We start from the raw sequence: 56,570 nt of genomic DNA on the forward strand, positions 1-56,570 counted from the left end.
GCTATCGAGGCGGGCGTCGACGGCGTGGACACGGCGATTTCCTCCATGAGCGCCACCTACGGCCACCCGGCCACCGAAGCGCTGGTGGCGACGCTTGCCGGCACGGAACACGACACCGGGCTGGATATCCTGAAGCTGGAGAGCATCGCGGCGTACTTCCGCGAGGTGCGCAAGAAATATCACGCCTTTGAAGGCCAGCTGAAGGGCTACGACAGCCGTATTCTGGTAGCCCAGGTGCCGGGCGGAATGCTCACCAACCTGGAAAGCCAGCTGAAGCAGCAGAACGCGGCGGACAAACTCGACCAGGTGCTGGCGGAAATCCCCCGCGTGCGCGAGGACCTCGGCTTTATCCCGCTGGTGACCCCCACCTCGCAGATTGTCGGCACCCAGGCGGTGCTCAACGTCCTGACCGGCGAACGCTACAAAACCATCGCCAAAGAAACCGCCGGCATTCTGAAAGGCGAATACGGCCACACCCCGGTGCCGGTGAACGCCGCGTTACAGGCCCGCGTGCTGGAAGGGGGCGCCCCGGTGACCTGCCGTCCGGCGGATTTACTCAAACCGGAACTGGCTGAACTGGAAGCCGACGTCAGGTGCCAGGCGCAGGAGAAGGGCATCCAGCTTGCGGGAAACGCCATTGACGACGTGCTCACCGTGGCGCTGTTCCCGCAAATCGGCCTCAAATTCCTTGAGAACCGCCACAACCCGGCGGCGTTTGAGCCACTGCCGCAGGCGGAAGCCGCGCAGCCGGTGGCAAAAGCAGAGAAGTCTGCCGCCTCCGGCGTCTATACCGTGGAAGTGGAAGGTAAGGCCTTTGTGGTGAAGGTCAGCGACGGCGGCGATATCAGCCAGCTCACTGCGGCTGCACCTGCTGCCTCTTCTGCTCCTGCCATCGCCCCGGCAGGCGCCGGCACCCCGGTCACCGCCCCGCTGGCGGGGAACATCTGGAAGGTGATTGCCACCGAGGGCCAGAGCGTGGCCGAAGGCGACGTGCTGCTGATTCTGGAAGCCATGAAGATGGAAACCGAAATCCGCGCCGCGCAGGCCGGGACGGTACGCGGTATCGCGGTGAAGTCCGGGGACGCGGTCTCCGTGGGCGACACCCTGATGACGCTGGCGTAACGGAGAACTGAAATGGAAAGTCTGAACGCCCTGCTTCAGGGCATGGGGCTGATGCACCTTGGCGCAGGCCAGGCCATCATGCTGCTGGTCAGCCTGCTGCTGCTGTGGCTGGCGATTGCGAAGAAGTTCGAGCCGCTGCTGCTGCTGCCGATTGGCTTCGGCGGGCTGCTCTCCAACATCCCGGAAGCGGGCATGGCGCTGACCGCGCTGGAAAGCCTGCTGGCGCATCACGACGCCGGGCAGCTGGCGGTGATTGCCGCGAAGCTTAACTGCGCGCCGGACGTGCACGCCATTAAAGAGGCATTAGCGCTGGCGCTGCCGTCGGTGCAGAGCCAGATGGAGAACCTGGCGGTGGACATGGGCTACACGCCGGGGGTGCTGGCGCTGTTCTATAAAGTGGCGATTGGCTCCGGCGTCGCGCCGCTGGTCATCTTCATGGGCGTGGGCGCGATGACCGACTTTGGCCCGCTGCTGGCGAATCCGCGCACCCTGCTGCTGGGGGCGGCGGCGCAGTTCGGCATCTTCGCCACGGTGCTGGGGGCGCTGACGCTGAACTACTTCGGCCTGATTGCCTTCACCCTGCCGCAGGCGGCGGCCATCGGCATTATCGGCGGCGCGGACGGCCCGACGGCGATTTATCTGTCGGGCAAACTGGCGCCGGAGCTGCTGGGGGCCATCGCGGTGGCGGCGTACTCGTATATGGCGCTGGTGCCGTTAATCCAGCCGCCGATTATGAAAGCGCTGACCACGGAGACGGAGCGGAAAATCCGCATGGTGCAGCTGCGCACCGTCAGCAAGCGGGAAAAAATCCTCTTCCCGGTGGTGCTGCTCATGCTGGTGGCGCTGCTGCTGCCGGACGCCGCGCCGCTGCTGGGGATGTTCTGCTTCGGCAATCTGATGCGTGAAAGCGGCGTGGTGGAGCGTCTGAGCGACACGGTACAGAACGGGCTGATTAATATCGTCACCATTTTCCTCGGGCTGTCGGTGGGCGCGAAGCTGGTGGCGGACAAGTTCCTGCAGCCGCAGACGCTGGGCATTCTGCTGCTGGGTGTGATTGCGTTCGGGATTGGGACGGCGGCCGGGGTGCTGATGGCGAAGCTGATGAACCTGTGCAGTAAGAACAAAATCAACCCGCTTATCGGTTCGGCAGGGGTGTCGGCGGTGCCGATGGCAGCCCGCGTATCGAACAAAGTGGGGCTGGAATCAGACCCGCAGAACTTCCTGCTGATGCACGCGATGGGCCCGAACGTGGCCGGGGTGATTGGCTCGGCCATTGCGGCGGGCGTGATGCTGAAATACGTGCTGGCGATGTAATCCAATCTAACCGGGGGCAGTGATTCTGCTCCCGCAAAATGAGGACACAGTAATGAGTGAAATGGTTGCGTTTCGGCAAGGTACATCCATGCCATACAGAGAAACCATCTTGCGCTATGTTGTTGAGACGGTGAATCAGATAACTGAGCTTGAGCCAGCGCTGCATTTGCTGCCGTGGTCCGGCGTCAACTCAGCAATACATGAGCAACGTTTTGCACAGTGTTACGACGAGGGGCTTTGTGCCGCACAGACGTCGGCACCGAATGTTCCGCAGGGGATTCTGCCATCAACCGATTGGGCTCAGGGTATCGGGTTACTCTGTTTTGCCGCAGGGTATATGAGCGCAGGCGAGCGGCCATTAACACACAATCAGTTATGCGATTTCGTCAAACAGGCGGCTGTTGGTTTATCGCCGATTGAGGGGGAGGCGGCGAGCGGTTTCTCGACGGTACGTAGTATTGCATTACCCGTATTCAGGCGATTGCAACGCGATGGTCACGCGTCTCGGGTCCTGCTGTTACAAACGTTGCTGCATCTGGTCGCCTGGAAAAGCGCATCGCAGTATGCGCGTCAACAGGCGCAACGACTGCTCTGGATGGGCGGCATTCTGGGGGAAGGGGGCGAGTCTGGCTTATTGGCACTCGATAAGGCGCTGCGTGAAGAGGCCGTCGGGGAGAAAAGTCTCCCCGCGCTGCTGATCTTCACGAGTTTCCTGGCGCATTTTCCGGCAGGGCCAGTCTTCATTGACTAGCCGTCGAACGACGCGGGCAAAAGCCGCGTCGTTTTAGTTCGACGCCGGGTATTCCTGCACCGTCACCTGGAACGTGAGCTGCTTATCATCCCGCATTACCACGACCGGAATTACGGAGCCCGGGCGGATTTCCGCCACCTGATCCATCGTCTCCAGCGCGGACACAGCGGGTTTATTATTGACCGAAATAATCAAATCATTAACCTGAATACCGGCAAGCGCGGCGGGGCCGTTTGGCGTCACTTCATTAACGACAATGCCCTGAATCGGGTCCATGCCGCTACCCTGCTGCGCGTGCAGCGGCGCGATTTCTCGTCCGCCAATACCGATATAGCCGCGAATCACGCGACCGTCGCGGATAAGCTTATCCATAATTTTCGTGGCTAGCTGGAAGGGAATCGCAAAACCAAGGCCTTCCGGCGTTTCGCCATCGTTACTCTTATCAAAAGAGAGGGTGTTGATCCCCATCAGTTCGCCTAACGAGTTGACCAGCGCGCCGCCGGAATTACCGTGGTTAATCGAGGCGTCGGTCTGGAGAAAATTCTGTCGCCCCGTCGGGTTCAGGCCGATACGACCCGTTGCGCTGATGATCCCCTGGGTAATGGTCTGTCCCAGATTATATGGGTTGCCGATAGCCAGTACGACGTCGCCAATATGCGGTGTACGCTTTGTATTAATCGGGATGGTAGGCAGCCCGCCAGTGGCGTTGATCTTCAGCACCGCCAGGTCGGTAAGCGAATCGGAGCCCACCAGTAGCGCTTCAAAGACGCGGCCATCCTGTAGCGCGACGATAATCTGATCGGCATCGTTAATCACGTGCTTGTTGGTAATAATATAACCGCGTTGATCCATGATCACGCCGGAACCCAGCGTGCGGATCTCCAGTTGATTATGCGCGGTACTGTTCATACTGCGGTTATAGACATTGACGACGGCAGGCGCGGCGCGGCGAACCGCAAAATTATAACTGGCTGGCGTCTCATCGGTACTGTCGAATTGCGGGACGGCGATAGGATTAATTTTGCGCAAAGAAGGCATGACGGCCAACAGAATAGCGCCGACAATTAAACCTATTGCGACCGAACGTAAGAGCTTCACAAACATGATGGAGGCGTCGTTAAAAAAGGGAACGGCAGCAGCATACCATGAGTTAACCGGACATCACATCGCAGGCTGATGCCCGGTTTAAGACAGGATTAGCGCAGCAATAGATAAATGTTCTCGTTGCCGCGTACTACCTGAAGAGCAATTATGGACGGTTTTGCCGCCATCACTTTGCGCATTTCGGCGATAGAACTGATGCGATCGCGGTTAACGCCGATGATAACATCATCTTTTTGCAAACCGGCCTGCGCGGCAGGACTGCTTTTTTCGACGCTATCAACCTTAACGCCTTTCGTCCCGTCTTTCAGCTGGCCGTCGCTCAACGTCGCGCCTTGCAACGCCGGGGCGATCATTTCGGCGCTGGCGGAAGAAGAGGTATTGGAATCCAGCGTGACTTCCACCTCCAGCGGCTTACCATCGCGCAACAGGCCCAGCTTCACTTTCGTGCCCGGTTCGGTGGTGGCGATACGCGAACGCAGTTCGGCAAAGCTATTCAGCGGCTTACCGTTAAGACTGATAATCACGTCTCCGGATTTCACCCCGGCCTTAGCCGAACCTGAATTGGGTAAAACCTCGCTGACAAAAGCGCCACGCTGAACGTTCAGTTTGAATGCCTTAGCGATATCAGCGGTCATTTCAGTGCCTTTAATTCCCAGCAATCCGCGTTTGATTTCGCCGAACTGAATCAACTGCTGCGCCAGCGTCTGCGCCATATTGGAAGGAATAGCAAAGCCAATGCCGATGCTCCCGCCCCCTGGCGCGAGGATCGCGGTATTAATCCCGATCAGCTCGCCGTTCAGGTTAAGCAGCGCGCCGCCGGAGTTGCCGCGGTTAATAGAGGCATCGGTTTGAATAAAGTTCTCAAGCCCTTCCAGATTAAGCCCGCTGCGTCCCAGCGCTGAAATAATCCCGGAGGTGGCGGTTTGCCCAAGGCCAAACGGATTACCGACCGCCACGGCGAAATCGCCGACGCGGAGTTTGTCGGAATCGGCGATGGCAATTTGCGTTAACTTGCTGGGATTCTGAATTTGTAACAGAGCGATATCGCTCTGGTCGTCGCCGCCGATCAGCTTCGCGTCGAATTCGCGTCCGTCATTCAGTTGAATACTGATCTTCTGTGCCTGATTAATCACATGATTATTGGTTAATACATAGCCTTTAGCGGCATCGATAATCACCCCCGAACCGAGTCCTTCAAACGGCTGGGACGGCTGGTCTGGCAGATCCTCGCCAAAGAATTTTTTAAACTCCTCCGGCACTTTTTGGCTCTGGGCGGCGGTTCCCTCGACTTTTACGCTGACGACAGCAGGCAGCACTTTCTCCAGCATAGGGGCAAGGCTTGGCAGCGTCGCCTGGCCTGGCACCTGGCCTGGTATCGATGCAAGGGCTGGAAACGGTGCCGAAAGAGTTAATCCGACACTTAACGCTAATGCACTTAACAGCTGGGTGTGTTTTTTCATGGATGCTGCTCTCGTACCTTGAATGAACGGATAGACAATTCAAAACAGATTGATGTTATTGAATTTTCAGCCTGGTAACAATGATAATAGCTGGGACAGGAAAGATAGAGAGAGGGCGCAAGCGATGCGCCCGATAAATTTCTTAACGGCGTGCGATTAATCGCGCTTTGCGCCGCTACGTAACAGGCCAGACGCGCCTTCAGAATAATCACGTGGCATTTGCACCGGCGCCTGATCGTTGCTCGCCTCAGACTCCGCCAGACGGTTACGGAACGGATTCGACTCCGCAGACATTTCCGGCAGCAGGCTGCTGGAGCTTTTCGCCATATGCTGATATAGCTGGCGATAATCATGCGCCATGGTATCCAGCAGTTCCGCGCTGCGGGCAAAGTGGCTAACCAGCTCTTCACGGTACTCTTCCAGCTCAGCTTTGTTTTTTTCCAGTTCGTACTGCAATGCCTGCTGTTGACGTAACTTACGATTACCAAAACGCATGGCCACGGCACCAATGATGATACCGACGACTAATCCAATTAGCGCATATTCCCAGGTCATGAACATCTCCCGTTGTCTTATGTTTCCGTAGGGTGTTGGCTCCAGGCTCCATGCCCGCGCCTGATTATGCCACTATAACCGCTAATTCCGTAGAAGTGGAATCCCGACAGCATATCGCGTAGTGTAGAACGGCCTTTTTTTCGTCAGCCGTGAACGACGGCACATCGATTTTCAAGGAATAACAATAACATTATGCAAAGCCTTTCCCCTACATCGCGTTATCTCCAGGCACTCAACGAAGGCACCCATCAGCCTGACGACGTTCAGAAAGAGGCGGTCGACCGTCTGGAAACCCTTTATCAGGCGCTCACCGCGAAAAAATCGTCGGCTACGCCACCCGGCGGACTGATAGCGCGACTGGGGAAATTATTAGGCAAAAACGAACCGGACGCGCAAATACCGGTTCGCGGGCTGTATATGTGGGGGGGCGTGGGGCGCGGCAAAACATGGCTCATGGATCTCTTCTACCACAGCCTGCCGGGCGAGCGAAAACTACGCCTGCATTTTCATCGGTTTATGCTGCGCGTGCATGAAGAGCTTACCGCGTTACAGGGACAGATCGATCCGTTAGACATTATTGCCGATCGGTTTAAAGCCGAGACGGACGTACTGTGTTTCGATGAGTTTTTCGTCACCGATATTACCGACGCCATGCTGCTGGGCGGTTTAATGAAAGCGCTGTTTGCACGCGGCATTACGCTGGTCGCGACCTCCAATATTCCGCCGGATGAACTCTACCGCAACGGTTTGCAACGCGCCCGCTTCCTGCCGGCTATCGATGCCATTAAACAGCACTGCGACATTATGAATGTGGACGCCGGCGTCGATTACCGACTGCGGACGCTGACGCAGGCCCATTTATGGCTAACGCCGCTTAATGATGAAACCCGGCGGCAAATGGATAAACTGTGGCTGGCGTTAGCGGGGGCCGCGCGCGAGCACGCTCCGACGCTGGAAATCAATCATCGCCCTTTATCCACCCTGGGCGTTGAAAACCAAACGCTAGCGGTCTCTTTCGCTACGCTGTGCGTCGAGGCCCGCAGCCAGCATGATTACATTGCGCTCTCAAGGTTATTTCATACGGTTCTGCTGTTTGACGTGCCGGTCATGACGCCGCTGATGGAGAACGAAGCGCGCCGCTTTATTGCGCTGGTGGATGAGTTTTACGAGCGCCACGTTAAGCTGGTGGTCAGCGCCGCCGCGCCGTTATATGAGATTTATCAGGGGGAGCGGCTCAAGTTTGAATTTCAGCGCTGTCTGTCGCGCCTGCAAGAGATGCAGAGTGCGGAGTATCTCAAGCGGGAGCATATGCCGTAAGCCGGACAAGCGCAGCGCCCCGGCATTGTGCGGTATCATATCTGTGCAACCTCCCCGACCGAGGGTGAACCTGGCCTGAACAAAACCCGCGGCAAATCGCAAAAAGGGGTCGATCTTTGACCTGGACTTCTCTATAATCCTGCGACCCCACGTTACAAGAGAGTTTTTTCCCAAACTTTCTCTGTGCCGGCCAAACATATCCGAGGGGGTAGGTTTACCGGACTTTGTCGTGTGAACCTCAACTATTTAAAACGTTTGGGTGTTCACCAACGTGTAACTTATTTATTTGGGTAAGCTTTTAATGAAAACTTTTACAGCTAAACCAGAAACCGTAAAACGCGACTGGTATGTTGTTGACGCGACCGGTAAAACTCTGGGCCGTCTGGCTACTGAACTGGCTCGTCGCCTGCGCGGTAAGCACAAAGCGGAATACACTCCGCACGTAGATACCGGTGATTACATCATCGTTCTGAACGCTGACAAAGTTGCTGTAACCGGCAACAAGCGTACTGACAAAGTGTACTATCACCACACCGGCCACATCGGTGGTATCAAACAAGCGACCTTTGAAGAGATGATTGCCCGCCGTCCTGAGCGTGTGATTGAAATCGCGGTTAAAGGCATGCTGCCAAAAGGCCCGCTGGGTCGTGCTATGTTCCGTAAACTGAAAGTTTACGCGGGCAACGAGCACAACCACGCGGCACAGCAACCGCAAGTTCTTGACATCTAATCGGGATTATAGGCAATGGCTGAAAATCAATACTACGGCACTGGTCGCCGCAAAAGTTCCGCAGCTCGCGTTTTCATCAAACCGGGCAACGGTAAAATCGTTATCAACCAACGTTCTCTGGAACAGTACTTCGGTCGTGAAACTGCCCGCATGGTAGTTCGTCAGCCGCTGGAACTGGTCGACATGGTTGAGAAACTGGATCTGTACATCACTGTTAAAGGTGGTGGTATCTCTGGTCAGGCTGGTGCGATCCGTCATGGTATCACCCGCGCTCTGATGGAGTACGACGAGTCCCTGCGTGGCGAACTGCGTAAAGCTGGCTTCGTTACTCGTGACGCTCGTCAGGTTGAACGTAAGAAAGTCGGCCTGCGTAAAGCACGTCGTCGTCCGCAGTTCTCCAAACGTTAATGGGGTTCTGCTTCGGCAGACAACTGTTAGCGAAAAAACCCGCTTCGGCGGGTTTTTTTATGGGCAATGCATTTATCTGTCACAATGAAATGCGGATTGTTGTCTCTTTTTCCCCAATTCCAGAATCGACTCACCACAAAGGTCACAAAATCTGGTAAACTATCATCCAATTTTCTGCCCAAATAGCGGGGAATGTTCATTTTTTGTCTCGTTTCTGAGCAATGATGGCTTTTTTCGCCCTGGGTGACATAACATCTGGCTGGTCACATTGTGGCTGGTAGCAGTAAAAATTCTGAATATACCTGGAGGTTTTCATGGCTGTCGCTGCCAACAAACGTTCGGTAATGACGCTGTTTTCTGGTCCTACTGACATCTATAGCCATCAGGTCCGCATTGTGTTGGCTGAAAAGGGTGTTAGTTTTGAGATCGAACATGTGGAAAAGGACAATCCACCTCAGGATCTGATTGACCTCAACCCGAATCAAAGCGTTCCGACACTGGTGGATCGTGAGCTGACCCTGTGGGAATCTCGCATCATTATGGAATATCTGGATGAGCGTTTCCCTCATCCGCCGCTGATGCCGGTTTATCCGGTCGCGCGCGGTGAAAGCCGTCTGTACATGCACCGTATTGAAAAAGACTGGTATACGCTGATGAACGTCATCGTAAACGGGTCTGCTTCCGAGGCCGACTCTGCGCGTAAACAACTGCGTGAAGAGCTGCTGGCGATTGCGCCGGTATTTGGTCAGAAACCGTATTTCCTGAGCGACGAATTCAGCCTGGTTGATTGCTACCTGGCGCCTCTCTTGTGGCGTTTACCGCAGTTGGGTATTGAATTCAGCGGCGCAGGGGCGAAAGAGCTGAAAGGCTATATGACCCGCGTCTTTGAACGTGATTCTTTCCTGGCTTCTTTAACCGAAGCTGAACGTGAAATGCGCCTCGGTCGGGGTTAACCTGTATGGATTTGTCACAGTTGACGCCGCGTCGTCCTTATCTGTTGCGTGCTTTCTACGAGTGGTTGCTGGATAACCAGTTGACCCCGCATCTGGTGGTGGATGTGATGCTGCCTGGCGTGCATGTCCCTATGGAATATGCGCGCGATGGGCAAATCGTCCTCAATATTGCGCCGCGGGCGGTAGGTAATCTGGAGCTGTCTAATGATGAAGTGCGTTTTAATGCGCGCTTCGGCGGCGTTCCCCGTCAGGTTTCTGTGCCTTTGGCTGCGGTGCTGGCGATTTACGCCCGTGAAAACGGCGCAGGCACCATGTTTGAGCCTGAAGCCGCCTATGATGAAGACGTTGTCAGCTTAAATGATGATGACAATACCGCAGGCGCGGAAAGCGAGACCGTGATGTCCGTCATTGATGGCGATAAGCCCGACCACGATGACGACAGTAGTCCTGATGACGAGCCGCCTCCGCCGCGTGGCGGACGTCCGGCGCTGCGTGTAGTAAAATAATCAACAGGCCCTGAAGGGCCTGTTTTGTTTGGTCTCCTCGCGGGTTCACCCTGCTTTTGAAGCTGTGTTACGATAAGCTTGCTATTATTTGCCACCGACCACTCATGAATGGACGTTATGAACGCATTTGATTCGCAAGCAGAAGATTCACCGACATCCCTCGGGCGTAGTTTGCGCCGCCGCCCGTTGGCGCGTAAAAAACTGTCTGAAATGGTTGAGGAAGAGCTGGAGCAGATGATCCGCCGTCATGAGTTTGGCGAGGGAGAACAGCTACCGTCTGAACGTGAATTAATGGCCTTCTTCAATGTAGGACGTCCCTCCGTGCGTGAAGCGTTAGCTGCGCTGAAGCGTAAAGGTCTGGTGCAAATCAATAACGGCGAACGCGCCCGCGTCTCGCGCCCCTCTGCTGATACCATCATCAGCGAACTGTCGGGTATGGCGAAAGATTTTCTTACTCATCCTGGCGGCATCGCTCACTTTGAACAGCTACGGCTTTTCTTTGAATCCAGCCTGGTACGCTATGCGGCGGAACATGCCACCGACGAGCAGATCGCGTTGTTAACGAAAGCGCTGGAAATTAATAGCCAGTCGCTGGATGACAACGCGCTGTTTATTCGTTCGGATGTCGAGTTTCACCGGGTGCTGGCTGAAATTCCCGGCAATCCGATCTTTATGGCTATTCATGTTGCTCTGCTGGACTGGCTAATCGCCGCTCGCCCAAGCGTTCCCGATCGTGAGCTGCATGAACATAATAACGTGAGTTATCAACAGCATATTGTGATTGTTGATGCCATTCGCCAGCGAGATCCCGATAAAGCGGATCGCGCTCTGCAAACCCACCTCAATAGCGTTTCCGCTACCTGGCACGCGCTCGGTAAAAAAAGTCAAAAAATGCGGTAGCGATCGCGCCTCCGATCCCAGTTTAGTGAAGCAGATCGCACTATAAGCGTTCTGTATTATTTGCTGCTTATTTGATCTGGTATAACAGGTATAAAGGTAGGTAGTTAATATATTCATCATCCGTAGAGGTAGGTATGGCAAAAGCATTGCAAGGCGTAATGGCGGCGTTGTTGACCCCATTTGATCATCAGCAGCAACTGGATAGCGAAAGCCTGCGCCGTCTGGTGCGTTTTAACATCGGGCAGGGTATCGACGGGCTGTACGTTGGCGGTTCCACCGGGGAAGCATTCGTACAGAGCCTTGCTGAAAGAGAGCAGGTACTGGAGATTGTCGCCGAAGAGGCGAAGGGAAAAATCACGTTGATCGCCCATGTCGGGACAGTAAGCACCGCAGAAAGCCAGCAGCTTGCCAGCGCCGCAAAGCGTTACGGTTTTGATGCGGTCTCTGCGGTGACGCCTTTTTATTACCCTTTCAGTTTTGAAGAGCACTGTGACCATTATCGGGCAATCATTGATTCCGCAGATGGATTGCCGATGGTGGTATACAACATTCCGGCGTTAAGCGGCGTAAAACTTACCCTCGATCAGATCAATACGCTGGTGACATTACCGGGCGTGAGCGCGCTGAAGCAAACCTCCGGCGATCTCTTCCAGATGGAGCAGATCCGCCGCGCGCATCCGGATCTGGTGCTGTACAACGGTTATGACGAAATCTTCGCTTCCGGCCTGCTGGCGGGCGCGGACGGCGGTATCGGCAGCACATACAACATTATGGGCTGGCGTTACCAGGGGATTGTGCAGGCATTACGTGAGGGCGATGTGGCGAAAGCGCAGCGTCTGCAAACCGAGTGCAATAAGGTTATTGATTTACTGATTAAAACCGGCGTATTCCGCGGCCTGAAAACGGTCCTGCATTATATGGACGTGGTATCGGTGCCGCTGTGTCGTAAACCGTTCGCGCCTGTTGATGAAAAATACCTGCCGGCGCTCAAGGCGCTGGCTCAACAACTGATGGAAGAAAAGGCGTAACAGCATAATGCCGGGGGCGCTACGCTTGCCCGGCCTACAACAGTGTGAGCGGTAGGCCGGATAAGGCGGAGCCGCCATTCGGCATAACGACAACAAAAATCGTCGGGAGAGTAAAATGAGTACTTCTACCCAGAACATCCCGTGGTATCGCCATCTCAACCGGGCGCAATGGCGGGCATTTTCCGCTGCCTGGCTGGGATATCTGCTTGATGGTTTTGATTTTGTGTTGATTGCTCTTGTACTGACTGAGGTACAAAGCGAATTTGGGCTGACGACGGTACAGGCGGCAAGCCTGATTTCTGCGGCTTTTATCTCTCGCTGGTTCGGCGGGTTATTACTGGGCGCGATGGGCGATCGCTATGGGCGTCGTCTGGCGATGGTCAGCAGCATCATCCTGTTTTCGGTGGGAACCCTGGCCTGCGGGTTTGCGCCCGGTTACACCACCATGTTCATCGCCCGACTGGTGATTGGTATGGGCATGGCGGGCGAATATGGTTCCAGCGCGACCTATGTAATCGAAAGCTGGCCAAAACATTTACGCAATAAAGCCAGCGGTTTTCTGATTTCCGGCTTCTCCGTCGGCGCGGTCGTTGCCGCGCAGGTGTACAGCCTGGTGGTGCCTGTCTGGGGCTGGCGCGCGCTGTTTTTCATTGGCATTTTGCCAATTATCTTCGCCCTCTGGCTGCGGAAAAACATTCCGGAAGCGGAAGACTGGAAAGAGAAACACGCGGGTAAAGCGCCGGTACGTACGATGGTCGACATTCTTTATCGGGGCGAACATCGCATCATCAACATTTTAATGACTTTCGCCGCCGCCGCTGCGCTGTGGTTCTGTTTTGCCGGTAACCTACAAAATGCTGCGATTGTGGCGGGGCTGGGACTACTGTGCGCGGTTATCTTTATCAGCTTTATGGTGCAGAGCAGCGGTAAACGCTGGCCCACTGGCGTCATGCTGATGCTGGTGGTACTGTTTGCTTTCCTCTATTCCTGGCCGATTCAGGCGCTATTACCCACTTATCTGAAAACCGAGCTGGCCTACGATCCGCATACGGTGGCGAATGTCCTGTTCTTTAGCGGATTTGGCGCGGCGGTTGGTTGCTGCGTAGGCGGTTTTCTTGGCGACTGGCTGGGAACGCGTAAAGCATATGTCTGTAGCCTGCTGGCCTCGCAAATCCTCATTATTCCGGTCTTTGCGATTGGCGGCACAAACGTCTGGGTTCTGGGTCTGCTACTGTTTTTCCAACAGATGTTGGGGCAGGGGATTGCCGGGATTCTGCCGAAGCTGATCGGCGGTTACTTCGATACCGATCAGCGCGCGGCGGGGCTGGGCTTTACTTATAACGTCGGCGCGCTCGGCGGCGCGCTGGCACCGATCCTGGGAGCGCTGATCGCTCAACGTCTGGATTTGGGCACTGCGCTGGCATCGCTCTCTTTCAGCCTGACGTTTGTCGTGATCCTGCTTATTGGGCTTGATATGCCGTCTCGCGTACAGCGTTGGCTACGTCCGGAAGCGTTACGCACCCACGATGCTATTGACGACAAACCGTTCAGCGGAGCCGTACCGCTTGGCAGTGGTAAAGGTGCCTTTGTAAAAACGAAAAGTTAATCCGCTTGCCCGGTTTTCAACCGGGCAATATTTGTAAGGGAGTAGTATGTCGTTACTTGAACAACTGGATAAAAATATTGCCGCTTCTGGCGGCCTGATTGTCTCCTGCCAGCCCGTTCCGGGCAGTCCGCTGGATAAGCCGGAGATTGTAGCGGCAATGGCGTTGGCAGCGGAACAGGCGGGCGCGGTTGCGGTGCGTATTGAAGGCATAGACAACCTGCGTATGACCCGCTCGCTCGTTTCGGTACCCATTATCGGCATTATCAAACGCGATCTGGACGACTCTCCAGTGCGCATTACCCCTTTTCTCGACGATGTAGATGCGCTGGCGCAGGCCGGCGCAGCTATTATCGCCGTTGATGGAACCGCTCGGCAACGGCCGGTAGCCGTTGAGGCGTTGTTGGCGCGCATTCATGACCACCATCTACTGGCGATGGCCGACTGCTCATCCGTGGACGATGGTCTCGCCTGTCAACGGTTGGGCGCGGACATTATCGGCACGACAATGTCCGGCTACACCACCCCCGATACGCCGGAGGAACCCGAGCTGCCCTTAGTCAAAGCGTTGCATGACGCCGGATGCCGGGTGATAGCCGAAGGGCGCTATAACTCGCCAGCACTGGCGGCGGAGGCGATCCGCTATGGCGCATGGGCGGTGACGGTGGGGTCCGCCATTACCCGTCTGGAACATATCTGTGGATGGTATAACGACGCATTAAAAAAGGCGGCGTCATGACTACGTTAGCAATCGATATTGGCGGGACTAAACTTGCCGCCGCGCTCATCGACAACAACTTGCGCATTAGCCAGCGTCGCGAGCTACCGACCCCCGCGAGCAAAACGCCGGATGCGTTACGTGAAGCATTAAAGGCGCTGGTTGAACCACTACGGGCAGAGGCGCGTCAGGTAGCGATAGCTTCTACCGGGATCATTCAGGAAGGGATGCTGCTGGCGCTAAACCCCCATAATCTGGGCGGCTTGCTACACTTTCCGTTAGTACAAACACTGGAAACGATAGCAGGCCTGCCGACGCTGGCGGTGAACGACGCGCAGGCGGCGGCCTGGGCGGAGTATCACGCGCTCCCTGATGATATCCGCGATATGGTATTTATCACCGTTTCAACCGGCGTTGGCGGCGGCGTTGTCTGCGACGGCAAGCTCCTTACCGGAAAAGGCGGTCTGGCCGGGCACCTGGGACACACCCTGGCGGACCCACACGGGCCCGTATGCGGCTGTGGACGCGTTGGCTGTGTAGAGGCCATCGCCTCCGGACGAGGGATGGCCGCGGCGGCGCGGGACGATCTGGCGGGATGCGACGCCAAAACCCTATTTATTCGCGCTGGCGAAGGTCATCAGCAGGCGCGACATCTGGTAAGCCAATCCGCGCAGGTAATAGCGCGAATGATCGCCGATGTGAAAGCGATTACCGACTGCCAGTGTGTGGTCATTGGCGGCAGCGTAGGGTTAGCTGAGGGATACCTGGAGCAGGTTCGCGCGTTTTTGATGCAAGAGCCTGCGCCTTATCACGTGGCGCTGAGCGCCGCTCGCTATCGGCATGACGCAGGATTATTAGGCGCTGCTTTGTTAGCTCAAGGAGACACATTATGATGATGGGGGAAGTACAGTCGTTGCCTTCTTGCGGGTTGCATCCGCGACTGCTGGATGCCTTGACTCTCGCGCTGGCGGCAAGGCCGCAGGAGAAAGCGCCGGGGCGCTATGAATTGCAGGGCGACAATATCTTTATGAATGTAATGCAGTTAACGACGCAAATGCCGGCCGAGAAGAAAGCGGAATTGCATGAACAATACATTGATATTCAGCTACTACTAACCGGCGTCGAGCGTATTGCGTTTGGGATGTCCGGTGCCGCTCGCCAGTGCGAGGAGATGCACGTTGAAGAGGATTACCAGCTTTGTAGTCAAATTGTCGACGAGCAGACTATTACGCTGCAAGCGGGGATGTTTGCTGTGTTTATGCCGGGAGAACCGCATAAACCGGGATGTGCAGTGGGTGAGCCGGATGACATCAAGAAAGTGGTAGTGAAAGTACGCGCCAGTTTGCTGGCGGCCTAAATCTCTTGCCGGAGCAGTCTTCCGAACGCAGCCCCCTTACGGGGCTGCGTGGTGAATGTGCCGGAGAGCGCGGGTATGACGGGTTAACGCTTAAACGTCACGGCTTCCGGCTGGGTCAGGTGCAGCGTCGTCTGGCTCGGCACCGTCTCGGCAATTACCCGCCCGTGGCGAATCGAGTAACGGGCAGGCGTCTGGCGACGTACCGCATCGAATCCATTCTCAGCGGGTAAGATAACCAGATTCGCGGCATGGCCGACACTCAGACCGTAGTCCTGTAAATGCAGGGTTTTTGCGCTGTGGGTAGTGATCAGATTTAACCCGTCGTTGATTTGCCCATACCCCATCAACTGGCAAACGTGTAACCCCATATGCAACACCTGCAGCATATTTGCTGTGCCTAATGGATACCACGGGTCGAAGACGTCATCATGGCCAAAGCAGACGTTGATCCCCGCTTCCAGCATCTCTTTCACCCGCGTGACGCCACGACGTTTCGGGTAAGTGTCAAACCGCCCTTGCAGATGAATATTCACCAGCGGGTTGGCGACGAAGTTAATCCCCGACATTTTCAACAGGCGGAACAGGCGTGACGCATACGCGCCGTTGTACGAGTGCATAGCCGTGGTGTGGCTGGCGGTCACGCGCGCCCCCATGCCATCACGATGCGCCAGCGCCGCGACCGTTTCGACAAAGCGAGACTGCTCGTCATCAATTTCGTCGCAGTGCACATCGATCAAGCGATCGTATTTCTGCGCCAGGGCGAAGATTTTGTGCAGCGATTCAACGCCATATTCCCGCGTGAACTCAAAGTGCGGAATGGCGCCAATAACGTCAGCGCCCAAACGCACGGCTTCCTCTAACAGCGCTTCACCGTTGGGATAAGACAGAATACCTTCTTGCGGAAAGGCGACGATTTGTAGATCTACCCACGGCGCAACCTCTTGCTTCACTTCCAGCATGGCTTTCAGCGCGGTGAGCGTAGGATCTGAAACGTCAACGTGAGTACGAACGTACTGGATGCCGTTAGCCATCTGCCATTTCAGGGTCTGCATCGCGCGCGCTTTCACATCTTCATGCGTGAGCATTGCTTTACGTTCTGCCCAGCGCTCAATCCCTTCAAACAGTGTGCCGGACTGGTTCCAGCTCGGTTCACCCGCCGTTTGCGTGGTATCCAGGTGGATATGTGGCTCAACAAACGGTGGAATAGCCAGACCGCCTTCGGCATCAAGCACTTCGCCCTGCGGTAACGATGCGGCTTCCTGAGGCTCAATCCGGCTAAAGCGCCCGTTTTCAATCGTAATCTGCCATAATCCTTCGTGTCCCTGCAGACGCGCCTGACGAATGGTGATGTTATTGTTCTGCATGGCTGACCTCTGGTGATTTAGCAAGGCTGCGGTTGAAAAGTGGATTCAGCAGGATATAGCTGAAGACGCCGCCGAGTACGGCGTTGACGGGCACAATACCAGGAACATAATGTCCGGCGGCGATGCCCAGCGCGACGGAAAGAATAGCAATCCAGTTAACGGGAATAAAGCGCACGGTGTTGAAGTCGGCATAGCGGCGGCGGTTCAACAGATAGTCGGCAATAATCACTCCGCCAATCGGTGGGATGGCAGATGACAGGAACGTCAGCCAGCCGACAAAATTATTGTAAAGCCACAGCGCGCACACGGTACCGATAATCCCGTTCACCACCGACAGCGTGCGGCTGGAAAGACCGGTAATATTGGCGAAGCCCAGACCCGATGCGTACAGCGCGTTATCGTTGGTGGTCCAGATATTCAGGCCAAGCACCACAATCGCGGGCAGCAGCAGCCCCTGCGCTATCATCACGTCAGAGATATCCGCCTGACCGACGGCGGCAGCGCCTGCCGCGCCAAAGATAAACATCAGCGAGTTGCCGAGGAAAAAAGCGACCATCGCAATCAGTACGGCGCTTTTGGCATGACGCCCGAAGCGGACGAAGTCGGCGGTCAATGTACCGGCGCTGACAAACGAGCCCACCACCAGCGCCAGCGCGCTGGAAAAATCCAGTGGCGTCTGCGGCACTATCGTTTTTAAATGCTCCAGCCCACCCACGCCGCTGACCGCCAGCCAGACGGAGTAGCTGCCCAGAATAACGATCGCGGGTACGGCAATGATAGACAAAATGGTCAACGCCGAGATGCCGAAAAAAATGGTCAGGGTCATCAGCAGACCCGAAACGGCAATCAGGATATTGGCATCAATGTCCGTCGCTTTACTGACCGGAATAGCGAACATCGCTACGCCAACGCCAAACCAGCCTACCTGTGTGCCGCCAAGCAGCAAGGAGGGAAGCCATGAGCCTTTAACGCCAAAGGAGTAACGTGCAAGGAGGTGGGTGGAGAGTCCGGTTTTTGCGCCGATGTAGCCAAGAAATGCAGTGTAGATACCGAGGAGGAGATTACCGAAGAAAACTGCGAGGAAGAAATCATTATAAGAAAGACCGGTGCCGAGTGTCCCTCCGGTCCACATACTGGCGGAAAAAAACGTTAAACCCAACATGACAAACGTCAGTGGAATCACGCCCTTCCGCGCCGCCAGAGGGACGGGGCCCTGGCTATAATTGTTGTCCTGCGACACAACGCCTCCATGAATTTTGCCCAAAAAATCCGCCGCATAATATACAGTTCTCAGAATAAAGCAAACGTTTTCGTATGATATTTTTTTGATAATTATTCATGGAATTAATGGTTCGCTAGTTTTTCTCTGTTGTCAGTGAACCACCGCGTGTGAGTTGAGTTTCCAGCATGGTTTGCGAACGAATAAGTTCGTCTGTGAGTAATTTTTCGTCGGGCAACTGCACTTTGTATTCGCTCGCCATGATGGTGTTTGGCAGGCCAGTCAGCGCGTAATGCGCTTCCCCCGCGCCTTTCCCTGCGCACAAAACCAGGCCGACTGGCGGGTTTTCTCCGGGCATTGTCCAGTGCTCTTTGGCATAGTTCAGGTACATATTCATCTGCCCGGCATCCGCATAACCGAATTTGCCTACCTTCAGGTCAACGAGCAACAGGCAGCGCAAGCGACGATGGAAGAACAGCAGATCGACGCGGAACCAGCTATCGTCTATGCGTAGTCGGCGTTGGCGGCCAACAAAAGCAAAATCGTCACCGAGCTCCAGCATAAAGTCCATCAGGTGGCTGAGCAGCGCGTCTTCGAGATCTGATTCGGAATACTCGTCCTTCAGGTTAAGAAATTCCAGAATGAACGGGTCGCGTATGGCTTGCTCCGGCAAAACGTTTGGCTCGGCGGGTGCAGGCTGCTGCAACATGGCGGATTTGTCGTGGGACAGTAGTGTTCGTTCGTAAAATTGAGTGGCGATTTGCCTGTCGAGCTGCCGTACGGACCAGCCGTTACGTAGCGTCTCTTTCTCGTAAAAAGTGCGGGCATCGGGATTTTTTACCGACAAGAGGCGGACATACGCTGACCAGGGAAGAGGGAATGTTTTGGCGAGCGGTATGAGATTTGAAGATTCCGCAGACAGTGTCTGCGGAATTTCAATATGTTGAAAACAAAGATAAAATGTGCGGATTTGCCATAGGTTTCTGGTGGAAAAACCGCGCTTATAGCGCTGACTTAAATCTACCGATAATCGTTCGATAAGCTGAGTACCATAGGCCGCTCGCGCTTCTCCTCCCTGTTCAAATTCGACAATGCGTCGGCCAATTTCCCAGTAGGTGGCAGTCATAATGGCATTGATGCTGCGCACGGTCTCGGTACGTGCCGTATCGACCAGACGAATAATACCGTCATGAATTTGCTGATATTCATCAGACTGTGGCGCTAAAGTTGGATTCGTCATGTCATCCCTTACGTGATAGTTTCATTGTGAAATTAGAACGCTATCAATACGCTTCAGGCGTAAACGGATCAATCCATGAACGGATTTTACATGGCATTACATCTCGATTTACGAGCGGGTTTCCAGAATCGGCAGGAGAGATATTGAGGAGAGGAATATCGGCTCCCCAGCCATCAGCACAAGGCATCAACCGGGGAGCCGGAAGGGTTACACTTCGAGGTAGTTCATAATCCCGTCAGCCGCCTTACGGCCTTCGGCAATCGCCGTCACCACCAGATCGGAACCGCGCACGATGTCGCCACCGGCGAAGATTTTCGGGTTGCTGGTCTGGAAAGCATTATCGCTGCGTTCCGGCGCGATAATTCGTCCCTGCGAGTCCAGTTCCACGCTGTGTTTCGCCAGCCATTCCATGCTGTGTGGACGAAAACCAAACGCCATCACCACCGCATCAGCCGGAACCACATGCTCGGAACCGGCGACGATCTCCGCCCGCCGACGGCCTTGGGCATCCGGTTCGCCCATTTCAGTGCGCACCATTTTTACGCCGCTCACTTTGCCGTTGGCATTGACTTCAATGCCCAGCGGTTGAACATTAAACTGAAACTCGACACCTTCCTCGCGCGCGTTTTTCACTTCGCGTCTGGAACCCGGCATGTTCTCTTCATCACGACGATAAGCACAGGTTACGTGCGTTGCGCCCTGGCGTATGGAGGTACGTACGCAGTCCATTGCGGTATCGCCGCCGCCCAGCACCACCACGCGCTTTCCTTCCATACTGACATATGGTTCGTCGCTGGTTTCGCCAAACCCCATGATCTGCTTCGTATTGGCGATCAGGAACGGCAGAGCGTCGAAAACCCCGTCCGCATCTTCATTTTCCAGCCCGCCGCGCATCGACTGATAGGTGCCGACGCCAAGGAATACCGCATCGTAATCTTTCAGCAGATCTTCAAGCTGTACATCACGACCCACTTCGGTATTAAGTTTGAACTCAATACCCATGCCGGTGAAGATCTCGCGACGACGGGTCATCACCTCTTTTTCCAGTTTGAAAGCTGGAATACCGAAGGTCAGCAGGCCGCCGATTTCCGGATGGCGATCAAAGACCACCGCCTTCACGCCGTTGCGGGTCAGCACGTCGGCGCACGCCAGCCCTGCCGGACCTGCGCCGATAATCGCTACCCGTTTGTCCGTCTGGCGCACGCCGGTCATATCCGGGCGCCAGCCCATTTCGAACGCTTTATCGTTGATATAGCGCTCAATGTTACCGATGGTCACTGCGCCGAACTCATCGTGCAGCGTACAGGAGCCTTCGCACAGGCGATCCTGCGGGCACACACGGCCACACACTTCCGGCAGGGTGTTGGTCTGGTGCGATAGCTCAGCCGCCTCAAAAATACGCCCTTCGTTAGCCAGTTTCAGCCAGTTCGGGATGTAGTTATGTACCGGACATTTCCACTCGCAGTAGGGGTTCCCGCAGGACAAACAGCGATCCGCCTGGGCTTTCGCCTGACCTTCAGAAAACGGTTCGTAGATTTCAACAAACTCGATCTTACGGATCTTCAGCGGTTTCTTCGGCGGATCAACGCGCTGCAGGTCGATAAATTGATAAACATTCTGGCTCATTTCAATTCCTTACTGCGCCTGCACGCGCAATTCTGCCGCACTACGACTACGGTGGCCCAACAGGGCTTTGACATCGCTGGACTTGGGCTTAACTAACGCGAATTGGGTTGAGAAGCTTGACCACCTGGACAGGATCTCTTCGCCGCGTTGCGAACCAGTATGTTGCACGTGCTCGGTGATCAGGCCGCGCAGATGCTCTTCGTGGATAGCCAGCGAATCAACGTCCAGTACTTCTACCAGTTCCGGGTTCACGCGTTTACGGAATTCGCCATCTTCGTCCAGCACATAGGCGAAGCCGCCGGTCATCCCCGCGCCGAAGTTAACGCCGGTTTTACCCAGCACGCAGACGATGCCGCCGGTCATGTATTCACAGCCGTTGTCGCCGATGCCCTCTACTACGGTAATCGCCCCGGAGTTACGCACGCCGAAACGTTCGCCCGCGCGCCCCGCCGCGTACAGACGGCCACCGGTCGCTCCATACAGGCAGGTGTTGCCGATGATGCTGGCTTTATGGCTGAGGAAGGCGGAACCTACCGGTGGTCTGATGGCGATCAAACCGCCTGCCATACCTTTACCGACATAGTCGTTGGCATCGCCAGTCAGATATAACTCCACGCCGCCCGCGTTCCACACGCCAAAGCTCTGGCCTGCGGTACCGCTGAAGTGCGCTTTAATCGGATCGGAAGCCAGCCCCTGATCGCCGTGGGTCTGTGCGATGTAGCCGGAAAGCGACGCGCCGACGGAACGATCGGTGTTGCGGATGTCGAACCAGAAGGTTTTGCTCTGGCGCGCATCGACAAACGGCTTCGCCTGCTGCAACAGTTGCGCATTCAGCACACCGTTATCAAACGGCGGGTTATTCTCGGTGCAGTACAGCGCTTTACCCGGATGAGGTTCAGCGGTTTCCAGTAGACGAGACAGCGCCAGCTTCTGCTGTTTAGCGGTGAAGCCCTCCAGCTCTTTCAGCAGGTCGGTGCGGCCAATCAAATCCACCAGGCGGGTCACGCCAAGCGAAGCCATCAGCTCGCGCACTTCGCGGGCGATAAATTCAAAGTAGTTGGTTACTTTGAACGGCAGGCCGTGATAGTGGTTCTTACGCAGTTTTTCATCCTGCGTCGCCACGCCGGTTGCACAGTTGTTCAGATGGCAGATGCGCAGGTATTTACAGCCCAGCGCCACCATCGGACCGGTGCCGAAGCCGAAACTTTCCGCACCGAGAATCGCCGCTTTAATGATGTCGACGCCGGTTTTCAGACCGCCGTCCACCTGCAGACGAATCTTGTGACGCAGACCGTTGGCGACCAGCGCCTGCTGGGTTTCAACAAGTCCGAGTTCCCACGGGCAGCCAGCGTATTTCACCGAAGAGAGCGGGCTGGCGCCGGTACCGCCGTCGTAGCCGGCGATGGTGAGCAGATCCGCATAGGCTTTCGCCACGCCGGTCGCGATGGTGCCGACGCCCGGTTCGGACACCAGCTTCACAGAGATCATCGCCTTCGGGTTGACCTGCTTGAGATCGAAAATGAGCTGCGCTAAGTCCTCGATAGAGTAGATATCGTGGTGCGGCGGCGGGGAGATCAGCGTCACGCCCGGCACTGAATAGCGCAGTTTAGCGATATACGGAGTGACTTTATCCCCCGGCAACTGACCGCCTTCGCCCGGTTTCGCGCCCTGCGCGACTTTAATCTGAATCACATCGGCATTGACCAGGTAGGCCGGCGTCACGCCAAAGCGACCGGAGGCCACCTGTTTGATACGCGACACTTTATTGGTGCCGTAGCGCGCCGGGTCTTCGCCGCCTTCGCCGGAGTTGGAGTTGCCGCCGAGGCTGTTCATCGCTTCCGCCAGCGCTTCGTGCGCTTCCGGACTTAATGCGCCGATAGACATGGCTGCGGTATCAAAGCGTTTAAACAGCTCACTGGCGGGCTCAACCTCGTCGATAGTCACCGCCTCGCCGTCTGGATGTATCGCCAGCAGATCGCGCAGCGTTGCCGCCGGACGCTCATTGACCAGTTTGGCGTATTCCTGATAATCGCTGTACTCGCCGCTCTGTACCGCCTGTTGCAGGGTACGCACGACATCCGGGTTATAGGCGTGATATTCGCCGCCGTGGACGTACTTCAGCAGGCCGCCCGGGCTAATGGGTTTGCGCGCCAGCCAGGCGCGTTTGGAGAGATTCAGCAGATCCTGCTGGAAGTCATCAAAGCTCGCGCCGCCGATACGGCTGACCACGCCCTGGAAGCACAGGTTTACCACATCATCGTGCAGTCCGACCGCTTCAAACAGTTTGGAGCAGCGGTAAGAGGCAATGGTCGAAATGCCCATTTTGGACATAATCTTGTACAGCCCCTTGTTGATGCCGTTACGGTAGTTCTGCATCACGGTACGGTAGTTTTTAGCGATGGCCTGGGTATCAATCAGGCGCCCCAGCGTTTCGTAGGCCAGGTACGGATAGATGGCCGTTGCGCCAAAGCCGAGCAGTACCGCAAAGTGATGCGGATCGCGGGCGCTTCCGGTTTCTACGATGATGTTGGCGTCGCAGCGCAGGCTTTGTTCTACCAGACGCGTTTGCACCGCGCCCACCGCCATCGGCGCGGGTACCGGCAGGCGATTCTTACCGATATTGCGATCCGAGAGGACCAGCAGCACGGTGCCGTTGCGCACCATCTGTTCCGCTTTATCGCACAGCGCCTTAACCGTCGCGTTCAGTGTGGTTTCGGTCACGTCGAAGGTGATATCCAGACGGTCAGCGCGATAATGCTCCTCTTTCATGGTGGTGAGCTGTTTGAAATCGGAGTACAGCAGAATTGGCGATTTAAAACTCAGGCGATGGGCCTGACCTTCCGCTTCGCAGAAGACGTTCATTTCGCGACCGATGCTGGTGGCGAGCGACATGACGTGCGCTTCACGCAGCGGGTCGATAGGCGGGTTAGTGACCTGCGCGAACTGCTGGCGGAAGTAGTCGTAAATAATACGCGGCTGGCTGGAGAGCACGGCAAAGGGGGTGTCGTCGCCCATTGAGCCGACGGCTTCCTGGCCGTTTTCGCCCAACACGCGGATAACCGAGTCCAGCTCTTCGGCGCTGTAGTTAAACTGTTTCTGATAGCTGGCGAGCAGGTCATCGTCCAGTTCGCGGCTACCGACTTCTTCATCAGGCAGCTCTTCAAACGGCACCAGACGGCGAACATTCTTTTCCATCCACGCTTTATACGGATGGCGGCTTTTCAGATCGTCATCGGTTTCCGCGGAATGCAGAATACGTCCGCCGCGGGTGTCGATCACCATCAGCTCGCCTGGGCCGACGCGGCCTTTCTCGACCACTTCATCCGGCTGATAGTCCCAGATACCGACTTCGGAGGCGCAGGTGATCAGCTTGTCTTTGGTAATGACGTAGCGCGCCGGGCGCAGGCCGTTACGGTCAAGGTTACAGGCGGCGAAGCGCCCGTCGGACATCACGATGCCTGCCGGACCGTCCCACGGCTCCATATGCATGGAGTTAAAGTCAAAGAAGGCGCGCAGATCCTGGTCCATATCGGGGTTGTTCTGCCAGGCGGGCGGCACCAACAGGCGCATGGCGCGGATGATGTCCATCCCGCCTGCCAACAGCAGTTCCAGCATGTTGTCCAGCGAGCTGGAATCCGAACCGGTTTCGTTAACAAACGGCGCAGCGGACTGTAAATCCGGGATCAGCGGCGTCTGGAATTTATAGGTACGGGCGCGCGCCCACTGGCGGTTGCCGGTGATGGTGTTAATCTCGCCGTTATGCGCCAGGTAGCGGAACGGCTGCGCCAGCGGCCAACGCGGCACGCTGTTAGTGGAAAAGCGCTGGTGGAACAGACAGATGGCCGATTCCAGACGCAGATCCGCAAGATCCAAGTAGAAGCGCGGCAGATCCGCCGGCATACACAGACCTTTATAAATGTTGACCAGGTTCGACAGGCTGCATACGTAGAAATCTTTGTCGTTCTGCAGGCGTTTTTCAATGCGTCGGCGGGCGATAAACAGACGGCGCTCCATATCACGCGGACGCCAGCCTGCCGGAGCGTTGACAAAAATCTGCTCAATACGCGGCAGAGAGGAGAGGGCGATTTCACCGAGCACGCCTTCATTGGTTGGCACATCGCGCCAGCCGACAATCGACAGGGTTTCCTGCTGTAATTCTTCTTCGACAATATGGCGTGACGCGGCGGCCAGTTCAGGATCTTTATTCAAAAAGATCATCCCGACGGCGTAGTTTTTGGCTAAGCGCCAGCCGCGCTCTTCGGCCACGATGCGAAAGAAACGGTCAGGTTTTTGTAACAGCAAGCCGCAACCGTCGCCGGTTTTACCGTCGGCAAGGATCGCGCCACGGTGCTGCATCCGGGCCAGCGCGTGTATGGCGGTACGCACTACCTTGTGGCTAGGTTCGCCTTCTATGTGGGCGATCAGGCCGAAACCACAGTTATCCTTCTCAAGGGATTTATCGTACAACATATCAGTGAACCTCCCCAGGCTCTACGGGACGCTCTCCCAACCGACGGCGCGCGGGCACAGCAAGAGCATGGCGACGGGGCTGGCGCATCATACGCTTACCTCGCATTCGCCCTCTTTGTGTCCTTTGCGCATTGGTAAATACGGTTAAGAGGGAATCTCAATTACTGCATAAATATGATGAGCAGACGGCTCATCCAGAAAGCTTCCAGCGGATCCCCAACTTATCGGGAATCCACACCCAGGTCAAATGGCAAACTGATTTATGCAAAAGTGTGCTGTAGTACAGATAACTTTTTGAATCTGTTGAAATTAAAAGGTTTTTTATAGAAGGGCTGCTAATACGGAGCGGCAGAAAGCCTGTGATCTGTCTCACTATAAGAGCCGCTCGCCAGGCATTATCTGACCTTGCTTTTTCAAAAATCTTGGCATTTTATGCTGTTTTAAGCGTGAGCAGTATTGAATGCTACTGTTTTTATCGATGACCCAGCGGACGCTGAAAAAAGAGGGGAATATCAGGAAAAATCATCAGCGGGATTATGAATGAAATGTCGTTTATTTTGCTTGATTATGCAATGGATAAAAGCCTTCCGGGACGATTGATCCAGGTCATCGCCAAAGGAGACTAAAAATGGCAGGCTTTGGGCTCTTTTTAAGAGGCGGTCTATCAGATTATGCAGTTACAGAAATTAGTCAATATGTTTGGTGGGGATCTTTTACGTCGTTATGGGCAAAAGGTTCATAAGCTGACGCTTCATGGCGGTTTTAGCTGCCCTAATCGCGACGGCACCATCGGGCGTGGCGGTTGCACCTTCTGTAATGTCGCCTCTTTTGCCGATGAGGCGCAGCAGCATCATTCGATTGCCGAGCAGCTTGCGCATCAGGCGCATCTGGTGAACCGCGCTAAACGCTATCTGGCCTATTTCCAGGCCTACACCAGCACCTTTGCGGAAGTGCAGGTGCTGCGTTCCATGTATCAACAGGCGGTCAGCCAGGCCAGTATCGTCGGGTTATGCGTCGGTACGCGTCCGGATTGCGTCCCGCAGGCAGTAGTAGATTTACTGTGTGAATATAAAGATCAAGGCTACGAGGTGTGGCTGGAACTGGGATTGCAAACCGCGCACGATAAAACCCTGCGCCGAATTAACCGCGGGCATGACTTCGCCTGCTATCAGCGTACTACCCGGATTGCCCGGGAGCGCGGGCTGAAAGTGTGTGCGCATCTGATTGTGGGGCTGCCGGGAGAAGGGCAGGCAGAATGCCTGCAAACCATGGAGCGTGTGGTGGAGACGGGCGTTGACGGTATTAAACTGCATCCGCTGCATATTGTGAAAGGCAGTACGATGGCCAAAGCCTGGGAAGCGGGGCGGCTGAACGGCATCGAACTGGACGACTACACGCTAACGGCAGGTGAGATGATTCGTCATACGCCGCCGGAGGTGATTTATCACCGAATTTCAGCCAGCGCTCGCCGTCCGACGCTGCTTGCCCCGCTGTGGTGCGAGAATCGCTGGACGGGGATGGTTGAGCTGGACAAATACCTGAATGAGCATGGCGTGCAGGGCTCTGCGCTGGCCCGTCCCTGGATACCACCTGTAGCGTAGCGTGATGAGGGGCGCTACGCATATTTCGCACAATATTCAACGCGGTTCCCATAATTGGGTATTATGTGCGAAGTTGTGGTGAAGGAATCCTCTATGAAGCAAATTCGTATGCTGGCGCAATACTATGTCGACCTGATGATGAAATTGGGTCTGGTGCGCTTTTCCATGCTCCTGGCGTTGGCGTTGGTGGTGCTGGCGATTGTCGTGCAGATGGCGGTGACCATGGTGCTGCATGGTCAGGTTGAAAGTATCGACGTTATTCGTTCCATCTTTTTTGGCCTGTTAATTACGCCCTGGGCGGTCTATTTCTTATCCGTTGTTGTTGAACAACTGGAAGAGTCAAGGCAGCGACTGTCGCGTCTGGTGCAAAAGCTGGAGGAGATGCGCGAGCGCGATCTCAAGCTTAACGTACAGTTGAAGGACAATATTGCCCAGCTTAATCAGGAAATTGCCGATCGCGAAAAAGCGGAAGCGGAGCTGCAAGAGACATTTGAACAGCTAAAAGTAGAAATTAAAGAGCGTGAAGAGGCGCAAATCCAGCTAGAACAGCAATCCTCTTTTCTGCGTTCCTTTCTGGACGCCTCGCCGGATTTGGTTTTTTATCGTAATGAGGATAAAGAGTTTTCCGGCTGTAACCGCGCAATGGAATTGCTAACCGGCAAGAGCGAAAAACAGCTGGTGCATTTGAAGCCGGAAGATGTGTACTCTCCCGAAGCGGCGGAGAAAGTCATTGAAACCGATGAAAAAGTATTCCGCCATAACGTCTCCCTGACCTACGAACAGTGGCTGGATTACCCGGACGGACGAAAGGCCTGCTTTGAAATTCGTAAAGTGCCTTATTACGACCGTGTCGGTAAACGTCATGGCCTGATGGGATTTGGTCGTGATATTACCGAACGTAAGCGTTATCAGGACGCGCTGGAGCGCGCCAGCCGCGACAAGACCACGTTTATCTCTACCATCAGTCATGAGTTGCGCACCCCGCTTAACGGCATCGTCGGTTTAAGCCGCATCCTGCTGGATACCGATCTCACCGCCGAACAGGAAAAATACCTTAAGACAATCCATGTCTCCGCCGTGACGTTAGGCAATATTTTCAATGATATCATTGATATGGATAAGATGGAGCGGCGTAAGGTTCAGCTTGATAACCAACCCATTGATTTCACCAGCTTTATGGCCGATCTGGAAAACCTTTCCGGTTTGCAGGCGCAGCAAAAAGGGCTACGTTTTGTGCTTGAGCCGACGCTGCCGTTGCCGCACAAAGTCATTACCGACGGAACGCGTCTGCGCCAGATTTTATGGAATTTGATCAGCAATGCGGTGAAGTTTACTCAGCAGGGCCAGGTGACGGTGCGGGCGCGCTATGATGAAGGCGACATGCTGCACTTTGAAGTGGAAGATTCCGGGATCGGCATTCCGCAGGATGAGCAGGATAAAATTTTCGCCATGTATTATCAGGTGAAAGACAGTAACGGCGGCAAACCGGCAACGGGTACCGGTATCGGGCTGGCGGTCTCCCGTCGGCTGGCGAAAAATATGGGCGGCGATATTACCGTTTCCAGTCTGCCGGGCAAAGGATCGACCTTTACGCTAACGGTTCATGCGCCAGCGGTGGCGGAAGAGGTGGAGGACGCCTTTGATGAAGATGACATGCCGCTGCCCGCGCTGCATGTTCTGCTGGTCGAAGATATTGAACTGAACGTGATCGTGGCGCGTTCAGTACTGGAAAAACTGGGGAACAGCGTGGATGTCGCGATGACCGGCAAGGCGGCGCTGGAGATGTTCGCGCCGGGCGAATATGACCTGGTCTTACTGGATATTCAGCTACCGGATATGACGGGTCTGGATATCGCCAGAGAACTAACCCGTCGCCACACGCGGGAAGATTTACCGCCGCTGGTAGCGCTTACGGCTAACGTTCTGAAAGATAAAAAAGAGTATCTGGACGCCGGTATGGACGATGTGCTGAGTAAGCCGCTGTCGGTGCCAGCCTTAACCGCGATGATTAAAAAATTCTGGGATGCCACCGATAAAGAGGAGAGTACCGTGACGCCTGAAGAGAGCGATAAAGCGCAAGCGCTGCTGGATATCCCGATGCTGGAACAATACATCGAGTTGGTTGGGCCTAAATTGATCACCGACGGTCTCGCGGTGTTTGAAAAAATGATGCCTGGCTATTTAAGCGTGCTGGAGTCCAATCTGACGGCGCGTGACAAAAAAGGCGTTGTTGAGGAAGGGCATAAGATTAAAGGCGCCGCCGGTTCGGTAGGGCTGCGTCATCTGCAACAGCTTGGCCAGCAAATCCAGTCGCCGGATCTTCCCGCCTGGGAAGATAATGTCGCGGAATGGATTGAAGAGATGAAGCAGGAGTGGCAGCACGATGTCGCGGTGCTGAAAGCCTGGGTGGCAAACGCGGAAAAAAAATGACCCCGGTTTGACCGGGGTGCGCGAATACTGCGCCAACACCAGGGAAATCGTGGCTGCGCCGTGCTTATTATGATGATGTCAAAGGCGCAGTCCTGTTTTCAGGCCGCACGCAGTTAAGATAGCAAATCCTAAATGATTTGTTACATGAATCATTTAAATGTGTGAAGCGTAGCATTTTAATCAAAATTATTAATGGGCTTGAGTCGGTTGCAGGAGGATGTTCACCATGAAAAAAATTGGCGTAGTGCTCAGCGGATGCGGCGTCTATGACGGCGCCGAAATTCATGAGGCCGTTCTGACGCTGTTGGCCATTGCCCGCAGCGGCGCGCAGGCTGTCTGCTTCGCGCCGGATAAACCACAAGCGGATGTTATTAATCACCTGACCGGCGAAGCGATGGCGGAAACGCGTAACGTTCTGATTGAGGCGGCGCGTATTACGCGGGGCGATATTCGTCCCCTGTCCCAGGCTCAGCCAGAGGAACTGGATGCGCTCATTGTGCCTGGCGGTTTCGGCGCGGCGAAGAACCTGAGTAATTTCGCCAGCCAGGGGAGCGAATGCCGGGTGGATAGCGATGTCGTCGCGCTGGCGAAGGCCATGCACCAGTCCGGCAAGCCGCTGGGATTCATCTGTATCGCGCCCGCAATGTTGCCGAAAATCTTTGACTTCCCGCTACGTCTGACAATAGGGACGGATATTGATACCGCTGAAGTACTTGAAGAGATGGGTGCCGAACACGTACCTTGCCCGGTTGATGATATCGTTGTGGACGAGGATAACAAGGTCGTGACCACCCCTGCCTATATGCTGGCGCAGGATATCGCCCAGGCGGCAAGCGGCATTGATAAATTAGTGTCGCGCGTGCTGGTTCTGGCGGAATGAGCAAACGACGCATCGCGCCGTTAACGTTTTTGCGCCGTTTACTTTTACGTATCCTTGCTGCGCTCGCCGTCTTTTGGGGCGGCGGCATTGCGCTGTTTAGCGTGGTTCCGGTGCCTTTTTCGGCGGTGATGGCGGAACGGCAGATTAGCGCCTGGCTCGGCGGAGAGTTCGGTTATGTGGCGCATTCTGACTGGGTCAGTATGGCGGATATCTCGCCGTGGATGGGGCTGGCGGTAATTGCGGCGGAAGACCAGAAGTTCCCTGAGCACTGGGGCTTTGATGTTCCGGCGATTGAAAAAGCGCTGGCGCATAATGAGCGGAATGAGAGCCGTATTCGCGGCGCCTCTACGCTTTCGCAGCAAACGGCGAAAAATCTCTTTTTATGGGATGGACGCAGTTGGGTGCGCAAAGGTCTGGAGGCCGGGCTAACGCTGGGCATTGAAACTGTCTGGAGCAAAAAGCGCATTCTCACGGTTTATCTGAATATCGTGGAGTTTGGCGATGGTATTTTTGGCGTGGAGGCTGCGGCACAACGGTATTTTCATAAACCCGCCAGCCGCTTAAATATGTCCGAAGCCGCGTTACTGGCGGCGGTATTGCCAAATCCGTTACGCTATAAGGCGAATGCGCCTTCCGGCTATGTGCGTAGCCGGCAGGCGTGGATTATGCGCCAGATGCGCCAACTGGGCGGGGAATCTTTTATGACGCGCAACCAGCTTAATTAATTTTGCCGATTGGCGGCGCGAACGCCTTATCCGGCCTGCGATCTGTGTCGTCCAGGCCTGATAAGCACAGGTCATTAAGCTTCGTGAGAAGTAAGCGCCAGCCGTTTCTTGTCTTTTGGCTGCGCGTCCCTCTCCAGGGCAACGGTCAGCGCAGGCTGGGCGATAAACCGCTGCCACACTCTCTCCAGTTTGCGTTCACAGCACCATGTTGACCAGGTTGCCAGCGGGATAAAGGTACTTTCCCCCAGATTGTCGCAAACCACCGGAACCACTTCTGACTCGCTGATACGCTGGCACAGGATGTTTTGCGGCTTCAGCGACATCGTCACAATATGGTTATCCAGCAGGTAACGTTTCAGTTTTTTCAGTAGCCGCCGCAGGACAGCGACATCCTCTTCATAACGACATTGCGCGGCGAACTCGGTCAGGGTAATAGAGGGCGCGCCGTTGAAATCGGTAATCATGTCGTAGACATAGCCAGTGCCGCAATCGGTTTCTACCGTGCCGTAATAACGGGGGATAGCGCTCCAGTCTGTCAGGTAGCGAGACAGATGCGCATAGTAGCTCAGTTCACGCCGAATCTCTTTATCACCGCCGTGGTCACGGTTGTAAATGACTTTTATGCAACGCCGGGCATTATCCGGATGCGTATAGCATTTACGATGTCGACCGGCGCCCAGCGGAGTCTGTTTCGATAAGAGGATCATGGCAAGTCCTGGAAAAATTTATTCACATAAATTTAGTATGGACAAAGAACTTAAACAAAACCTAAACGAAATTTTTTAAGGTTTTCTTAATGTTTTTATGCATAGGTAAAGCGCACGAAATGTACAAATCTTACGAAAGGGTGGGGCTGCGGGACAAGTGGCAGGCAGAGGCGTAACACGCCCGGTTTTGGGGGTGACTGTCATCAAATACCGGGACGGCGTTGGGGGAAATAAGGTATAGAGGGGGAGGTTTAGTCTTCGTCAAAGCCGGAATTGAACAGCGCGATAACCGCCGCCAGCGCTTCAACTTCTTGCGGGCCGGTGGCTTCAATTTCGATCTGACGCCCTTTGGCGGAGTCGAGCATTAACAGAGCGATGACGCTATTTGCTTCCGCTTCGGTGCCTTCGTCATTGCGTAATAGCACCTCGGCGTCAAAACCCTGCATCAGTTCGAAAAGCTTCATGGCAGGCCGGGCATGCATGCCCAGCTTATTGGTGACTTCAACAGTTTGCTTTACGGTCATGTTTTGCGTTTTTCCAGCGTGCGATGGCGAGACTGGACATTTTTACCGCGCGAGCGGAAGTAGTCTGCCAGCTGTTCTGCAATATACACCGAACGGTGTTTCCCGCCGGTACAACCGATAGCGACGGTAAGGTAGCTGCGGTTGTTGGTCTCCAGCATCGGTAACCATAGCTCAAGATAGCTGCGAGTCTGATAGATAAAATTGTGAACTTCTGTGTGTCGGTCAAGAAACGCGGCTACCGGCTTATCAAGCCCGGTCATGGGGCGCAGTTTTGGATCCCAGTGCGGGTTGGGCAGAAAGCGGACATCGAACACATAGTCCGCATCAATCGGGATACCATGTTTAAAGCCGAAGGACTCAAATACCATCGTCAGTTCGCGCTCGCGTTTGCCCAACAGCCGGGTACGCAGCATCTCCGCCAGCTCATGGACGGACATTTCTGAAGTGTCGACGATCAGATCCGCACGTGAGCGTAACGGCTCCAGCAAGTCACTCTCTTTATCGATCGCACTCTCTAAAGAAAGATTTTTGCTGGAAAGCGGATGCAAACGGCGCGTGTCGCTGTAGCGGCGAATCAAGGTATTGCGGTCGGCGTCAAGAAACAGCAATTGCGGCGAGAAAGCGCCAGGCAGATTATTCATCGCCTGTTCAAAAATCTCAGGTGATTCAGGCATATTGCGCACATCAATGCTGACGGCGGCGGAAATCTGGCGATCGGCCAGCGTTCGCGCCAGATCGGGCAACAGCACGACGGGGAGGTTATCCACGCAGTAAAATCCCATATCTTCCAGCGCGCGCAGAGCGACAGATTTACCTGATCCGGAACGCCCGCTGACGATCATCAGTACCATGTACCGTTTCTCCTCACAACGACAGAAAGAAATGCCATTGAGTTGTTATGCCTCATTCTGCTCACCTTCGGTGTCAGTAATGATTTGATACAGCTCTTCATCATTCAGCGCCGCGCGCAGGCGGCGGCAGATCGTTTTATCCGCCAGACGTTTCGCCACCAGCGACAGCGTGTGCAGATGCGTTTTAGTTTGATCGGCGGGCACCAGCAGGGCGAAGAGGAGATCGACCGGCTGGTTATCGATGGCGTCGAACGCGATCGGCGTTTCGAGCTGAACGAACACACCGACGGCGCGTAAGGTATCTTCTTCCAGTTTCCCGTGCGGGATGGCGATACCATTACCAATACCGGTACTGCCCATTTTTTCGCGTGTCAGAATGGCTTCAAACACGACCTGAGGAGGTAAACTGAGCTGTTTTGCCGCCAGTTCGCTGATGATTTCCAGCGCGCGTTTCTTACTCTGACAATGAACGCCGCTACGCGTACACTCCTGGTTAAGTACACTGCTCAGTTGTAGAGTCGTATCGTTATTTATCATAATTTCACCTAAGAACCTGTCCTGTCAGGTTGATGGCCAGGTTCGGAGCGCTAACTGTACAAATGGCCCGTTGTGTCACACAACAGGCCGTCCTGCACTGGCTAACTGCCCGGACAATTAGTGTTGTTTCAGTTTATCTTTATGCCTGGTTAACTGCCTTGCCAGTTTATCAATCAAGCCGTCAATGGCGGCATACATATCCTGGCCTTCCGCGCTGGCGTGAATTTCGCCGCCGTTAACGTGTAGCGTCGCATCCGAGATGTGCGTGACCTTCTCCACTTTCAACACCACGTATACCTGATTAATCCGCTCAAAATACTGTTCAAGTTTGGCGAATTTTGTCGTCACAAATTCACGCAGGGCTTCAGTAATTTCGACATTATGTCCGGTGATATTGAGCTGCATAGTGTCTTCCTTATCGGTTGGGTCAAACCAGCTGTTTGCGTTGGTTTGACGGCGGAATGGATAAAGACTCTCGGTACTTCGCAACAGTGCGGCGCGCCACCATGATACCTTGTTCTGACAGCAGAGAGGTTAACTTGCTGTCGCTCAGTGGTTTCGCGGGGTTCTCCGCCGCAATTAACTTCTTCACCAGCGCGCGAATCGCGGTGGAAGAGGCTTCGCCTCCGCCTTCGGTATTGACGTGGCTGGAAAAGAAATATTTGAGTTCAAAAATACCGCGCGGGCTGTGCAAATACTTCTGCGTGGTCACGCGGGATATGGTGGATTCGTGCATCTCGACGGCCTGGGCGATATCCGCCAGTACCATCGGTTTCATATATTCTTCGCCCTGTTCAAAAAAGGCTTGCTGTTGCTCGACGATGCAGCGACTGACGCGCAGCAGCGTGTCGTTGCGGCTTTCAAGGCTTTTTATCAGCCATTTCGCATCCTGTAAATTACTGCGGATGAACTGGCTGTCGGCATCGTTGCGCGCGCTATTGCACATGGCGGCATAGTGCTGGTTAATCTGTAAACGGGGAATACTGTCGCTATTAAGCTCCACCGTCCAGCGACCGTTATGCTTGCGTACCAGCACATCCGGGATAACGTACTCCGGCTCGCCGGTCTGGATCGATTGACCGGGTCTGGGATCGAGCGACTGAATCAGGTTTACCGCCTCTTTCAGCACCTCTTCTTTTAGTCGGGTAACGCGCATCAACGTGCGGAAATCGTGGTTGGCCAGCAGATCAAGGTGATCGCAGATAATAAGCCGCGCCTCTTCCAGCCACGGCGTGGATTTGTCGAATTGTGAAAGCTGGATCAGCAGACAGTCGCGAAGATCTTTTGCCGCGACGCCTACCGGATCAAAACGCTGAATACGCTTCAGGACGGCTTCGACCTCATCGAGATCCACCTCTACATCGCCCATGCTTTCGCGAATTTCGTCCAGGGATACGGTGAGATAACCGGTATCATCTACCGCATCGACAATGGATGTTGCAATAGCGCGATCGGTATCCGAGAAGGGCGTTAGCTCAACCTGCCACATCAGATAATCCTGCAACGACTGCGTCGTTTCGCCCTGATAGACGGGCAGCTCATCGTCGATATAATCGCCGCTGGGGCCGGACGGCGTCCCGGCGGTGTAAATTTCATCCCAACTGGCGTCAAGCGGCAGCTCTTCCGGCATCTCTTTTTGTTCGAGCGCGTCGGCGGTATCGAGAGGATCGTTATCCTGAGGTTGCTGAGTGTCGATTTCGTCATGAAGATCGGTTTGCTCAAGCAGCGGGTTATTTTCCAGCGCTTGCTGGAGTTCCTGCTGAAGTTCCAGCGTAGACAACTGCAACAGACGGATGGCCTGTTGTAGCTGAGGCGTCATCGCCAGTTGTTGGCTAAGCCTGAGTTGCAAACCTTGCTTCATATTCAGAGTCGTTTTCTCCCGCTAGAGCAGTATAGCCCTCTACCCTATCAGAGTCTGAAGTCTTCCCCAAGATATACACGCTTAACGTGTTCGTCTTGCAGGATTTCTGTCGGCGTACCGTGGGCAATAAGGTGGCCCTGGCTCACGATATAGGCACGTTCACAGACTGCCAGCGTCTCACGGACGTTATGGTCGGTGATCAGCACGCCGAGCCCGCTATCGCGCAGATGCTCGATAATGCGTTTGATGTCGATAACGGAAATCGGGTCAACGCCGGCAAAGGGTTCATCCAGCAGGATAAATTTGGGATTAGCGGCCAACGCGCGGGCTATTTCTACACGACGGCGTTCACCACCGGACAGCGCCTGTCCCATGCTGTCGCGCAGATGCTCAATATGAAACTCTTCCATCAGCTCGTTGGCGCGGTCTTCTCGCTGTTCTGCGGTCAAATCGTCACGAATTTGCAGTACCGCCATCAGGTTATCAAATACGCTGAGACGGCGGAAAATAGAGGCTTCCTGCGGCAAATAGCCGATACCGCGGCGTGCGCGCGCGTGCAGCGGCAGCAGACTGATATCTTCATCATCGATGATGATATTGCCCGCGTCACGCGGCACGATACCGACGACCATATAAAAGGTGGTGGTTTTACCCGCGCCGTTTGGACCGAGCAGCCCGACAATCTCCCCGGAGTTAACGGTCAGACTGACATCTTCCACTACGCGACGGCCTTTATAGGCCTTCGCCAGATTCTTTGCAGTTAATGTTGCCATAACGAATTAGTTACTCTTCTTTTGCGCCGGAGTCTGGCCTTTGTTTTTGTCTTGCAACTGCGACGGCACCAGAACGGTGGTGACGCGTTTGCCTTTCTCGCTGAAGGCCTGCATTTTCTGCTCTTTCACCAGGTAGGTGATTTTGTCGCCGGTAATGTTGCTGTCAAGCTGCTCCAGATAAGCGTTGCCGGTCAGCACCACAAAATCTTTCGCCAGCTCGTAATGCATATGGGAAGCGTGGCCTTTCACCGGCTTACCGTTGTCCTGCATCTGGTAGAAGGTGGCCGGATTGCCGTAACCGTCGATCACCTCTTTCCCCTGTTCGCCGCCAGGGCGGGTAACCACGACTTTATCGGCGTTGATCTTAATCGTGCCCTGGGTCATCACCACGTTGCCCGTAAAGGTCACGACGTTGCCTTGCATATCCAGCGACTGTTGATCCGAGTCAATATGAATAGGCTGTTCGGTATCGCCCGTGACGGCGAAGGCCGGAATGCTGGCGGCCAGCAGCGAGCCGGCAAGCATAAGATTAAGGCTGAGTTTGTTTGTTTTGAATTTCATAAGAGGTTCTAACCTTTTCAATCAGCTCGGCGTTCTTGCTGCGTAAGTTACCGCGCATTTTCAGTCCGCTGGAGTTAAATGTTGTGCCGTATAACGTCACCAGATCGTTCGAGGTAACATCCTGCGTCACCAGATTAATCTGCGCGTTATCGGTGGTAATTCTGCGTAATTGAGCGTCAGGCACCAGGGCGTTGACTTCAACATGGCCATACAGATAGAGCATCCGATCGTTAGTCAATTTGGCTTTATCGGCCTTGATCGACCATGTCGGCACCTTATCCTTATCAAAGGTGGTTAATACCGGTTGCGTAAACCATGAGACCGCCTGATCGGAAAAATATTCAACGTGCTGCGCAATCAGACGATAGCTCAACGCGCCTTCCGGACTGTACACGACGGTATCCGTATGCTCGCTTTTATACGTGGGATCGTTGCTGTTAACCATCACGGCAGCAGGATCGTCTTTATCCGCCAGATTGATACCAATCAGTACCAGAATGGCCAGCGACAGTAGAATGATAACCCAACGTCTGGTTTTACTCATATCGATTGCCCTTTGGCCTCATCCAGCTTGCCCTGCGCCAGCAGCAGCAAATCGCACACCTCACGTACCGCGCCGCGCCCGCCGGCAATGTGCGTCACATAGTCAGCGCGGGGGATCAGCAGCGGATGCGCATCCGCAACGGCAACGCTTAACCCCACTTTTTCCATCACTGGCCAGTCAATCAGATCATCGCCGACATAGGCAACATTTTCCGGCGCAATGGCCAGTTTTTCCAGCAGATCGCTAAAGGCGATCAGCTTATTCGACTGTCCCTGATAAAGATGGACAATCCCCAGCGTGGCGCAGCGATCTTCTACAAGTTTAGCCTTTCGTCCGGTAATAATGGCAACCTCGATATTGGAGGTCAAAGCACAGCGAATACCATAGCCGTCACGAACGTTGAAAGCCTTCAGCTCTTCGCCGTTATTGCCCATATAAATCAGGCCGTCAGACAATACGCCATCCACGTCCAGGATGAGCAGGCGGATATTCTCCGCTTTGGTCATGACATGGGTGCTGACGGGGCCATAACAGGTCGCAAGCGACGCACCTGCTTTACTCATCGTTAATTATCCTTGAGTTTCTACACGACGCCTGCACGCAGGAGATCATGCATATGTAACACACCGAGTAACTGGTCGCCATCAGCAACCAGTACGGAGGTGATATGGCGGGACTGCATTAAATTCAGCGCATCGACAGCGAGAATACCGGGACGCACGCGAATGCCCCCTGGCGTCATCACCTCGGCGATCCCCAACTGGCGCATATCGCCGCCCATATCGAACACGCGACGTAAATCGCCGTCGGTGAAGATACCGTCGATCTTCATGGATTCATCGCAAATGACGGTCATACCGAGATTTTTACGCGTAATTTCTAACAGCGCATCACGCAGGGTGGCATGTTTATTAACATGCGGGATTTCATCGCCAGTATGCATAATATCGCTTACGCGCAGCAGTAGCTTACGTCCCAGCGCGCCGCCAGGATGCGACAGAGCGAAATCCTCGGCGGTAAAGCCGCGCGCTTTTAACAATGCCACGGCGAGCGCGTCGCCCATCACCAGCGTTGCGGTGGTACTACTGGTAGGCGCCAGGCCTAACGGACACGCTTCTTTGGGCACTTTAACACACAGATGCACATCTGCCGCACGCGCCATGCTGCTTTCCGGTCGCCCGGTAATGCAAATTAACGGTACGTGCAGCCGTTTAAGCACCGGTATTAGCGCCGCGATCTCGCTGGATTCGCCGGAGTTGGAGATAGCGATAACCACATCCTGCGGCGTAACCATCCCCAAATCGCCGTGCGCGGCTTCGCCCGGATGTACAAAAAAGGAAGAGGTGCCGGTACTGGCGAACGTGGCGGCCATTTTCCGTCCGATATGACCGGATTTTCCCATCCCCATGACCACCACTTTTCCGGTGCAGTTGAACATTTTTTCACAGGCCAGGGTGAAATTCTGATCGATGTATTGATCAAGCTCCGCCAGGCCTTCACGTTCAATTTCCAGGACATCTTTGCCTGCCTGCTGAAAGTCAAACCCCGGTTGCAACGCTAAATGCGACATAATCCGTTTCCAGTTATCCAACAAGAAGTGGCGATAGCCAATAGAGCATCGCCAGCCATACGATAAACCCGCCGGTCAGCAGTATACCTGCGCCCCGACCAATCTGGCGCGGATGCCGCCAGCAAAGTAAAGCGAAAACCACGCTAACCAGCAACATCACGCTATAATCTCGCCCAAACGCCAGCGGGTTGATCTCCCCCGGCGCGATCAGCGCAGGCAGTCCCAGCACGATGGCGAGATTAAAAATATTGGCGCCAATGAGATTACCAACGGCAATATCATTTTCGCCTTTTCGCACGCCGGCAATCGCCGTCGCCAGCTCTGGCAGACTGGTGCCGACAGCGATGACTGTCAGACCGAGCGTTAATTCACTCATGGCGAAATAGTTCGCCAGCACCGTAGCGTTATCGATTACCATGCGCGTCGCCATCGGCATGATGACCAGCGCAATGCCCAGCCATAAGAACGCGACGGGGAGCCCGCCTTCGCGCGGCAGCTCCGCCAGTTGTTCGCGGGTGAGGCTGTCATTCCCCTGGCGTTCGGCCAGACGCGCGATTTTAACAATGAATAACAGCCATAGCACAGCCAGAAGCAGGAGAAAGATACCATCACTGCGGCTTAACTGTCCGTCATGCAGTACGGAACCGGCTACCACGCTAACAAATAACATTAATGGCAATTCGCGACGTAGAACATCGGAATGCACGGTAAATGGACGAACCAGCGCCGCCAGCCCTAAGATCAGCAAAATATTGGTGATGTTAGAACCGAGCGCCGCGCCGACGGCCAAATCGAGCTGACCGTGTAGCGATGCGGCGGCCGACACAATAATTTCCGGCAGCGAGGTGCCGATACTCACGACCGTCATCCCGATGATCAGCGGGGGAATACCGAATGTACGGCATAAAATAGAGGCCGCAAACACCAGACGATCGGCGCCGTAGGCCACCAGAAGCAAACCAATTATGAGTAGCGCCATCGCTAAAAGCATCTAAAGTCCTTTCTTCAGGTATACTCGCCGGTCCCCTGGAAGGGATATCTGGAAGCCGTAACGAAGTCCTAATTTTGACTTTATGCGGCTAAAAAGTAAAACGAATGCCAGCTTTCGCTAACCCTGTCAGTTAATATTCTGTAATTATGTCGAACCCATGGTTAAATTCAGCGCCATGGTTACCTCAACAAGGCAATACGAAGGATGAATCAATGGGTCAGTCTGCGGCCAATTTAGTCGATATGCGCGACGTCAGCTTTTCCCGTGGCGAACGCTGCATTTTCGATAATATTTCCCTGACGGTGCCGCGCGGGAAGATCACGGCGATCATGGGGCCGTCGGGCATCGGTAAAACCACGCTGTTGCGCCTGATTGGCGGACAGATCCCGCCGGATAAGGGCGAGATCTTATTTGATGGCGAGAATGTGCCGGCCATGTCCCGTTCGCGGCTCTACACCGTCCGTAAACGTATGAGTATGCTGTTTCAGTCGGGAGCGCTGTTTACCGACATGAACGTGTTTGACAATGTGGCCTATCCGCTACGGGAGCACACCAATTTACCCGCGCCGCTGCTAAAAAGCGTCGTGATGATGAAACTGGAAGCTGTCGGGCTGCGCGGCGCGGCAAAACTGATGCCTTCCGAGCTCTCCGGTGGGATGGCGCGCCGCGCCGCGTTGGCGCGCGCCATCGCTCTGGAACCGGATCTCATCATGTTCGATGAGCCGTTTGTCGGCCAGGACCCGATTACCATGGGCGTTCTGGTGAAGCTGATTTCAGAATTGAACAGCGCGCTGGGCGTGACCTGCGTGGTGGTCTCGCATGATGTGCCAGAGGTGCTCAGTATTGCGGATCACGCCTGGATCATGGCGGACAAAAAAATCGTCGCTCACGGTAGCGCTCAGGCGTTGCAGGAGAATACGGACCCGCGCGTGCGTCAGTTCCTTGACGGTATTGCCGACGGGCCGGTTCCGTTCCGCTATCCGGCGGGCGACTATCACCTTGATTTACTCGAAACAGGGAGTTAAGCCACTCATGCTGTTAAATGCGCTGGCAGCACTCGGACACAGCGGGATCAAAACCGTCAGGACGTTCGGGCGCGCCGGGTTAATGTTATTCAATGCGATTATCGGTAAGCCGGAGTTTCGCAAACATGCGCCGCTGCTGGTGCGCCAGCTTTATAATGTGGGCGTCTTGTCGATGCTTATCATTATTGTCTCCGGCGTATTCATCGGTATGGTGCTGGGGCTGCAAGGCTATCTGGTTCTGACCACTTACAGCGCGGAGACCAGTCTTGGCATGTTAGTGGCGCTTTCGCTGCTGCGCGAGCTGGGGCCGGTGGTCGCGGCGTTGCTGTTTGCCGGGCGGGCCGGGTCGGCGTTGACGGCGGAAATCGGCCTGATGCGGGCGACGGAGCAGCTCTCCAGTATGGAGATGATGGCGGTCGATCCATTGCGCCGGGTGATTTCGCCGCGCTTTTGGGCGGGCGTGATTTCGTTGCCGCTACTGACCATTATCTTTGTGGCGGTCGGTATCTGGGGCGGCTCGCTGGTCGGCGTAAGCTGGAAAGGAATCGACGCCGGGTTCTTCTGGTCCGCGATGCAGAATGCCGTCGACTGGCGTATGGACCTGGTGAACTGTCTGATAAAGAGCGTGGTGTTCGCCATTACGGTAACATGGATTGCGTTATTCAACGGTTATGACGCAATACCAACTTCTGCCGGGATTAGCCGGGCAACGACGCGTACCGTGGTTCACGCATCGTTGGCCGTTCTGGGGCTGGATTTTGTGCTGACCGCACTGATGTTTGGGAATTGAGTTCATGCAAACGAAAAAAAATGAAATTTGGGTAGGCGTTTTTTTGCTGGTAGCGTTGCTGGCGGCGCTGTTTGTTTGCCTGAAGGCGGCAAATGTGACCTCTATGCGCACGGAGCCGACCTATAAGGTTTATGCGACCTTCGATAACATCGGCGGTCTGAAAGTGCGTTCCCCGGTACGCATCGGCGGGGTGGTTGTCGGGCGGGTTGAAGATATCTCGCTTGATCCGAAAACATACCTGCCGCGCGTAACGCTCGACATCGAAGAGCGTTATAACCATATTCCCGATACCAGCTCGTTGAGTATTCGTACTTCCGGGCTGCTGGGGGAGCAATATCTGGCATTAAACGTCGGTTTTGAAGATCCTGAGCTGGGAACGTCTATCCTCAAAGATGGGAGTACGATTCAGGACACCAAGTCTGCAATGGTGCTGGAAGATATGATTGGCCAGTTCCTTTATAACAGCAAAGGCGACGACAATAAGAATTCTGGCGATGCGCCAGCCGCAACGGAAGGTCATACTGAAGCCACAACGCCCGCGGGCGAAACGAAATAATCTCAGGAGAATTGAGGCATGTTTAAACGACTGATGATGGTGGCCCTGCTGGTCATTGCGCCATTAAGCGCAGCAACGGCAGCGGATCAGAGCAATCCTTATAAACTGATGAACGAGGCGGCGCAGAAAACTTTTGATCGCCTGAAAAACGAACAGCCGAAAATTCGTGCCAATCCGGATTACCTGCGAGACGTTGTTGATCAGGAACTTCTGCCGTACGTGCAGGTAAAATATGCCGGCGCGCTGGTGTTGGGCCGCTACTACAAAGAGGCGACTCCGGCGCAGCGTGAAGCCTATTTTGCCGCGTTTCGCGAATACCTCAAACAGGCCTACGGTCAGGCGTTGGCGATGTACCACGGTCAGACTTACCAGATAGCGCCTGAGCAACCGCTGGGCGATGCGACCATTGTGCCTATCCGTGTAACGATTATCGATCCCAACGGTCGTCCGCCGGTACGCCTGGATTTCCAGTGGCGCAAAAACACTCAGACCGGCAACTGGCAGGCGTATGACATGATTGCGGAAGGTGTCAGCATGATCACCACCAAGCAAAATGAGTGGAGCGATCTGCTGCGTACTAAAGGCATCGACGGCCTGACCGCACAACTGAAATCTATCTCTCAACAGAAAATTACTTTGGACGAGAAACAGTAATGACGCCGCAACTCACCTGGACGCGTGAGGCGGACACTCTGGTGCTGGCGGGAGAGCTGGATCAGGACGTGTTGGCGCCGCTATGGGACGCGCGCGTAGAAGCGATGACTGGCGTTACCCGTATCGACCTGAGCCAGATCTCCAGGGTGGATACGGGGGGACTGGCGCTGCTGGCGCACCTTGTGAACCAGGCAAAAAAGCAGGGCAATGCCGTATCGCTGTCTGGCGTTAACGACAAGGTTTACGCGCTGGCGCAATTATATAACTTGCCCGAAGACGTACTTCCCCGTATGTAATGAATGCCGGATGGTTTATCCGGCCTACACTTCGCATGATCCCCGTAGGCCGGATAAGTTGCGTTAGCAGCACCATCCGGCACTTTTACCGCGCTGATTTATCAGCGTAATCTTTTGCTTATTTAAGACGGCGCGACTTTGCTCTAAGATGTTGGGCTGTTTTCACTATTTGACGAATAAAGAACCCATGGAAAATCATGAAATTCAGAGTGTGCTGATGAATGCCCTCTCCCTCCAGGAAGTCCACGTCTCCGGCGATGGCAGTCACTTTCAGGTTATTGCCGTGGGCGAGATGTTTGACGGCATGAGCCGGGTCAAGAAACAGCAAACGGTCTATGGGCCGCTAATGGAGTACATTGCGGACAACCGTATCCATGCCGTATCGATCAAAGCATATACCCCGGCGGAATGGGCGCGCGATCGTAAACTTAACGGATTTTAAGCTACGGGTAACCTGCCGGTAGCGGAGATGAATGCTTAACTGAGAATACAATAATGGATAAATTTCGTGTACAGGGGCCAACGACGCTCCAGGGCGAAGTCACAATTTCCGGCGCCAAAAACGCCGCGCTGCCGATCCTGTTCGCCGCTCTGCTGGCAGAAGAACCGGTAGAGATCCAAAACGTTCCAAAACTGAAAGACGTGGATACGTCGATGAAGCTCCTGAGCCAATTAGGCGCGAAAGTGGAACGCAATGGATCGGTACACATTGACGCCAGCCAGGTGAACGTGTTCTGCGCGCCTTATGATCTGGTTAAGACCATGCGCGCCTCGATATGGGCGCTGGGGCCGCTGGTTGCCCGTTTTGGTCAGGGACAAGTCTCTCTGCCGGGGGGCTGTACTATCGGCGCGCGTCCGGTTGATCTGCATATTACCGGTCTGGAACAACTGGGTGCGACCATCAAGCTGGAAGAGGGCTACGTAAAGGCCTCCGTCGAAGGGCGTCTTAAAGGGGCGCATATCGTGATGGATAAGGTCAGCGTCGGCGCGACCGTCACCATTATGTGCGCCGCTACGCTGGCGGAAGGGACGACCATCATTGAAAACGCCGCGCGCGAGCCGGAAATTGTCGACACCGCTAACTTCCTGGTTACGCTGGGGGCGAAGATCGCCGGGCAGGGCACCGATCGTATTACGATCGAGGGTGTAGAGCGTCTGGGCGGCGGCGTTTATCGTGTGCTGCCGGATCGTATCGAAACGGGGACTTTCCTGGTGGCGGCAGCGATCTCTCGCGGCAAAATCCTCTGCCGTAACGCGCAACCGGACACTCTGGACGCGGTACTGGCGAAACTGCGCGATGCTGGCGCGGATATCGAAGTGGGCGAGGACTGGATTAGTCTGGACATGCACGGCAAACGACCGAAGGCGGTCAATGTCCGTACCGCGCCGCACCCGGCATTCCCGACCGATATGCAGGCGCAGTTCACGTTGCTGAACCTGGTGGCGGAAGGGACGGGCTTTATCACTGAAACCGTCTTTGAAAACCGCTTTATGCACGTGCCTGAACTCAGCCGCATGGGCGCGCGTGCGGAAATTGAAAGCAATACCGTCATATGCCATGGCGTAGAAACGCTCTCTGGCGCCCAGGTCATGGCGACAGATCTGCGGGCATCTGCGAGCCTGGTGCTGGCGGGCTGTATTGCGGAAGGCACGACGATTGTGGATCGCATTTATCACATCGATCGCGGTTATGAGCGCATCGAAGACAAACTGCGCGCGCTAGGCGCGAATATTGAACGCGTGAAAGGCGAATAACCTTCTGTACGCTGAATAACCCCCGCGAACGCGATTGCGGGGGTTGTTTTACAGACACTTACTCTACATTCTGTTTGTCTTTATTACGCGCTCTCATAAGCCGCGTTCTGTCGATAAACTCATGCGTGCGCGGATCGTGATAACGCGATGGCCAAATAACCCAGGGTTCCGTTCCCAATGCTTTCGCGATAATCAACTCTCCTTTCGGCCATGGGCGCGTTAATGCATTGGCCAGCGTGGATGAACTCAATCCATTCCGACGTGACTCAGCGGCCATTGAAGTCCCTTTTTTACGTAGTCCGGCAATGATATCGGCCGGATGCCAGTCAATAAGCTTGCTTTCCATACATCCATCACTCCTTAGGTTAATCACTTACGGTTTTAACAACCCGACGACGTTTGATACTATAACGCTTCGTGAAGGAATGTTCTAAAAAGTTCATGTAAGTGGCGGCAATATTCAGAATATGCCAGGGGAAGTCCTGGATGAGTATGTGAAAGACAGGCGATAGGGTATCTGGAGTTTATTAGAACTTAATGGGATATCCCGCGCAGTACGCGGGATAAGAGAACGGCATTAACGATCGCGCTGCACCGCGATGTGTGCGAGACCGATTAGCGCCTCACGCCATAGGGTATCCGGCAATATCTGCAACGCGGATATCGCTTTGTCGGCTTCTTCTTCCGCTCGCTGACGCGTCCATTCCAGCGAACCGCAGGTGGTCATCGCTTCCAGAACCGGTTCCAGAAGATGACGGCCATTACCTTGTTCAATAGCGGTACGGATCATCGCTGACTGTTCTGGCGTACCGTGGCGCATGGCGTGAAGCAACGGTAAGGTGGGTTTGCCCTCATTGAGGTCATCACCCACATTTTTACCGAGATGCTCGCCGTCGGCACTGTAATCCAGCAGATCGTCAATGAGCTGGAAAGCCGTACCAAGGTAGCGGCCATAGTCCTGCAACCCTTTCTCTTGCTCAGGCGTACAACCAGCGAGAATACCGGAGCACTGGGCGGCAGCTTCGAACAGACGGGCCGTTTTACTGTAAATCACCCGCATGTAATTTTCTTCGGTAATGTCCGGGTCATTCACGTTCATCAATTGCAGCACTTCACCTTCTGCAATCACGTTGACCGCTTCCGACATCACTTCCAGCACTTTTAACGAGCCGAGGCTGGTCATCATCTGGAAGGCGCGGGTATAGATAAAGTCGCCGACCAACACGCTGGCGGCATTACCGAAAGCGGCATTTGCCGTCGCTTTGCCGCGACGCATATCAGATTCATCCACCACATCATCATGTAGCAGCGTCGCCGTGTGGATAAACTCGATCAGAGCGGCGATAGTCACGTGCGCGTTACCCTGATAACCCACCGCGCGCGCGGCAAGAACGGCAATCATCGGACGAATGCGTTTTCCGCCGCCGCTAATAATGTAATATCCTAGCTGATTAATCAGTTGAACGTCGGAATTAAGCTGTTCAAGGATTGTCGCATTGACACCCGCCATATCTTGCGCGGTTAACTCGTTGATTTTTTCTAAATTCATCGCAAAAGCCGGGCTTATCGCCCCGATTATCCCATGTCTGAATGAGGTAACGTAGGGTTTATGGTTAGAAATATACCCTGATTGTACTGAAAAAACGCCGCAGATAAACGTTACCGTATGCGTTGTGTTTTTTTTCTTCATGTATTGATGGTAGCACTTGTCAAAGCCGTGCAATTTGCGTAATATTCGCGCCCTATTGTGAATATTTATAGCGCGCTCTGAATCATTGAAAGGTGTGCGCGGAAGCGGAGTTTTTTATGTACGCGGTTTTCCAAAGTGGTGGTAAACAACACCGAGTAAGCGAAGGTCAGACCGTTCGCCTGGAAAAGCTGGACATCGCAACTGGCGAAACTATCGAGTTCGCTGAAGTTCTGATGATCGCAAACGGTGAAGAAGTCAAAATCGGCGTTCCTTTCGTTGATGGCGGCGTAATCAAAGCTGAAGTTGTTGCCCACGGTCGTGGCGAGAAAGTTAAAATCGTTAAGTTTCGTCGCCGTAAACACTACCGTAAGCAGCAGGGCCATCGTCAGTGGTTCACTGATGTGAAAATTACCGGCATCAGCGCTTAAGATTAGGGGAGCAGATTAAATGGCACATAAAAAGGCTGGCGGCTCGACTCGTAACGGTCGCGATTCTGAAGCTAAACGTCTGGGCGTAAAACGCTTTGGCGGTGAAGCAGTTCTGGCAGGCAGCATCATCGTTCGTCAACGTGGTACTAAATTCCACGCTGGCACCAACGTTGGTTGCGGTCGTGACCACACTCTGTTTGCTAAAGCAGACGGTAAAGTGAAATTCGAAGTTAAAGGCCCGAAAAACCGTAAATACATCAGCATCGTTGCTGAGTAAGTTTTTTGTGGTCCGGTAACGGATGAAAGCCCCGCACCTGTTGCGGGGCTTTTTACATTCGATGGCCGACTAAAATATACCCGTGTGGCTGTGCGAATGCCGTTAACGGGTCTTTGCAGGGAACACGGCATGAAGCAGCAGGCAGGCATTGGCATTCTTTTAGCGCTCACTACCGCGATGTGCTGGGGAGCGTTGCCAATAGCAATGAAGCAAGTGCTGGAGGTGATGGAGCCTTCAACCATTGTCTTCTACCGCTTCTTAATGGCCAGTATTGGCCTCGGGGCGATACTGGCAGTAAAAAGAAAGCTGCCGCCGCTGCGTATTTTTCGTAAGCCGCGCTGGTTGGTGTTATTGGCGATAGCGACCTGCGGACTGTTCGGTAATTTCATTTTGTTCAGTTCTTCCCTGCAATATTTAAGCCCAACCGCGTCGCAGGTTATCGGCCAGCTCTCGCCGGTTGGCATGATGGTCGCCAGCGTCTTTATTCTGAAAGAAAAGATGCGCGGTACGCAGGTGATTGGCGCGCTGATGTTATTGAGCGGGCTGGTGATGTTTTTTAACACCAGTCTGATCGAGATTTTTACCCGACTGACCGACTACACCTGGGGCGTTATTTTTGGCGTAGGTGCGGCGATGGTGTGGGTGAGCTATGGCGTGGCGCAAAAAGTATTATTGCGACGTCTGGCCTCGCAGCAGATCCTGTTTTTACTGTACACTTTATGTACGATAGCGCTCTTGCCGCTGGCAAAACCGATGGTGATAGCGCAACTGAGCGACTGGCAGCTCGCCTGTTTGATTTTCTGCGGGCTAAATACGCTGGTAGGATATGGCGCCCTGGCGGAAGCGATGGCGCGTTGGCAGGCGGCGCAGGTGAGCGCGATAATCACGCTTACACCGCTATTTACCCTGCTGTTTTCAGATCTTTTATCTATGGCCTGGCCCGATTTCTTCGCCAGACCGATGTTAAACCTTTTAGGTTATCTCGGTGCGTTTGTCGTGGTTGCGGGCGCGATGTATTCCGCCATTGGTCATCGTATTTGGGGCGGTTTACGCAAGCATGAAACGGTGGTTTCGCAACCCCGCTCAGGCGAATGATTTACGGAGAATAAAATGAAGTTTGTTGATGAAGCATCGATTCTGGTCGTTGCAGGCGATGGCGGTAATGGCTGTGTGAGCTTCCGCCGCGAAAAATATATCCCGAAAGGCGGCCCGGACGGCGGTGATGGCGGCGACGGCGGCGACGTCTGGATGGAAGCCGATGAAAACCTGAATACGCTGATCGATTACCGCTTTGAAAAATCGTTCCGCGCTGAACGTGGTCAGAATGGCGCGAGCCGCGACTGTACCGGTAAACGCGGTAAAGACGTGACCATCAAAGTGCCGGTCGGTACGCGCGTTATCGACCAGGGAACCGGTGAAACGATGGGCGACATGACCAAACACGGTCAGCGTCTGTTGGTCGCGAAGGGCGGCTGGCATGGGCTAGGCAATACCCGTTTTAAATCCTCGGTTAACCGTACGCCGCGCCAGAAAACCAATGGTACGCCGGGCGATAAGCGCGACCTGCTGCTGGAACTGATGCTGCTGGCGGATGTCGGGATGCTGGGGATGCCAAACGCCGGTAAATCAACGTTCATTCGCGCGGTATCGGCAGCAAAACCGAAAGTCGCGGACTATCCGTTTACCACGCTGGTGCCGAGCCTGGGCGTGGTACGTATGGACAGCGAAAAGAGTTTTGTGGTGGCCGACATTCCGGGGTTGATCGAAGGCGCGGCGGAAGGCGCGGGCCTGGGGATTCGCTTCCTGAAGCACCTCGAACGTTGCCGCGTACTGCTGCACCTCATTGATATCGATCCGATCGACGGTTCCGATCCGGTGGAAAACGCCCGTATCATTATTGGCGAACTGGAAAAATACAGCCAGGATCTGGCGGCTAAACCGCGCTGGTTAGTGTTCAACAAGATCGATCTGATGGATAAAACCGAAGCGGAAGAGAAAGCGAAAGCGATCGCCGAAGCGTTGGGCTGGGAAGGGAAATACTATCTGATTTCCGCTGCCAGTCAGCTAGGGGTGAAAGATCTCTGCTGGGATGTGATGACCTTTATCATCGAGAATCCGATCGCGCAGGCTGAAGAAGCAAAACAGCCGGAAAAAGTCGAGTTCATGTGGGACGATTATCATCGCCAGCAGTTGGCTGAAGTGGAAGAAGACGCAGACGATGACTGGGATGACGACTGGGATGAAGACGACGAAGAAGGCGTCGAGTTCATCTACAAACGTTAATCTCGTAGCCGGATGGCGCTTACGCTTATCCGGCCTATAAAAGCCAACGGGCCGCATTTGCGGCCCGTTTTATTATGTTCTTTGTTGGCCGGATAAGACGAGTTAGCGCCGCCATCCGGCAATAATGCACTCAGTTATTCTGATAAATATCCTTGTACAATCGACTCTCGAAGCGTACCAGCGGAATACGTCGATTACGCTGATCGGCAGGTGGAACCGCGTAGCCGGACAAATACTGTACAAATGCCATCCGTTGTCCGCTTGCGGTGGTAATAAAGCCCGCCAGATTATACACGCCCTGCAGTGATCCGGTTTTCGCCGAAACCTTACCGTCTACGCCCGCCTGATGCAGCCCGGCGCGGTATTGTAATGAACCATCATAGCCCGCCAGCGGCAGCATAGAGATAAAGTTCAGCTCGTTATCGTGTTGGGCGATATATTGCAGCACCTGCATCATCGTGGCGGGAGCGATCAGGTTATGGCGGGAAAGACCGGAACCGTCGGCAATAATGGTATTGCCGATATCAATTCCCGCCTGTTGGCGTAGGATCTGGCGAACGGCATCCGATCCCGCCCGCCAGGTGCCAGGCACGTTAAACCTGACATGACCAATCATCCGAAAAACAGTATCGGCGATCATGTTGTCTGACTTTTTCAGCATAATCTTAAGCAGATCGTGCAGTGGCGCCGACTGTTTACTGGCGACGATCGTTCCGGGCTCGTTAACCTGCGTCTGGCGCAGCAGCGTGCCGCGGTAAGTTATCCCGGCCTCTTTCAGTTCCTGCTTGAGGATCGCGCCCGCGTAGCTGGCGCCGTCCTGAATAGCAAAGGCCAGCGGCAGCGGGTCGGCGCGCTGTGGTAAACAGCCGGTAAGCGTATAACGGTTCAAATCGCCAGGCACCACATCCAACTCGCAATACTGCGCGTCTGCCGAACCGCGCGGCAGAGTCCGTACCTGGCTGAACATCGTTACCGGATAATAAGAGGCCACGCGAATAAAGGCTAAATCGTTTGGTTTTTGCGCGCTATAAAGCGACACAGAAAAACAGTTGCGGTCAACAATGGCGGCGGCGGGAGGCGCGCTGAAACACTGCGTCAGGTCGTTCCACGGCCAGCCTGGCGCTTTATCGTGGCTGGCGAAAATCGACGTATCGATAAGCACATTACCGTCGATTTGCGTGACGCCGGACTTTTTCAGCGTCGCGACCATATTGCGAATATCCTGACGTCTTAGCGTTGGATCGCCACCGAAGCGCGCAATTAAGTCACCTTTCAGGATGCCGTTATCGACGTTGCCTTTAGTCTCCAGCGTGGTCGTAAAACGGAAATCCGGGCCGAGTTGAATCAGCGCCGCCAGCGCGGTAATCACCTTTTGGGTACTGGCGGGAAGCGCCATCTGCTGACTATGATAATCAATAGCCGGCGCGGGCGCGCCAATCTTTTGCACCATCAGCGCGAGGTTGGCGCCGGCCGGAAGCTGTTTGATGTATTCGTCAATATTCGCGGCCTGAACGCTGAACGCTATACTGGTGGTCAATCCGATGATAAATCTGGAAAATCGCATAATCTCGCGCTAACACCCTGGAAACAAGCCGTCATACTACGGCGCAACGCCCTAAAAAGTAAACGATGACCCATAGGGAACTCCAGGGTAAAATGGTTATCAAAGAGGAAATTGTAGCTGACCTGGGACTGCGCGCCCGGGTTGGTGTTTTTTTGCTTCTGACCCTGGTATGGCATATGCCGGGGCTGGCTTAGCAGCCGGGGTAGAGTTCATTGCCCCCTACAGGAATGTTCAAGAGGTATAACAAATGCAAGCTATTCCGATGACCTTACGCGGAGCCGAAAAACTGCGCGAAGAGCTGGATTTTCTGAAATCTGTGCGCCGTCCTGAAATCATCGCCGCTATCGCCGAAGCGCGCGAACATGGCGATTTAAAAGAAAACGCGGAGTATCATGCTGCACGCGAACAGCAGGGTTTCTGCGAAGGGCGCATTAAAGATATCGAAGCAAAACTGTCGAATGCGCAGGTGATTGACGTCACCAAAATGCCGAACAATGGTCGCGTGATTTTCGGCGCTACCGTCACGGTGCTGAACCTGGACACCGACGAAGAGCAGACCTATCGTATTGTTGGCGATGATGAGGCGGATTTTAAGCAAAATCTCATTTCGGTAAACTCGCCAATCGCTCGCGGCCTGATCGGCAAAGAGCAGGATGACGTCGTGGTGATCAAAACGCCTGGCGGCGATGTGGAATACGAAGTGCTTAAAGTGGAATACCTTTAAGCAGTACTCAATACGCAAATTGTTGGTGTATTGTAAAGAAAGGAAAAAGGCCGCATAGCGGCCTTTTATCAACGGAGAGAGCGTGGCATTTTGCTCTCCTGCTCGTGGAAAACCCCTCGTTTTACACAGATTTTGTGTTCGACTTTAGGATATCCTTAACGCGGCAGCGAGATTTTACGCTCTTTAGTTGGGCGATACAGCACCAGCGTTTTACCGATGACCTGTACGTTACAGGCGCCGGTTTCGCGCACGATAGCGTCCACGATCAAGGTTTTTGTTTCGCGATCTTCCGAGGCGATTTTCACCTTGATAAGTTCATGGTGCTCTAACGCTTGTTCAATCTCGGCCAGTACCCCTTCGGTCAAACCATTATTGCCAAGCATAACAACAGGCTTGAGCGGATGTGCCAGACCTTTTAGGTGCTGTTTTTGTTTAGTACTCAGATTCATCGTATATTTTTGCTTACGTTGGGATTGAAAACGGGTCATTCTACCGCCATCTCCCTTATATCGCCAAATAGGCGTGTAGAAATTTACGCCATTGGCTACGATGAACTGCCCCGACGGGAAAGTTAAATGACAGGTAAAAAGCGTTCTGCCAGCTCAAGCCGCTGGCTTCAGGAACACTTTAGCGATAAATATGTTCAACAGGCGCAGAAAAAGGGGCTACGCTCCCGTGCCTGGTTTAAACTTGATGAAATACAGCAAAGTGACAAACTTTTTAAGCCGGGAATGACGGTAGTCGATCTCGGCGCTGCGCCAGGAGGCTGGTCACAGTATGTGGTCACGCAGATTGGCGGCAAAGGCCGCATCATCGCTTGTGATCTTTTACCTATGGATCCTATCGTTGGTGTGGACTTTCTTCAGGGCGATTTTCGTGATGAACTTGTCATGAAAGCGTTACTGGAACGCGTGGGTGACAGTAAAGTACAAGTTGTCATGTCGGATATGGCACCAAACATGAGCGGAACACCGGCGGTGGATATCCCCCGCGCCATGTATCTGGTGGAGCTGGCGTTAGAGATGTGCCGCGATGTGCTGGCGCCAGGCGGAAGTTTTGTAGTGAAGGTGTTCCAGGGCGAAGGTTTCGATGAGTATCTAAGGGAAATTCGCTCCCTGTTTACGAAGGTTAAAGTTCGTAAGCCGGACTCTTCGCGTGCGCGTTCGCGTGAAGTGTACATTGTAGCGACCGGGCGAAAGTGATAACCGGCAGATTTCAGACGTAAGGTTTGAAAGAAACTGGATATAGAGTATCCTGACGCTGTTTTTAACACAGTTGTAATAAGAGGTTAATCCCTTGAGTGACATGGCGAAAAACCTAATACTCTGGCTGGTCATTGCCGTTGTGCTGATGTCAGTATTCCAGAGCTTTGGGCCCAGCGAGTCTAATGGCCGTAAGGTGGATTACTCTACCTTCCTGCAAGAGGTCAATCAGGACCAGGTTCGCGAAGCGCGTATCAACGGACGTGAGATCAACGTTACCAAGAAAGATAGTAACCGTTACACGACTTACATTCCGATTAATGATCCGAAGCTGCTTGATAACCTGCTGACTAAAAACGTCAAGGTTGTTGGCGAACCACCTGAAGAGCCAAGCCTGCTGGCTTCTATCTTCATTTCCTGGTTCCCGATGCTGTTGCTGATCGGCGTCTGGATCTTCTTCATGCGTCAGATGCAGGGCGGCGGTGGCAAAGGCGCCATGTCGTTCGGTAAGAGCAAGGCGCGTATGCTGACGGAAGATCAGATCAAAACCACGTTTGCTGACGTCGCGGGCTGTGACGAAGCGAAAGAAGAAGTGGCGGAACTGGTTGAATACCTGCGTGAACCGAGCCGTTTCCAGAAGCTGGGCGGTAAAATTCCGAAAGGCGTCCTGATGGTCGGCCCGCCGGGTACCGGTAAAACCCTGCTGGCAAAAGCCATTGCGGGTGAAGCGAAGGTGCCATTCTTTACGATTTCCGGTTCTGACTTTGTGGAAATGTTCGTCGGTGTCGGCGCGTCTCGTGTGCGTGACATGTTCGAACAGGCCAAAAAAGCGGCGCCGTGCATTATCTTCATCGATGAAATCGACGCCGTAGGCCGCCAGCGTGGCGCAGGTCTTGGCGGTGGTCACGATGAACGTGAGCAGACGTTGAACCAGATGCTGGTTGAGATGGACGGCTTCGAAGGTAACGAAGGTATCATCGTTATCGCCGCAACTAACCGTCCGGACGTCCTTGACCCGGCGCTGCTGCGTCCTGGTCGTTTCGACCGTCAGGTGGTGGTAGGCCTGCCGGATGTTCGCGGTCGTGAGCAGATTCTGAAGGTGCATATGCGTCGCGTACCGTTAGCGACGGATATTGATGCGGCGATCATTGCGCGCGGTACGCCGGGCTTCTCCGGTGCGGACCTGGCGAACCTGGTCAACGAAGCGGCGCTGTTTGCCGCACGCGGCAACAAACGCGTAGTGTCGATGGTTGAGTTCGAGAAAGCGAAAGACAAAATCATGATGGGCGCCGAACGTCGCTCCATGGTGATGACGGAAGCGCAGAAAGAGTCGACCGCGTACCACGAAGCGGGCCACGCGATTATCGGTCGCCTGGTGCCGGAACACGATCCGGTGCACAAAGTGACGATTATCCCGCGCGGTCGTGCGCTGGGCGTGACCTTCTTCCTGCCTGAAGGCGACGCGATCAGCGCCAGCCGTCAGAAGCTGGAAAGCCAAATCAGCACGCTGTACGGCGGCCGTCTGGCGGAAGAGATTATCTACGGCGTTGAGCATGTTTCTACCGGCGCGTCGAACGACATTAAAGTCGCGACTAACCTGGCGCGTAACATGGTCACCCAGTGGGGCTTCTCGGAGAAACTCGGTCCGTTGCTGTACGCGGAAGAAGAGGGCGAAGTGTTCCTCGGCCGTAGCGTCGCAAAAGCGAAACATATGTCTGATGAAACTGCGCGTATCATCGACCAGGAAGTGAAAGCGCTGATTGAACGTAACTACAATCGCGCTCGTCAGATCCTGACTGACAATATGGATATTCTGCACGCGATGAAAGATGCGCTGATGAAATATGAAACCATCGATGCGCCACAGATTGATGACCTGATGGCGCGTCGTGAAGTGCGTCCGCCTGCGGGCTGGGAAGATCCAAACGGCACCAATAACTCTGACAGCAATGGTACGCCTCAGGCGCCGCGTCCGGTTGATGAACCACGCACGCCGAACCCGGGCAACACGATGTCAGAGCAGCTGGGCGACAAATAAGCGTTTGTTGTACAACATTATGTTTAGCGCTCACCGAAACCCTGGGGCTTGCCCCGGGGTTTTTCTTTTTTTAACTCACCACAAATAAAACAGGGATTTTGACCATGAAACTCTTCGCTCAGGGCGCCACGCTCGATCTCACTCATCCGCATGTTATGGGGATTCTGAACGTAACGCCGGATTCGTTCTCCGACGGCGGCGCGCATAACACGCTGATTGAGGCGGTGAAACATGCGAATTTAATGGTGAATGCCGGGGCGACAATTATTGATGTGGGGGGGGAATCAACGCGACCAGGCGCGGCGGAAGTGAGCGTGGAAGAAGAGCTGGATCGCGTTATTCCGGTACTGGAAGCAATCGCGCAACGCTTTGAAGTGTGGATTTCTGTGGATACCTCTAAACCCGAGGTGATCCGTGAAGCGGCAAGGGCGGGCGCGCATATTATCAATGATGTCCGTTCGCTCTCCGAACCCGGCGCGTTGGAAGCGGCAGCGGAAACCGGCTTGCCGGTCAGTCTTATGCACATGCAGGGCAACCCCAAAACCATGCAGGAGGCGCCGAAATATGACGATGTCTTTGCCGAGGTGAATCGCTACTTTATTGAGCAAATAGCACGTTGTGAGAAGGCCGGCATCGCAAAAGAGAAATTGTTGCTCGACCCCGGATTCGGTTTCGGTAAAAATCTCTCTCACAATTATACCTTACTGGCGCGACTGGGTGAGTTTCATCATTTTAACCTGCCGCTGCTGGTGGGCATGTCACGTAAAACGATGGTTGGTCAGTTACTTAACGTGGGACCATCAGACCGTCTGAACGGCAGCCTTGCGTGCGCGGTAATTGCCGCGATGCAGGGCGCGCAGATCATTCGCGTCCATGACGTCAAAGAAACCGTAGAGGCGATGCGGGTGGTAGAAGCCACTCTGTCTGCAAAGGAAAACAAACGCTATGAGTAATCGTAAATATTTCGGTACCGATGGGATTCGCGGAC

The 56,570-nt window shown here is 54.5% G+C and carries 58 protein-coding genes (1 of these 58 running past the window's edge); 34 read left to right on the plus strand and 24 right to left on the minus strand.

From position 1 onward, the window contains the following. The 3 genes from NA986_RS06645 to NA986_RS06655 form a co-directional block, all read left to right on the plus strand. On the plus strand, positions 1–1,122 hold a 1,122-nt coding region (locus NA986_RS06645; RefSeq protein WP_369569140.1), incomplete at its 5' end, for a biotin/lipoyl-containing protein. Between the two features lie 12 nt (positions 1,123–1,134). Then, positions 1,135–2,436 carry an oxalacetate decarboxylase subunit beta gene (locus tag NA986_RS06650; protein WP_000444860.1) on the plus strand — a complete coding sequence of 434 codons (1,302 nt, stop codon included), beginning with the start codon at positions 1,135–1,137 and terminating at the stop codon, positions 2,434–2,436. Between the two features lie 19 nt (positions 2,437–2,455). After that, positions 2,456–3,187, plus strand: a complete 732-nt coding sequence (locus NA986_RS06655; protein WP_023215721.1) for a triphosphoribosyl-dephospho-CoA synthase — start codon at positions 2,456–2,458, stop codon at positions 3,185–3,187. Positions 3,188–3,220: 33 nt separating this feature from the next. On the opposite strand, the gene degS is transcribed toward NA986_RS06655, so the two are convergent. From degS to zapG, 3 genes are all read right to left on the minus strand, one after another. Then, positions 3,221–4,291 (minus strand): outer membrane-stress sensor serine endopeptidase DegS, encoded by a 1,071-nt coding sequence (gene degS, locus NA986_RS06660; RefSeq protein ID WP_000497705.1) that lies wholly within the window; start codon positions 4,289–4,291, stop codon positions 3,221–3,223. Between the two features lie 92 nt (positions 4,292–4,383). Further along, positions 4,384–5,751 carry a serine endoprotease DegQ gene (degQ, locus tag NA986_RS06665; RefSeq protein WP_000716690.1) on the minus strand — a complete coding sequence of 456 codons (1,368 nt, stop codon included), beginning with the start codon at positions 5,749–5,751 and terminating at the stop codon, positions 4,384–4,386. Positions 5,752–5,907: 156 nt separating this feature from the next. Continuing rightward, positions 5,908–6,306 carry a Z-ring associated protein ZapG gene (gene zapG / locus NA986_RS06670; protein WP_001519074.1) on the minus strand — a complete coding sequence of 133 codons (399 nt, stop codon included), beginning with the start codon at positions 6,304–6,306 and terminating at the stop codon, positions 5,908–5,910. Between the two features lie 192 nt (positions 6,307–6,498). On the opposite strand from zapG, the gene zapE reads away from it, so the two are divergent. The 11 genes from zapE (at position 6,499) to nanQ (ending at position 15,826) form a co-directional block, all read left to right on the plus strand. Further along, on the plus strand, positions 6,499–7,623 hold the full coding sequence (gene zapE, locus NA986_RS06675; protein WP_001191216.1) for a cell division protein ZapE: 1,125 nt from the start codon (positions 6,499–6,501) through the stop codon (positions 7,621–7,623). Between the two features lie 301 nt (positions 7,624–7,924). Then, the gene (rplM, locus tag NA986_RS06680) at positions 7,925–8,353 is read left to right on the plus strand and encodes a 50S ribosomal protein L13 (protein WP_000847559.1); all 429 of its coding nucleotides are present in this window, start codon (positions 7,925–7,927) and stop codon (positions 8,351–8,353) included. 15 nt (positions 8,354–8,368) lie between these two features. Then, on the plus strand, positions 8,369–8,761 hold the full coding sequence (gene rpsI / locus NA986_RS06685; RefSeq protein WP_000829815.1) for a 30S ribosomal protein S9: 393 nt from the start codon (positions 8,369–8,371) through the stop codon (positions 8,759–8,761). 314 nt (positions 8,762–9,075) lie between these two features. After that, the gene (sspA, locus tag NA986_RS06690) at positions 9,076–9,714 is read left to right on the plus strand and encodes a stringent starvation protein SspA (protein ID WP_000257298.1); all 639 of its coding nucleotides are present in this window, start codon (positions 9,076–9,078) and stop codon (positions 9,712–9,714) included. Positions 9,715–9,719: 5 nt separating this feature from the next. Then, complete coding sequence (gene sspB / locus NA986_RS06695) at positions 9,720–10,220, plus strand: ClpXP protease specificity-enhancing factor (protein ID WP_000366112.1); 501 nt, start codon at positions 9,720–9,722, stop codon at positions 10,218–10,220. Between the two features lie 108 nt (positions 10,221–10,328). Further along, entirely contained in the window at positions 10,329–11,120 is a 792-nt protein-coding gene (nanR, locus tag NA986_RS06700; RefSeq protein ID WP_000382926.1) for a transcriptional regulator NanR, read from the plus strand. Positions 11,121–11,254: 134 nt separating this feature from the next. Then, positions 11,255–12,148: an N-acetylneuraminate lyase gene (gene nanA / locus NA986_RS06705; RefSeq protein WP_001029667.1), complete on the plus strand. Its 894-nt coding sequence runs from the start codon at positions 11,255–11,257 to the stop codon at positions 12,146–12,148. 115 nt (positions 12,149–12,263) lie between these two features. Further along, positions 12,264–13,754, plus strand: coding sequence for a sialic acid transporter NanT (gene nanT, locus NA986_RS06710; RefSeq protein WP_000108071.1), 1,491 nt, complete (start codon positions 12,264–12,266; stop codon positions 13,752–13,754). A gap of 46 nt (positions 13,755–13,800) precedes the next feature. After that, positions 13,801–14,490: an N-acetylmannosamine-6-phosphate 2-epimerase gene (locus NA986_RS06715; RefSeq protein ID WP_198910073.1), complete on the plus strand. Its 690-nt coding sequence runs from the start codon at positions 13,801–13,803 to the stop codon at positions 14,488–14,490. Continuing rightward, positions 14,487–15,362, plus strand: a complete 876-nt coding sequence (gene nanK / locus NA986_RS06720; protein ID WP_000208981.1) for an N-acetylmannosamine kinase — start codon at positions 14,487–14,489, stop codon at positions 15,360–15,362. The genes NA986_RS06715 and nanK overlap by 4 nt, the downstream gene beginning before the upstream one ends. Next, a complete protein-coding gene (nanQ, locus tag NA986_RS06725; protein ID WP_000979901.1) occupies positions 15,359–15,826 on the plus strand; it encodes an N-acetylneuraminate anomerase in 468 nt (155 codons plus the stop codon). The genes nanK and nanQ overlap by 4 nt, the downstream gene beginning before the upstream one ends. 83 nt (positions 15,827–15,909) lie before the next feature. On the opposite strand, the gene NA986_RS06730 is transcribed toward nanQ, so the two are convergent. From NA986_RS06730 to gltB, 5 genes are all read right to left on the minus strand, one after another. Further along, complete coding sequence (locus tag NA986_RS06730) at positions 15,910–17,190, minus strand: cytosine deaminase (protein ID WP_001648384.1); 1,281 nt, start codon at positions 17,188–17,190, stop codon at positions 15,910–15,912. Further along, a complete protein-coding gene (gene codB / locus NA986_RS06735) occupies positions 17,177–18,430 on the minus strand; it encodes a cytosine permease (protein WP_198889114.1) in 1,254 nt (417 codons plus the stop codon). The genes NA986_RS06730 and codB overlap by 14 nt, the downstream gene beginning before the upstream one ends. 115 nt (positions 18,431–18,545) lie before the next feature. Then, complete coding sequence (locus NA986_RS06740) at positions 18,546–19,649, minus strand: PDDEXK nuclease domain-containing protein (RefSeq protein ID WP_000184305.1); 1,104 nt, start codon at positions 19,647–19,649, stop codon at positions 18,546–18,548. 207 nt (positions 19,650–19,856) lie between these two features. Then, the gene (gene gltD, locus NA986_RS06745; RefSeq protein WP_000081637.1) at positions 19,857–21,275 is read right to left on the minus strand and encodes a glutamate synthase subunit GltD; all 1,419 of its coding nucleotides are present in this window, start codon (positions 21,273–21,275) and stop codon (positions 19,857–19,859) included. Between the two features lie 9 nt (positions 21,276–21,284). Next, positions 21,285–25,745, minus strand: a complete 4,461-nt coding sequence (gltB, locus tag NA986_RS06750) for a glutamate synthase large subunit (protein WP_198889115.1) — start codon at positions 25,743–25,745, stop codon at positions 21,285–21,287. A gap of 671 nt (positions 25,746–26,416) precedes the next feature. On the opposite strand from gltB, the gene NA986_RS06755 reads away from it, so the two are divergent. The 4 genes from NA986_RS06755 to mtgA all read left to right on the plus strand — a co-directional run bounded on the left by NA986_RS06755 (position 26,417) and on the right by mtgA (position 31,381). Continuing rightward, the gene (locus NA986_RS06755; protein ID WP_001176887.1) at positions 26,417–27,346 is read left to right on the plus strand and encodes a TIGR01212 family radical SAM protein; all 930 of its coding nucleotides are present in this window, start codon (positions 26,417–26,419) and stop codon (positions 27,344–27,346) included. A gap of 93 nt (positions 27,347–27,439) precedes the next feature. After that, positions 27,440–29,776: an aerobic respiration two-component sensor histidine kinase ArcB gene (gene arcB, locus NA986_RS06760; RefSeq protein WP_000809813.1), complete on the plus strand. Its 2,337-nt coding sequence runs from the start codon at positions 27,440–27,442 to the stop codon at positions 29,774–29,776. A 226-nt stretch (positions 29,777–30,002) separates the two neighbouring features. Further along, a complete protein-coding gene (gene elbB, locus NA986_RS06765; RefSeq protein ID WP_000719811.1) occupies positions 30,003–30,656 on the plus strand; it encodes an isoprenoid biosynthesis glyoxalase ElbB in 654 nt (217 codons plus the stop codon). Next, positions 30,653–31,381: a monofunctional biosynthetic peptidoglycan transglycosylase gene (gene mtgA / locus NA986_RS06770; protein ID WP_198910074.1), complete on the plus strand. Its 729-nt coding sequence runs from the start codon at positions 30,653–30,655 to the stop codon at positions 31,379–31,381. Before elbB ends, mtgA begins: the two co-directional genes overlap by 4 nt. 74 nt (positions 31,382–31,455) lie before the next feature. Here the strand turns inward: mtgA and yrbL are convergent, their stop codons facing one another. The 12 genes from yrbL to NA986_RS06830 form a co-directional block, all read right to left on the minus strand. Further along, complete coding sequence (gene yrbL, locus NA986_RS06775; RefSeq protein WP_000602198.1) at positions 31,456–32,088, minus strand: PhoP regulatory network protein YrbL; 633 nt, start codon at positions 32,086–32,088, stop codon at positions 31,456–31,458. 251 nt (positions 32,089–32,339) lie between these two features. After that, positions 32,340–32,612, minus strand: a complete 273-nt coding sequence (gene npr, locus NA986_RS06780) for a PTS phosphocarrier protein NPr (protein ID WP_000216797.1) — start codon at positions 32,610–32,612, stop codon at positions 32,340–32,342. Next, complete coding sequence (gene rapZ / locus NA986_RS06785; protein ID WP_000243749.1) at positions 32,609–33,463, minus strand: RNase adapter RapZ; 855 nt, start codon at positions 33,461–33,463, stop codon at positions 32,609–32,611. The genes npr and rapZ overlap by 4 nt, the downstream gene beginning before the upstream one ends. 45 nt (positions 33,464–33,508) lie before the next feature. Next, positions 33,509–34,000, minus strand: a complete 492-nt coding sequence (ptsN, locus tag NA986_RS06790; RefSeq protein ID WP_000609332.1) for a PTS IIA-like nitrogen regulatory protein PtsN — start codon at positions 33,998–34,000, stop codon at positions 33,509–33,511. A 117-nt stretch (positions 34,001–34,117) separates the two neighbouring features. Then, positions 34,118–34,405 (minus strand): ribosome hibernation promoting factor, encoded by a 288-nt coding sequence (gene hpf, locus NA986_RS06795; RefSeq protein WP_001176589.1) that lies wholly within the window; start codon positions 34,403–34,405, stop codon positions 34,118–34,120. 22 nt (positions 34,406–34,427) lie between these two features. Continuing rightward, a complete protein-coding gene (rpoN, locus tag NA986_RS06800) occupies positions 34,428–35,861 on the minus strand; it encodes an RNA polymerase factor sigma-54 (protein WP_000809020.1) in 1,434 nt (477 codons plus the stop codon). A gap of 47 nt (positions 35,862–35,908) precedes the next feature. Beyond that, entirely contained in the window at positions 35,909–36,634 is a 726-nt protein-coding gene (gene lptB / locus NA986_RS06805; protein ID WP_000224104.1) for an LPS export ABC transporter ATP-binding protein, read from the minus strand. Positions 36,635–36,640: 6 nt separating this feature from the next. Next, positions 36,641–37,195, minus strand: a complete 555-nt coding sequence (gene lptA / locus NA986_RS06810; protein ID WP_000669770.1) for a lipopolysaccharide ABC transporter substrate-binding protein LptA — start codon at positions 37,193–37,195, stop codon at positions 36,641–36,643. Next, positions 37,164–37,739 carry an LPS export ABC transporter periplasmic protein LptC gene (gene lptC, locus NA986_RS06815; RefSeq protein WP_000047845.1) on the minus strand — a complete coding sequence of 192 codons (576 nt, stop codon included), beginning with the start codon at positions 37,737–37,739 and terminating at the stop codon, positions 37,164–37,166. The genes lptA and lptC overlap by 32 nt, the downstream gene beginning before the upstream one ends. Then, positions 37,736–38,302 carry a 3-deoxy-manno-octulosonate-8-phosphatase KdsC gene (gene kdsC, locus NA986_RS06820; RefSeq protein ID WP_000030029.1) on the minus strand — a complete coding sequence of 189 codons (567 nt, stop codon included), beginning with the start codon at positions 38,300–38,302 and terminating at the stop codon, positions 37,736–37,738. The genes lptC and kdsC overlap by 4 nt, the downstream gene beginning before the upstream one ends. A 20-nt stretch (positions 38,303–38,322) precedes the next feature. Further along, complete coding sequence (gene kdsD / locus NA986_RS06825) at positions 38,323–39,309, minus strand: arabinose-5-phosphate isomerase KdsD (protein WP_023206689.1); 987 nt, start codon at positions 39,307–39,309, stop codon at positions 38,323–38,325. Between the two features lie 13 nt (positions 39,310–39,322). Continuing rightward, positions 39,323–40,300 (minus strand): calcium/sodium antiporter, encoded by a 978-nt coding sequence (locus NA986_RS06830; protein WP_000922736.1) that lies wholly within the window; start codon positions 40,298–40,300, stop codon positions 39,323–39,325. A gap of 212 nt (positions 40,301–40,512) precedes the next feature. On the opposite strand from NA986_RS06830, the gene mlaF reads away from it, so the two are divergent. The 7 genes from mlaF (at position 40,513) to murA (ending at position 45,376) form a co-directional block, all read left to right on the plus strand. Beyond that, positions 40,513–41,325, plus strand: coding sequence for a phospholipid ABC transporter ATP-binding protein MlaF (gene mlaF / locus NA986_RS06835; protein WP_000531566.1), 813 nt, complete (start codon positions 40,513–40,515; stop codon positions 41,323–41,325). 7 nt (positions 41,326–41,332) lie between these two features. After that, positions 41,333–42,115: a lipid asymmetry maintenance ABC transporter permease subunit MlaE gene (gene mlaE / locus NA986_RS06840; protein WP_000925786.1), complete on the plus strand. Its 783-nt coding sequence runs from the start codon at positions 41,333–41,335 to the stop codon at positions 42,113–42,115. Positions 42,116–42,119: 4 nt separating this feature from the next. After that, positions 42,120–42,671, plus strand: a complete 552-nt coding sequence (gene mlaD, locus NA986_RS06845) for an outer membrane lipid asymmetry maintenance protein MlaD (protein ID WP_001193591.1) — start codon at positions 42,120–42,122, stop codon at positions 42,669–42,671. Positions 42,672–42,689: 18 nt separating this feature from the next. After that, positions 42,690–43,325 (plus strand): phospholipid-binding protein MlaC, encoded by a 636-nt coding sequence (gene mlaC, locus NA986_RS06850; protein WP_000476475.1) that lies wholly within the window; start codon positions 42,690–42,692, stop codon positions 43,323–43,325. Further along, complete coding sequence (gene mlaB, locus NA986_RS06855) at positions 43,325–43,621, plus strand: lipid asymmetry maintenance protein MlaB (RefSeq protein WP_000188844.1); 297 nt, start codon at positions 43,325–43,327, stop codon at positions 43,619–43,621. Before mlaC ends, mlaB begins: the two co-directional genes overlap by 1 nt. 187 nt (positions 43,622–43,808) lie before the next feature. After that, positions 43,809–44,063 carry a BolA family iron metabolism protein IbaG gene (gene ibaG, locus NA986_RS06860; RefSeq protein ID WP_001518349.1) on the plus strand — a complete coding sequence of 85 codons (255 nt, stop codon included), beginning with the start codon at positions 43,809–43,811 and terminating at the stop codon, positions 44,061–44,063. Between the two features lie 53 nt (positions 44,064–44,116). Continuing rightward, on the plus strand, positions 44,117–45,376 hold the full coding sequence (murA, locus tag NA986_RS06865; protein ID WP_000357288.1) for a UDP-N-acetylglucosamine 1-carboxyvinyltransferase: 1,260 nt from the start codon (positions 44,117–44,119) through the stop codon (positions 45,374–45,376). Positions 45,377–45,434: 58 nt separating this feature from the next. Here murA and sfsB read toward each other — a convergent pair whose 3' ends face one another. Beyond that, the gene (sfsB, locus tag NA986_RS06870) at positions 45,435–45,722 is read right to left on the minus strand and encodes a DNA-binding transcriptional regulator SfsB (protein WP_000444167.1); all 288 of its coding nucleotides are present in this window, start codon (positions 45,720–45,722) and stop codon (positions 45,435–45,437) included. 231 nt (positions 45,723–45,953) lie between these two features. Beyond that, positions 45,954–46,925, minus strand: coding sequence for an octaprenyl diphosphate synthase (gene ispB / locus NA986_RS06875; RefSeq protein ID WP_023215718.1), 972 nt, complete (start codon positions 46,923–46,925; stop codon positions 45,954–45,956). A gap of 257 nt (positions 46,926–47,182) precedes the next feature. On the opposite strand from ispB, the gene rplU reads away from it, so the two are divergent. From rplU to cgtA, 4 genes are all read left to right on the plus strand, one after another. Then, positions 47,183–47,494: a 50S ribosomal protein L21 gene (gene rplU, locus NA986_RS06880; RefSeq protein ID WP_000271396.1), complete on the plus strand. Its 312-nt coding sequence runs from the start codon at positions 47,183–47,185 to the stop codon at positions 47,492–47,494. Between the two features lie 19 nt (positions 47,495–47,513). Next, positions 47,514–47,771, plus strand: a complete 258-nt coding sequence (gene rpmA, locus NA986_RS06885) for a 50S ribosomal protein L27 (protein ID WP_000940593.1) — start codon at positions 47,514–47,516, stop codon at positions 47,769–47,771. Positions 47,772–47,900: 129 nt separating this feature from the next. Further along, on the plus strand, positions 47,901–48,866 hold the full coding sequence (locus tag NA986_RS06890) for a DMT family transporter (protein WP_000813052.1): 966 nt from the start codon (positions 47,901–47,903) through the stop codon (positions 48,864–48,866). Positions 48,867–48,881: 15 nt separating this feature from the next. Continuing rightward, positions 48,882–50,054 carry an Obg family GTPase CgtA gene (gene cgtA, locus NA986_RS06895; RefSeq protein WP_000673556.1) on the plus strand — a complete coding sequence of 391 codons (1,173 nt, stop codon included), beginning with the start codon at positions 48,882–48,884 and terminating at the stop codon, positions 50,052–50,054. Between the two features lie 130 nt (positions 50,055–50,184). Here the strand turns inward: cgtA and dacB are convergent, their stop codons facing one another. After that, positions 50,185–51,618 (minus strand): serine-type D-Ala-D-Ala carboxypeptidase, encoded by a 1,434-nt coding sequence (gene dacB / locus NA986_RS06900; protein WP_001212675.1) that lies wholly within the window; start codon positions 51,616–51,618, stop codon positions 50,185–50,187. Positions 51,619–51,865: 247 nt separating this feature from the next. Here dacB and greA point away from each other — a divergent pair, with 247 nt between their 5' ends. Further along, a complete protein-coding gene (gene greA, locus NA986_RS06905) occupies positions 51,866–52,342 on the plus strand; it encodes a transcription elongation factor GreA (protein WP_001148008.1) in 477 nt (158 codons plus the stop codon). A gap of 155 nt (positions 52,343–52,497) precedes the next feature. Here the strand turns inward: greA and yhbY are convergent, their stop codons facing one another. Beyond that, positions 52,498–52,791, minus strand: coding sequence for a ribosome assembly RNA-binding protein YhbY (gene yhbY, locus NA986_RS06910; protein WP_001592995.1), 294 nt, complete (start codon positions 52,789–52,791; stop codon positions 52,498–52,500). A 126-nt stretch (positions 52,792–52,917) separates the two neighbouring features. Between yhbY and rlmE the strand changes: the two genes are divergently transcribed. From rlmE to glmM, 4 genes are all read left to right on the plus strand, one after another. Further along, positions 52,918–53,544 (plus strand): 23S rRNA (uridine(2552)-2'-O)-methyltransferase RlmE, encoded by a 627-nt coding sequence (gene rlmE / locus NA986_RS06915; RefSeq protein WP_000145974.1) that lies wholly within the window; start codon positions 52,918–52,920, stop codon positions 53,542–53,544. 103 nt (positions 53,545–53,647) lie between these two features. Next, positions 53,648–55,582: an ATP-dependent zinc metalloprotease FtsH gene (gene ftsH, locus NA986_RS06920; RefSeq protein ID WP_001107481.1), complete on the plus strand. Its 1,935-nt coding sequence runs from the start codon at positions 53,648–53,650 to the stop codon at positions 55,580–55,582. Positions 55,583–55,686: 104 nt separating this feature from the next. Next, positions 55,687–56,535, plus strand: coding sequence for a dihydropteroate synthase (gene folP / locus NA986_RS06925; RefSeq protein WP_000764710.1), 849 nt, complete (start codon positions 55,687–55,689; stop codon positions 56,533–56,535). Continuing rightward, a protein-coding gene (gene glmM / locus NA986_RS06930) for a phosphoglucosamine mutase (RefSeq protein ID WP_000071169.1) crosses the window boundary here: on the plus strand, positions 56,528–56,570 show its 5' portion. 1,295 nt of this gene lie beyond the right edge of the window; 43 of the gene's 1,338 nt are visible here — the first part of the coding sequence; it begins with the start codon at positions 56,528–56,530; the stop codon falls past the right edge of the window. The genes folP and glmM overlap by 8 nt, the downstream gene beginning before the upstream one ends.

This window comes from Salmonella sp. NW177 (genome assembly GCF_051811585.1).
GTDB lineage: Bacteria > Pseudomonadota > Gammaproteobacteria > Enterobacterales > Enterobacteriaceae > Salmonella > Salmonella enterica.

What these genes read in the sequence shown, in the direction of transcription:
- dacB (WP_001212675.1), bottom strand. Translation starts at nt 51,618, where the DNA reads ATGCGATTTTCCAGATTTATCATCGGATTGACCACCAGTATAGCGTTC.
- rplU (WP_000271396.1), top strand. Translation starts at nt 47,183, where the DNA reads ATGTACGCGGTTTTCCAAAGTGGTGGTAAACAACACCGAGTAAGCGAA.
- degS (WP_000497705.1), bottom strand. Translation starts at nt 4,291, where the DNA reads ATGTTTGTGAAGCTCTTACGTTCGGTCGCAATAGGTTTAATTGTCGGC.
- rlmE (WP_000145974.1), top strand. Translation starts at nt 52,918, where the DNA reads ATGACAGGTAAAAAGCGTTCTGCCAGCTCAAGCCGCTGGCTTCAGGAA.
- NA986_RS06730 (WP_001648384.1), bottom strand. Translation starts at nt 17,190, where the DNA reads ATGCAGAACAATAACATCACCATTCGTCAGGCGCGTCTGCAGGGACAC.
- NA986_RS06715 (WP_198910073.1), top strand. Translation starts at nt 13,801, where the DNA reads ATGTCGTTACTTGAACAACTGGATAAAAATATTGCCGCTTCTGGCGGC.
- kdsD (WP_023206689.1), bottom strand. Translation starts at nt 39,309, where the DNA reads ATGTCGCATTTAGCGTTGCAACCGGGGTTTGACTTTCAGCAGGCAGGC.
- zapG (WP_001519074.1), bottom strand. Translation starts at nt 6,306, where the DNA reads ATGACCTGGGAATATGCGCTAATTGGATTAGTCGTCGGTATCATCATT.
- nanR (WP_000382926.1), top strand. Translation starts at nt 10,329, where the DNA reads ATGGACGTTATGAACGCATTTGATTCGCAAGCAGAAGATTCACCGACA.
- nanK (WP_000208981.1), top strand. Translation starts at nt 14,487, where the DNA reads ATGACTACGTTAGCAATCGATATTGGCGGGACTAAACTTGCCGCCGCG.
- lptA (WP_000669770.1), bottom strand. Translation starts at nt 37,195, where the DNA reads ATGAAATTCAAAACAAACAAACTCAGCCTTAATCTTATGCTTGCCGGC.
- zapE (WP_001191216.1), top strand. Translation starts at nt 6,499, where the DNA reads ATGCAAAGCCTTTCCCCTACATCGCGTTATCTCCAGGCACTCAACGAA.
- rpmA (WP_000940593.1), top strand. Translation starts at nt 47,514, where the DNA reads ATGGCACATAAAAAGGCTGGCGGCTCGACTCGTAACGGTCGCGATTCT.
- yrbL (WP_000602198.1), bottom strand. Translation starts at nt 32,088, where the DNA reads ATGATCCTCTTATCGAAACAGACTCCGCTGGGCGCCGGTCGACATCGT.
- sspB (WP_000366112.1), top strand. Translation starts at nt 9,720, where the DNA reads ATGGATTTGTCACAGTTGACGCCGCGTCGTCCTTATCTGTTGCGTGCT.
- kdsC (WP_000030029.1), bottom strand. Translation starts at nt 38,302, where the DNA reads ATGAGTAAAGCAGGTGCGTCGCTTGCGACCTGTTATGGCCCCGTCAGC.
- lptB (WP_000224104.1), bottom strand. Translation starts at nt 36,634, where the DNA reads ATGGCAACATTAACTGCAAAGAATCTGGCGAAGGCCTATAAAGGCCGT.
- lptC (WP_000047845.1), bottom strand. Translation starts at nt 37,739, where the DNA reads ATGAGTAAAACCAGACGTTGGGTTATCATTCTACTGTCGCTGGCCATT.
- rpoN (WP_000809020.1), bottom strand. Translation starts at nt 35,861, where the DNA reads ATGAAGCAAGGTTTGCAACTCAGGCTTAGCCAACAACTGGCGATGACG.
- elbB (WP_000719811.1), top strand. Translation starts at nt 30,003, where the DNA reads ATGAAAAAAATTGGCGTAGTGCTCAGCGGATGCGGCGTCTATGACGGC.
- nanQ (WP_000979901.1), top strand. Translation starts at nt 15,359, where the DNA reads ATGATGATGGGGGAAGTACAGTCGTTGCCTTCTTGCGGGTTGCATCCG.
- mlaB (WP_000188844.1), top strand. Translation starts at nt 43,325, where the DNA reads ATGACGCCGCAACTCACCTGGACGCGTGAGGCGGACACTCTGGTGCTG.
- gltD (WP_000081637.1), bottom strand. Translation starts at nt 21,275, where the DNA reads ATGAGCCAGAATGTTTATCAATTTATCGACCTGCAGCGCGTTGATCCG.
- NA986_RS06740 (WP_000184305.1), bottom strand. Translation starts at nt 19,649, where the DNA reads ATGACGAATCCAACTTTAGCGCCACAGTCTGATGAATATCAGCAAATT.
- ispB (WP_023215718.1), bottom strand. Translation starts at nt 46,925, where the DNA reads ATGAATTTAGAAAAAATCAACGAGTTAACCGCGCAAGATATGGCGGGT.
- nanT (WP_000108071.1), top strand. Translation starts at nt 12,264, where the DNA reads ATGAGTACTTCTACCCAGAACATCCCGTGGTATCGCCATCTCAACCGG.
- degQ (WP_000716690.1), bottom strand. Translation starts at nt 5,751, where the DNA reads ATGAAAAAACACACCCAGCTGTTAAGTGCATTAGCGTTAAGTGTCGGA.
- NA986_RS06650 (WP_000444860.1), top strand. Translation starts at nt 1,135, where the DNA reads ATGGAAAGTCTGAACGCCCTGCTTCAGGGCATGGGGCTGATGCACCTT.
- greA (WP_001148008.1), top strand. Translation starts at nt 51,866, where the DNA reads ATGCAAGCTATTCCGATGACCTTACGCGGAGCCGAAAAACTGCGCGAA.
- nanA (WP_001029667.1), top strand. Translation starts at nt 11,255, where the DNA reads ATGGCAAAAGCATTGCAAGGCGTAATGGCGGCGTTGTTGACCCCATTT.
- NA986_RS06755 (WP_001176887.1), top strand. Translation starts at nt 26,417, where the DNA reads ATGCAGTTACAGAAATTAGTCAATATGTTTGGTGGGGATCTTTTACGT.
- folP (WP_000764710.1), top strand. Translation starts at nt 55,687, where the DNA reads ATGAAACTCTTCGCTCAGGGCGCCACGCTCGATCTCACTCATCCGCAT.
- cgtA (WP_000673556.1), top strand. Translation starts at nt 48,882, where the DNA reads ATGAAGTTTGTTGATGAAGCATCGATTCTGGTCGTTGCAGGCGATGGC.
- NA986_RS06830 (WP_000922736.1), bottom strand. Translation starts at nt 40,300, where the DNA reads ATGCTTTTAGCGATGGCGCTACTCATAATTGGTTTGCTTCTGGTGGCC.
- ptsN (WP_000609332.1), bottom strand. Translation starts at nt 34,000, where the DNA reads ATGATAAATAACGATACGACTCTACAACTGAGCAGTGTACTTAACCAG.
- rapZ (WP_000243749.1), bottom strand. Translation starts at nt 33,463, where the DNA reads ATGGTACTGATGATCGTCAGCGGGCGTTCCGGATCAGGTAAATCTGTC.
- murA (WP_000357288.1), top strand. Translation starts at nt 44,117, where the DNA reads ATGGATAAATTTCGTGTACAGGGGCCAACGACGCTCCAGGGCGAAGTC.
- rplM (WP_000847559.1), top strand. Translation starts at nt 7,925, where the DNA reads ATGAAAACTTTTACAGCTAAACCAGAAACCGTAAAACGCGACTGGTAT.
- npr (WP_000216797.1), bottom strand. Translation starts at nt 32,612, where the DNA reads ATGACCGTAAAGCAAACTGTTGAAGTCACCAATAAGCTGGGCATGCAT.
- mtgA (WP_198910074.1), top strand. Translation starts at nt 30,653, where the DNA reads ATGAGCAAACGACGCATCGCGCCGTTAACGTTTTTGCGCCGTTTACTT.
- rpsI (WP_000829815.1), top strand. Translation starts at nt 8,369, where the DNA reads ATGGCTGAAAATCAATACTACGGCACTGGTCGCCGCAAAAGTTCCGCA.
- mlaC (WP_000476475.1), top strand. Translation starts at nt 42,690, where the DNA reads ATGTTTAAACGACTGATGATGGTGGCCCTGCTGGTCATTGCGCCATTA.
- yhbY (WP_001592995.1), bottom strand. Translation starts at nt 52,791, where the DNA reads ATGAATCTGAGTACTAAACAAAAACAGCACCTAAAAGGTCTGGCACAT.
- ibaG (WP_001518349.1), top strand. Translation starts at nt 43,809, where the DNA reads ATGGAAAATCATGAAATTCAGAGTGTGCTGATGAATGCCCTCTCCCTC.
- sspA (WP_000257298.1), top strand. Translation starts at nt 9,076, where the DNA reads ATGGCTGTCGCTGCCAACAAACGTTCGGTAATGACGCTGTTTTCTGGT.
- mlaE (WP_000925786.1), top strand. Translation starts at nt 41,333, where the DNA reads ATGCTGTTAAATGCGCTGGCAGCACTCGGACACAGCGGGATCAAAACC.
- gltB (WP_198889115.1), bottom strand. Translation starts at nt 25,745, where the DNA reads ATGTTGTACGATAAATCCCTTGAGAAGGATAACTGTGGTTTCGGCCTG.
- hpf (WP_001176589.1), bottom strand. Translation starts at nt 34,405, where the DNA reads ATGCAGCTCAATATCACCGGACATAATGTCGAAATTACTGAAGCCCTG.
- NA986_RS06890 (WP_000813052.1), top strand. Translation starts at nt 47,901, where the DNA reads ATGAAGCAGCAGGCAGGCATTGGCATTCTTTTAGCGCTCACTACCGCG.
- arcB (WP_000809813.1), top strand. Translation starts at nt 27,440, where the DNA reads ATGAAGCAAATTCGTATGCTGGCGCAATACTATGTCGACCTGATGATG.
- mlaD (WP_001193591.1), top strand. Translation starts at nt 42,120, where the DNA reads ATGCAAACGAAAAAAAATGAAATTTGGGTAGGCGTTTTTTTGCTGGTA.
- ftsH (WP_001107481.1), top strand. Translation starts at nt 53,648, where the DNA reads ATGGCGAAAAACCTAATACTCTGGCTGGTCATTGCCGTTGTGCTGATG.
- sfsB (WP_000444167.1), bottom strand. Translation starts at nt 45,722, where the DNA reads ATGGAAAGCAAGCTTATTGACTGGCATCCGGCCGATATCATTGCCGGA.
- mlaF (WP_000531566.1), top strand. Translation starts at nt 40,513, where the DNA reads ATGGGTCAGTCTGCGGCCAATTTAGTCGATATGCGCGACGTCAGCTTT.